Genomic DNA, 57,671 nt, shown 5'->3' with positions numbered 1-57,671 from the left:
TTTGGATGCTGAATTGATCCGAGAGGGAACCAATTGGGAGATTCACTGGGAAAACCCAGAAAAAAAAGATAGAAGAGTTATTATCGTAAACATTAAAATTTCCGAAGGCCAGGTTTATTTTTTCAACGGCTATAATTTAAACCATGACATGTCTTTAGATGGAGAAGGCAGACCTCTCTTTTTAAACAAAGAAAAAAATCCTCCCGAAACCACAAAAGAAGAATTAAAACCTCTATTTACTCCTAAAGAGATCGAAAAAAGTTTAGATTACAATGATGCGGACGTAGGAGTGATTTTTGACGAAACTCGTTTTATGCGAGATCGTGGAACGATGAACGAACTTTACAGTTCGAGAGGTTATCTTTTTGCTCAGGTAATTCCGCGTAGAAAAATAGTATCTTTAGATCGTGAAAATTTAGAATATTATGAAAATTGTTATAGCCGTAAATCCGAAGAAGAAAGAAGAATTTGTGAAAACGAATATTCTCAACTTCATATCAAACGTCTGAGACAACTTTACAATACCAAACCTGAGTTACACGGTAAGAAATTTGTTCACGTAGATTTTAATATACGAGAAAACAATCTCGCCTATGTGGAAAACGTAGTCATCAAAGGTAATAAAAAAACCCAAGATCGTGTGATCCGAAGAGAACTTCTATTTAAACAGGGAGATTTGTTTAATTCCATCTTAGTCAATCGTTCCCGAGAAAGAATTTTTAACCTAGGTTATTTTAAAGAAGTAAACTTTAACATGAGACCAGGTTCCGATCAGACTAAAATGAATCTGATTATAGAAGTTGTGGAACAACCGACAGGAACCGTTTCTATGGGAGGTGGTTACGGTACGATCACTGGATTTTCTATCTTTACGGAAGTAGGTGAAAACAATTTAAACGGAACTGGTCAAAAAATTTCAGGTCGTTTAGAGTTCGGTCCTTTTAGAAGACTATTTCAGATTACTTGGACGGAACCTTGGCTTTACAATAAACCTTGGTCTCTTTCACTTTCTCTTTTTTATTCTTCTAGAATTTACAACGTAGGAGCAGTTTCAATTACCGAAAACAATAATCAACAATCTATCAAAGAGCAAGCTATCTATTCCAGAGACGGGGTAGGTTTTACGGTAGGAATTGGTCATAGGATTTTTATCAATTGGACTCATTTTCATAGATATTCCCCTAGTATTTATGCTTCTACAAATCCTTCTTCTCTTGTATCGGATCAGGTTCTTGCTGAGGTTCGTAGAGGATGGCAGTTCCGTTCTCAAATTTCAAATGGAATTGCGTATGATATTAGAGATAACGTATTTAATCCTACACAGGGTTACGATTTACTCTTTCAAATAGATAACGTGGGTCAGGCACTCGGTGGACAGTCTCACTTCGATCAGTATCGAGTTCTTGCGGAATATTACCACACTTGGTTCGACTATAGTCTTTTTGGACTTTTTAGAAACAATGCTCTCAGACGTTGGAGAGTCGTTCAGGAATTTAGAAGTTCTTCTCTTTTTACGTATCAAAGGGTTCCGTATTATGGAAAACAAGATCCAATTCAAAAACCTTATATTCAGTTACAAGATTTACAATTCTTAGGTGGATATGAATCTCTACGCGGATGGTTTTATAATGATGCAAAATATCCTACCGAATGGAGAGACGGTGCCGCAACCAGAATGATGTTCGGTTCGGAACTTCGCTTTCCGATTGAACCCACCTTACTTTGGTTAGTCGCTTTTTTTGATGCGGGCGCTTTGTACGAAGAAGTAAACCGTGCCACTGGAGTAAGAAAGGATCTTTTTGAAACTTATGACCAAAGAGTCAGAGAAGCTCAAATGAAAGATCCTGTGGGCTATTACCTTGCTAATAATTATAATTTAACCGCTCTTAGAAAAGCGGATTATACTTTTGAAGAACTGAACAACCCAGCTAACCTAGTACTTTCCGGAAATAATATTGCCTTGGATAGATTTCGATTTTCTTGGGGAATCGGACTTAGAATTCAAATCCCGGTTCTTCCACTTAGAATTTATTTTGCTCAGAAGTTAAAGTATACTGGGGTTGCAGATCATCCTTTTACTAAATTTGAATCTGATAATGCATTTCAGTTTGTGTTTGGAATTGGGGACTATAGGTTTTAGTCTGTGGACTCTTCATTTTTATCAGATTTAAACGAAGAACAAAAAAAAGCTGTCTTACAAGTAAACGGTCCGGTTTTGATTTTGGCGGGCGCAGGTTCCGGTAAAACGAGGGTAATTACTCATAGAATTGCAAATCTTTTAATCAACCATTGTATCGATCGTATCTGTGCAGTGACCTTTACCAATAAGGCAGCAGCGGAGATGGTAGAAAGAGTAAAAAAATTAGTTCCTTTTTTACCTGCAAACGTTCAGATCAAAACTTTCCATTCTCTTTGTTTGTATATTCTGAGAAGAGAAGCTTCCTTTTTCGGATTTGATAACGGTTTTACAATTTATGATACTACTCTTCAAGAATCACTTTTAAAACAAGTGATTAAGGATCTTTCTTTGGATCCTAAATTTTACAAACCCTCCACACTTGGAAACTATATTAGCGGTTTGAAAGACAAGATGTTGTCTCCTGAAAGTTATTTGGAAAAAGAAGGCCGCAACGATTTTTCTAAGGCCGTATCCGCGATCTATAAAGAATACGAAAAGAGAAAGGACGCAAACTATGCTTTTGATTTCGGAGATCTGATATGGAAAACGGTTCAACTTTTTCAAAAATCTTCGGATGTAATTTCTAAATACCGTCACAAATGGGAATACGTGATGGTGGATGAATATCAAGATACAAATAAGGTTCAATACGAACTTGTTTTACTTCTTGCAGGAGAAAAAGGGAACCTATGTGTCGTTGGAGACGACGATCAATCTATTTATTCTTGGAGAGGGGCTGACATAGGAAACATTCTGAACTTCGAAAAGGATTTTCCAGAATCCGTTGTAGTTAAACTGGAAGAAAACTACCGTTCTACGTCTAATATTATATTAGCGGCTTCTAATGTAATTTCAAATAATAGTCAGAGAAAAGAAAAGGAAATATTTACAAATAACCCGGAAGGCGCTCCGGTAGTGTTAAACGAATTTGAAAACGAATCCGAGGAAGCTCATGGAGTAATTACTAGGATACGCTCTGCGTATTCAGGTGGAACAGAATATAAGAATATTGCAATATTCTATAGAACAAATTCTCAATCTAGATATTTCGAAGAAGCTTTGAGAAATGTGGGGATTCCGTATAAAATTTTCGGAGGTTTTCGATTTTTTGATAGGGCAGAAATCAAAGATTTGATCGCGTATCTAAATGTGGTTTCAAATCCTCTGGATAGCGTTTCTTTGCTTAGAATCATAAATTATCCACCGAGAGGGATTGGAGATTCTGGAATTGAAAAAATTCGAGAATTTTCACTCGAAAAAGGAATTTCCCTTTTGGAAGTTTTGGGTCAAGAAGACATTCCTCTCAAAAAAGCAGCTAAATCTAAAGGTAAGGAACTTTATAGTTTATTCTGCGATTTGATCGAAAAATCAGAAAAAGGTTTGTCTCCTTCCGAAATCGCATTAGAACTTTTGAATCGTTCTGGTCTCATGTCTCATCTTAAGGACGAAGGAACAGAAGAATCCGTAGCTCGTTTAGAAAACCTTCAAGAATTGGTCAACTCGATAGAGGAATACGAAAAGAATTCGGATTCTCCCTCTTTGGAGGAGTATTTAAATCAGATTAGTTTAATTACAAGCGAAGAAGATTCTAAAGAACTTACCGATTATGTAAATCTGATGACGGTGCATAACGCGAAAGGACTTGAATTTGAAATCGTTTTTCTTTCCGGATTGGAAGAGGGCACTTTTCCACATAGTATGAGTTTAGAAGAATCTCATTTTGGGGATGAAGAAGAAAGAAGACTTTTTTACGTCGCCCTTACTCGTGCTCGGGAAGAATTATTCTTAAGTTATTGTAGGACTTCTAGAAAGTTTGGTAAAGTGGAAGATAGAATTCCTTCTCGGTTTTTATCTGAAATTCCAAGGGAATGTTTTGGGAATCGAGGTTATGGAATTCGAGAACGAACTGCTAGAAAACCACAGGGCCCCCCAATGGCTTCTAAAATTAGACAAGTGAAGAAAGAATTTGAACCGAACACACCAGATCCAAATAATCTCTATCTTAAACCGGGAGATCGGGTAAAACACAAACAATTCGGAGTTGGAACGATTTTGACCATTTCCGGTAGGGAAAAAAATACAAAGGTCGCTATCCGTTTTGGAAACGTCGAAAAGAACTTTTTTGTTGCCTACACCCCCCTTGAGAAATTATAAGAAAGTGGAAAGTTTGTCGTTTTAGAATCCGATATTAATAACGAAAAACAGGAAACTCAAGATGAAGAAATCACTCGCAATTTGTCTTTTATTTTTCTTTGCCTTTTTTAGCCTTCAGGCCGGAAAATCGCAAGGTGTTGTAGAGGAATTTAATAAAGTAGAAGAGTACAATAAGAATGTAAAACTTTCGGACGCGACTAAAAAAGCGACCCTCGAAAAGAACCTTCTTTCTGCGGTAAAATATACTCTTCACCACAGGTATTTAGAATATAAAGAAATTACTAAAGATTTGAATGCGGATACCATGCTTTACGAACCACAAAAGGGAACTTACACGGTTTATGTAAAATTTAAAAAGTATCTGTTTTTCTATAGTTTTAAAATGGACCCGGAAATTTATCTCCAGACTCCAGAAAACGAAGTGTTTTATCTTCGTCCCGAAAATTTGGATGATCCTCATAAAGAGAATACTTCGGCACCGGATGGTAAGAGCGGAAAATAATTTTTATTTAGAGTATTCTCTTTTTTGAATTCGATTGAGTATCTTCAACCTGCCGTAGATTCTGTCTTAGAAGCTGGTAAAATCGTATTAGAAATTTATCATTCTGATTTTAAGGTCAAGGATAAAGGAAAAAACGATCCAGTAACTGAAGCGGATCTAAAAGCGAGTTCTCATATCTCGGAAAGTTTACGTTTTTTGAATATTCCGATTCTTTCTGAAGAGGATTCTGAAAAAAAGGACGTTTCCAAATTACAAACCGTTTGGATTTTGGATCCCATAGACGGAACCAGAGAATTTGTACATAAAAATCCGGAGTTTGCGATCAGTCTCGGGCTATCCGTTTTTGGAAGAGCAATTTTAGGAGTGGTTTTTAACCCGGTTACTTTAGAGTTGATCTACGGAGCGGAAGATTTAGGAGTAGTTTATCAAAAGTTAGAAAAAATACCAGATTCTTTTTCGGTTAAACTCCAGAACTTTACAAAAATATTAAGTGATTTCAAACCTATTCAGAAAGTTCTTATTTCTAGAACCGAAGAAAAGGAAGGTCTTTTTTCTTCTTCTATGGTTCCTTTGGGTTGGGAATTTGTGGCAATGGGCTCTATTGCGTATAAGCTCGGTTTGGTGGCGGCGGGAAAAGCGGCTCTTTCTATTTCTTTAAAACCAAAAAATGATTGGGACATTTGTGCGGGAATTGCACTTATAAATTCCTCGGGAGGTTCCGATTTGGAAATTAGAACTGGTAAACCTTATAAATTTCAAACTTCAAATGGAAGAGGAGAGGGGCTTATCGCGGGACATACTCATTCACTTACACAGGTTTGGGAAGATTCTAAATCGTATTTTCAATCCGGTTTACGAGATTGGAGTTGACGATGTATTTTGTCATTTGATTTTTTTTGTTTTCTTAAAGATCCTTAAAATATTTGTTAATCATTTTTATATATGAGAAAAATAGAATATTCAAAAAAAACAATTTCTAAAATTAAAATCGGTGTAGACGCAAGACCTTTTTCCACGTCCGTTTCCGGAGTAGGTAAAATGATCCATAGCGCTTTGTTGGATTTGGGAAATGATTCTAGTTTTGAGTTTTATCTTTTTTCTCATAAGGATTTACATCCTAGTTATTCTAATCTTCTAAATCTTCCTGGAATCCGTTTTATCAAAGGAGAAGGTTTTTTTTCCAAAAAGGGAGGACTTTATTTTGCTATTGCTCTTCCACTTCAACTTAGAAAAATCAAATTAGATTTATTTTGGGGAACTCAGCAGGTCCTACCTCCTTTTCTTTCTAAAAAGACTGCGACTGTTTTAACATACAATGATATAGTAGCGTATCGTTTTCCAGACACGATGAGAACTATAGCTCGAATTCAACAAAAATTCTATCTTTCCCGTTCTATCAAACGAGCAGATAAATTACTTCCTATTTCGGAATCGACTCGAAATGAAATTGCTAAATTTTTTCATATACCATTGGAGAAGATGCAGGTGGTTTATCCAGGTATTGAACTTTCAGAATTTAAAAGTTTGTTTAAAGAAAAACCAGGAGAAAGGGTGGATTTATTGCCAAAAAAATTTTTTCTTTCGGTTTCCACCATCGAACCTAGAAAAAATTACCGATTTTTATATAACTCATATATTGAATATTCAAAAAATATAAAATATAATCAAAGGTTTTCTTGGGTAATTGGTGGAAAAGCCGGTTGGGAAGATCCAGCCTTTATTGAAACCTTGAGAAGTTCCGAAAGTAAAGCCGCTGGAATTATTTGGATTGAAAGCCCGACTAACGTTGAGCTGGCCCACATGTATAAAAAGTGTTCATTATTCTTATTTTCTTCTTTGTATGAAGGATTTGGAATTCCTCTTTTAGAAGCATTGAGTCTTGAAAAACCTGCAATCGTAACTGATCTTTCAGTGTTTAGAGAGATTGGAGGAAATAAAATTCGATATTTGGAATTAGAAGAAAATCTATGGACTTCGGCGCTTTTGGATTTTTCCAAAAAACCATATTCTGGAAAAAAAGTGGACATTCGAAAATTTTATCGAAGCGCAGCTGTAAAGACGATTTCGGGTCAAATCCGAGAAGTTTTAAGTTTGAAGAAGGATCTGTCTTAAATTCGTTTGGTCAAAATTTGAGAATAATAATTTTGATTTTTTAATGAATGTGAGAACTCCTACAAAATCAGAAAGTCATAACCTTATCCATAGTTGAAGAGGATTTTAGAATTAGAGGGATCAAAAACGCACATTTTTCAAGTACTCCGACAGAATAAGTCTTTTTATTTACAAAAATTATATTTTCTTGATAGAGAAAAGTCTCTCAAACCTTTTCACCCACCACCCAACATTAGGAAAAATTAATGTACCACTCTCTCAAACTCAGCGTCTCGCTTCTATTGGCGCTCGACAGATCACGTTGCAGGGTGTAAGTCTTCCTTGATAAGGTATAACTTGTGAAATTAATTTTAAATTTTTAAAATGAACTTAGAACCATTTTTTCCAACCCGAAAGTCTAGTCAATGTACCCGAGAATTCCAAGCCGACCTTAGAATCGATTTGAAGATGAATTCTTTCCAAATCCAGAGGTTGGAGTCTTACTGAAAATCCTTCTTCTCCGTTTTGAAAACGAAAAAAATCCGGAAAAAATTCCAGTTTGTTTCTTTTCTTTCCATTTGTATCTGTAGAATTTAAAGGAACCAAAAAAGATTTTGAATTTTTTTTTCCTTCGAGAAAGACGATTAGTTGTTCTTCTTTCCATTCTAACTTTGCTTTACAATCCGTTTCCGATAAATAAGGTTCTTTTTGTGCGGGTATAGAAATGATTCCGGAGCCGACAAATCGATCTTTTTTGAGATAGGACAGAAATTCTTCAAGACCCGAAAAATAATTATAAAAAACAGGATTCACTGGAGTGATTCCCAATTTTTGCGAATAGATTTTGCTGAAAAGATTTTTTCCTTTTGCTTTCTATTCGTTTTTTTGAATAAGATGAAATCATGTGGAATTTGCGTTTAATTTTTTTATTTGTTTTTTTTCTGCTATTTTCTTGTAATCTTTCCAAGGAAGAATCCATTCTTTATCAGCTTTCCCTTTACGATTTGGATAGACATTCTGTTTCTTTAAAAGAAAACAAAGGAAAGGTTTTACTTTTAGATATTTGGGCTTCTTGGTGTGAGCCTTGTAAAGATGCGGTTCCCGTTTTGGAAAAACTTTCTAAAGACTTAAATGGAAAAAATGGGATTCTTTTAGGAATTAATACAGAACCTGAACTTTCCAAAGAAGAGCATTTAAAAGCGGCTAAAGAATTTGGAATGACTTATCCGTTCTTTGTAGATCGGGATTTTACTTTGATCAATCAATATAATGTGGAAGGTCAACCTGCTTTAATTGTCTTTAGTCAGTCTGGAACTCTTCTTAAAATTCAATATGGCATTCGGGAAAAAGATTATCCTAAACTCAGAGCTAGTTTTTCAAATTGGTTTTCTGCGCCTTAACTGTATAAAATGAATGATTTCACAAAACAACGATTTTGCGTAGAAATTTGATTTGAGAATGAAACTGTAAAATTAAAATTTGTAATAGTTCCCACATAGAAAGAATTCATTTTTAAAACGGATCGTTTATGCTGAAATGTGAAAAACTTCTAGATTCAAAAAAAGAGTCACTTGAGATGTCCCGTTTGTAAACAATACGCAGATAAAATACTTTTATTGATTTTGAATTTGTATATTATATAACAATTCGAATAAAAAGAGAACCTTCTCAAAAGCATTTTGAAAAAAAAGGTTTATTTCTTAGGTTCCCTATTTACCTTTGAATCCTTGCCGACAAAGATCTTTGTCGGAATTCCTAAGTTTTAATAATGAAAGATACCAGGAGTTAAATGAAGTTTGATGGCGGAAAACTTAGCGCAGCTATTTCGTGAATCCGTGGAAAAATACAGAGATTTACCTGCTTTTTTTTCCAAGGATTCTAAAAAAAATTATTATCCAACAACTTATGGTCAACTGTACGAGCAGGGAATTCAACTTGCGGAAGCCTTGATTGAATTGGGTGTTCAACAGAAACAAAAAGTTGGTTTGTTAGCAGACAATCGGATCGAATGGATCATCGCTGACTATGGCGTGATTCTTACGGGTGCGGCCAATGTTCCTCGTGGAACCGACATTACAGATTCTGAAATCGTTTATATTCTCAATCATTCGGAAGTAGAAGTTGTTTTTATCGAAAACGATAAAATGTTAGAAAAATTTAACAGAAACAAGTCTCAACTTACAAACGTAAAAACGTTGATTATGATGGATCCTGCGAGTAATTCTCCTGGAGTCTTGAAAATGCAGGAGTTAGTTGAAAGGGGAAAAACGCTTCGTGCTGGTGGATCTAAAAAGGCGGAAGAAAGAATCGCTGCAATTCATCCTGAGGATCTTTTTACGTTAATCTATACTTCCGGAACGACCGGGCTTCCCAAAGGAGTTATGCTCAAACATTCCAATATGATGCACCAGGTAAACTACGTAAGTCCTATGTTGGATATTAAAGCGGGAGCTCGTTTACTATCGATTCTTCCAATTTGGCACGTGTTTGAAAGGGTAGTAGAGTATGTTTGTATTGGTTTAGGAGCGGCTACGTATTACACAAATGTAAGGGATCTTCGTCAGGATTTGGCTACAGTAAAACCTACTTTTATGGGTTCCGCCCCAAGACTTTGGGAAAATATCTATAACGGAATTTATACAAGAATCAACGATCCGGCCCAAACTCCAGCGCTTCGCAGAGGTCTTTTTAAACTTGCTTATTTCTTTTCCAGAAAGAAAAATCAAGCGCTTCGTTTTTTAAAAGGAATCGAAGTGGATTATACAGGAAGAAATCCGATCGCATCTTTCTTTTACGGAATTCTAATGTTCTTTCAGTTTTTACTAACAGGGCCATTTACTCTAACAGTTCTGGCGAGTGCGTTAGGCGCTTATTTTGCTGGAACCGAATTGTATTTCTTGACGTCACCTCTTTACATCGTCTCTGGTTTGGCGCTTGTTTTAAATAGTTTTACCTTGGATAAAATCGTTCTTGCTAAGATCAGAGCAGCGACTGGCGGGCAATTGAAAGCTTCCATTTCTGGAGGAGGGGCGCTTCCAAGACACGTAGATGAATTTTTCGGAAATATCGGAATCAATGTGTTGGAAGGTTATGGAATGACTGAAACTTCCCCAGTGATTTCTGTAAGAACCTTTGAGAAGCTTATTATCGGCTCGGTGGGTGTGATCGTTCCTAAAACGAAACTTCAAATCCGTAACGATAACAATGCAGTTTTAACCGAAATAGACGAAAGTGGAAATATCGCTCAAGGTAAAATGGGACTAAAAGGAGTAGTTTTTATCAAGGGCCCTCAAGTTATGAAGGGTTATTTTAAAAATGAAGAAGCCACTTCCAAAGCGATTACAGACGGTTGGATGAACACCGGGGATATGGGTATGATCAATTTCAAAAAGACCCTGACTCTTACCGGTCGTGCAAAAGACACTGTAGTACTTCTAGGAGGAGAAAACGTAGAACCGGTTCCTATCGAAAATAAACTTCAGGAATCCACATACATTAGTCAGTGTATGGTGATTGGCCAGGATCAAAAGAATTTAGGAGCAATTGTAGTTCCAGATTTCGAAAAACTTCAGGAGTGGGCTAAGGAAAACGGGATCAACGAAACTAACAACGAGAAGTTGATCGAAAATCCAAAAATTTACGATCTTTACAGAAAAGAAATCAAAGCTTTAAACAATACTAAAAATGGATTTAAATCTTTCGAACAAGTGACTCCTTTCATTTTGATTTCTAAACCTTTTGAAGTTGGAGACGAACTCAACAATATGATGAAGATGAAACGTCATGTGATCACCGAAAAATACAACGATAAGATTAAAAAAATCTATTCTACAAATCAAGATTAGAATTTTCTAATTTTTCATTTCCTTTTGAAAGCCGGCCTTTGGTCGGCTTTTTTATTTCTTGGGAGAATTTGTCATCGGACCGATAAAATTTGTATGACCGGCAAACAAGAAACCCAAAAGCATTCTGTATTTTCGCCTTCCGGACACGGAGATTTATATGCTCTCGACAATCTATATCTTTCCCCTTTGAGAGAGAACGAGGTTTGGGATTTTTCCAAATTGATTCAATTTTCGCCATTCAATTTGGGTTTTTTTTGTATGAGGGCCGCGTTATCAGTTCGTTGTGAGCAAAAGATTATTGCACAAGGATTCAGCCCAGGATTTGTTCTAGGACTTTCCAAAATCGATGAATTTGAACATTTAAATTTATTTCAAACCAAGGGTTTCATTCCGAAAGTTTTCGGAAAAGAATTTCCGATGAAAATAAATTCTATAATTCATCCAATTTTAAATCCAGTCCTTGCTACGTATGAAAAGATGTTATTTGAAGAATGGAATCCGCAAGCGTTTGCCTTAGAAGGTCATTTTGAGAATCGAGAAATTTTAATCGCGGGGGTTGTTCTTCCGGAAGAAGAAAAAAATCTTCCAAAACTTTTAAAACATCTGATACAACTTCTTTCTGGAAAGGCTGGAAAATTTTACTTAAGAACTGGGAAACATTCTTATCTATGTTTAAAAAAAGAAAAAGAAAGTTTGGGACCGGTTTTTTTTCAAGGGAAGGAAAGAATTTGGGATTCTTTTGTGTTTTTGATGTTAGAAATTGAAAAGTTTTAACTCAAGTGTTTGCTAAAAAGGAACGCTTCGATACTTTCATAATTTTCTTGTTCGGAAAGTTCTAAAATCTTTTTTACCAAGATTCCAGCCTGATGTAATGAAATCGTTCGAATGATCTTTCGAATCGGATTTAAAAAAGGAATCGAAACCGAAAGTTCACGGATACCGATCCCAACTAAAAAAATAGTAAAATCAGTATCCGACGCGAGTTCTCCGCAGAGACTAAGAGGTTTATCGTAATCTCTCGAAACTTCCACGATTCGAATCAAAGCTCTTAAAAAAGAGATATGATACGGATTGTATAGAGAAGAAACGTGAATATTGTTTCTGTCAACCGCCATGATGTATTGAAGTAAATCGTTTGTTCCTACGGAAAAAAAATCGGCTTCTCTTGCAATTAGATCTAAGGCTGCAACTGCTGCAGGGGTTTCAATCATGGCACCGATTTTAATTTTTTTATTGTACCTTTCTTTTTTTGAGTTCAACTTACGTTTGCATTCTTCTAAAAGTTTTCGTGTGCGGGTAATTTCTACAGGACCGGTAATCATAGGTAGTAATATACTTACATTTCCAAAAGCAGATGCTCGCAAAATCGCCGTTAGTTGTTCAGAATACCATTCTGGGTTGGATAAAGAATATCTTATTCCTCGATTTCCTAAAAAAGGATTTTCTTCCAGTTCTCCCGTTGAAAATTTATCGGCTCCAATGTCAAACGTACGGATAATTACAGGTTTATCTTGCATTCCTTCCGCAATTGCTTTATAAGCAAGGAACTGCTCTTCTCCGGAAACGTTACTATCCTGATATTTTAAAAATAAAGACTCACTCCTAAAAAGTCCTACACCTTCTGCACCAGACTTGATTGCTTGCTCACAATCTAATTCTGTTTCTAAATTACATTTGATTCTAACTCTAATTCCGTCTTTGGTTACAGCTCTTATTTTTTTGGTTTCGTTTTCTTCTGTGGGATAAGAAGAAGAAAACCCGTAGTATTTTACTTCTTCAAGGGTAGGAAAACGAATTACGTTTCCAGATTCTGCGTCTAAAAATATGAATTCGTTATCTTTGATGTGAGAGGAAAAATCTTTCAGCCCTACGATCGTAGGGATTCCATAGTTCCTGGCTAAAATTGCCATGTGCCCGGTTTTTCCACCTAAATCGGTTGCGATTCCACGGATCCGAGTTTTATCCATGAGAATCATTTGAGAAGGTGTAAGTTCTCTTGCGACTAAGATCAAATCTTCCTTTAAACCGGATAGAAAAGAATCTTCCTCTTTTTTACCTGCGATAAATTCAATCAATCGATTAGAAACGTCTTGAAAATGATCTACTCTTTCTCGGAAGAATTCATTTTCCATGGCTTTGAATTTTTCAGAAATTTCATGAGTGACGTTTTGAACCGCTAAGATTGCATTTTCTCCAAGTTCTAAGATTCTTTTTCGAACTGAGGTTGCAAGACTAGGATCCGAACAAATCATAGCCTGTGTTTCTAAGATTTCTTGAATTTCTTTTTGATCCGGTCCGGAAGTTTCCAGAGAGGTAATCAAAATTCTTAAACTATGAAGACTTTCTTCTAAAGCGACAGAGAACTTTTCTACTTCAGTTTCTTTTTCAGACTCGTGAACGTAGGTTCCTGTAAGAATGGTATTTCTTCTTTTTCCGGTTTTTAAGACCTTACCGTATAGTTTCCCCGGAAAGGCTGTGATTCCTGGAAAAACTGTACGTTTGGAAGGGATCATTCTAAAACGAGTTTCAAACTCAACTACAGAATTCACCAAAAGACGAATCTGACAATTCTTTTCTGAGTCAGAAATAGAATGAATAAAAAAGACTTAGATTCGATGAAATATTGGAGTGACTAGATTACAACGTTTAAACAACGACCGCTTTTCTTTTGAATAATGGTATTCTACGGCTTTTGTATTTGCTGATTTCGTCTCCGGTAACATTGCTCATTACCAATTTAGCCATAGAAATATCCAATGCGTGTCCCGCTTTAGAAGCTAAATAATGTCCTATAATCGGACGGCCTGCGATGGAAATATCTCCAAAAAGGTCCAGGATTTTATGACGAACACATTCATTTTCAAAACGGAGTTGTTGGTTTAAATAACCGTCTTGTGTTAGTACAATTGCGTTGTCTAAAGAACCACCCATGGCAAGTCCTCTGGCTTGGAGCGCTTCTACGTCTTTTAAAAAACCAAAGGTTCTTGCAGGTAGGATCTCCTGTTTGATTTTTTCTCTATCTAAAGAAACCGTGATACTTTGTCCTTTGAGTAGAGGATGATTAAAGTCTATCGTATAGGTTACTTTAAGTTCATCGCTTGGAAGCAAAACCAGATATTTGTCTCCATCTACGACCCAAAGAGGACTTTGGATATAAATAGGTTCTACGATTTCGGGGTATTCTATGACTCCTGCCGATTCAAGTGCTTGTAGAAAGGGAAGGGAGGAACCGTCCATGATTGGAACTTCTACTGCGTCTATTTCCAGAATTAAATCTGTCAAACCAAGTGCATAAACCGCAGCTAAAAGGTGTTCTACGGTTTGGATTTTATGGATTCCATCTCCTAATGTGGTAGCGTTGCTGGTATCTACTACATTACTGAGTTCGGCCGAAATGGATGCTTTTTCTAAACCTTTTCGATATTCAAAAATGATTCCTGTTCCAGACGGAGCGGGATGGGCGATTAGATTGACTTCTTTGCCGGAATGAAGCCCGATTCCTTTGATTCTAACTGTATCTTGTATTGATCTTCTATATAGAATTTCTTTCATAGTTTTAAATTCTCGATTTCCAATAATGTTCCATCTAAAAGACGGCCTATTTAGGATTCGAAGTTCGTTTTTAACCCTGTTTTTAGAGAGAAAATCGAAACTCTCAATTTACTATTAAGCAAACTCTATGCCAAACGATCTATGAAAATTGGTTTTTTTAGGTGTTTCTACTCATTGATTTGGGCCCAATCAGACATAATTCAGGTCCCATCTATTTTATTCTGTCTCATTTTTACAACTGTGTAGCTCAAGGGCCACAGGTTATAGTCTCATTGCATTGATCTGGATTTTATCAAACTAAACCGAGATTTAAATAAGTTTATGGGTTTTTAAAGATAGAAATTATTCTTCCAAAGTATAAACCTCAAATTGTGAGTTCCCACATTTTCAGAAATGAATCTGTAAAATCTTGAAATTGTGAGAGTTTCCCATTTTACCAAGGAAGTTCTTCTCCATTCTGATGAAAAAACTTTCCTGAGTTGTGCAAGTTCAAGGATTCAATTCGTTTGATTAAACCTTCAACGCTTTCGGTTGTAGAGATTCCTTGTTCGCCGCTCATCCGAGTGGCCACCATTCCAGGATGAAAGATTCCAATCGAAATTCCTCGAGGACTTAAATCTTTAGCTAAACTGACTGCGATTGCGTTCAGTGCTGCTTTGGAAGCACGGTATCCATAATAAGATCCGGAGCTATTGTCTGCAATCGAACCCATTCTACTCGTTAAGAAAATTAACTTTGCATTTTGTTTCAAAGAAGAAAGCAAAACTTTGACTACTTTCAGAGGTCCTAAAGCGTTTACTAAAAATTGAGTGAAAACGTTTTCTTCGTCTAAGCTTTGTAAGTTGTCCGGGATTAATATTCCTGCATTATTTATAAGTATATCTATCTTTGTATCTAAAAGTTTAGAAGGTAAATCCTGGATCGAGTTGGAATTTAAAACGTCCATACCTTCGATGATGCGTGTCGGTTTTAAGTGGATTAGATCAGAGGAAGATTTTCTACACAAAGCAAAAACTTGATCTCCTTGAGAAAGAAATTGTTTAGTAAGTTCCAAACCAATTCCTCGATTAGAGCCAGTAATTAAAACGTTTCTTTGAGTCATATTCTAAACTTAACAATATGGATTTGTTCTAAAAGTACTTTTCGATTGACGTTTAACTTAATTTATTTACATTACTGCTTCTATGAATTACGAGATCATTCACAAACCTTCGTATTCTTTTTTAAAAGTAAAACTATCACCGGGTCAAACTATCAAAGCAGAAGCAGGTGCTATGGTTTATATGACTCCTGGAATCGATGTCGAAACAAAGATGGGGAGTGGTTTTTTATCTGCAATCTCTAGAAGATTTTTTGGTGGGGAATCTTTTTTCTTTAATGTTTTCAAAGCTACTGTGACGGGAGGAGAAATTGGACTGGCTCCTGAACTTCCAGGTGATTTGGTCGGAGTGGATCTTACAGATACTGGACTCATTGTAGAATCAGGTGCGTATCTTGCATCGGATGAAACGATTTCGATAAAACCTATGTTCGGAGGAATCCGTTCCTTTTTAGGTGGGGAAGGAATTTTTCTTTTAGAAGCAATTGGAAATGGAAAATTATTCTTAAACGCATATGGTGGAATTATACCGATAGACGTTCAAGGATCTTATACGATAGACACGGGGCATATAGTTGCATTCGATAAAAGTCTTCAGTATAAAATTGCAAAGGCGGGAGGAAGTTGGAAGTCCACTCTTTTTGGAGGAGAAGGGTTGGTTATGGAATTTACCGGTCATGGAAGAGTTTTGATCCAAACAAGGGTTCCTTCCGGATTTTTATCTTGGCTTACAGCTCTTCTTCCTAATTAATAAAAAGGAATATTATGAATATTGAAATTATTAGTAAACCGTCCTATAGTTTTGCAAAGGTTCTTTTAAATGGAGGAGAATCCATCAAAGCGGAATCCGGTTCGATGATGTCTATGAGTTCCGGAATTACGATTCAAACTCATAAGGCACAACAAGGTGGTTTTTTTAAAAGTTTAAAAACGGCTTTTTTAGGTGGGGAATCTTTTTGGATGAATACTTTTACTGCTTCTTCAGGAAGTGGAGAAGTATTACTCGCACCAACTCTTCCGGGCGACGTGGAAAGAATTGAATTGTCCGGAACGGTTTATGTTCAATCCAGTTCTTTTCTTGCATCTTCGCCGAACATTGAAATGGATACAAAGTTCCAAGGACTCAAAGGGTTTATCAGCGGAGAATCTTTATTTTTTCTTCGACTTTCCGGAAACGGTCTTCTTTTAATTTCGAGTTATGGCGGAATCGATTTGTTGAATATAGATGGAGAAATGATCGTAGACACCGGACATATCGTAGCCTTCGAAGAAGGTTTAAATTACGAGATGACTAAGTTTGGCGGTTGGAAGTCTTTCTTTTTAGGTGGGGAGGGATTTGTGGCGCGTTTTAAAGGAAAAGGAAAGGTTTGGATTCAGTCTAGAAACGTTCCTTCTTTGGGAAGTTGGTTTAGAAATCAATTACCTCCGATCAAAAGATAAGGGAGAAAAATCTTGAAACACGAAATATTATTAAAACCTGATTTTCCTATCATTCAAGTTCAGTTGAATGACGGAGAATCAATACGCGCTGAATCAGGTGCGATGGTTGCAATGAGCCCCACTGTCAAAATGGTTACAAAAGCGGAAGGTGGAATTTTTGCTTCCGCAAAACGAGCGTTATTGGGTGGTGAATCTTTTTTTCAAAATACGTTTAAATCGGAAGGTGGAACCGGAACCCTTTTTTTGACAAGTTCAACTCAAGGAGATATTGAATACCGCAAAATGAACGGAGAAGATCTGATCCTGAGCCGAGGAGCCTACGTAGCTGGTTCCGAGTCTCTTTCAATTGATAGCAAATGGGGAGGATTTAAAGGTTTTTTTTCCGGGGAAGGTCTGTTCTTTTTAAAAGTTAGCGGAGCTGGGGATTTGTTTTTTTCAAGTTTTGGCGCAATTCATACAATCGACGTAAACGGACAGTATGTAGTGGACACCGGACATATTGTAGGGTTTGAAGGAACTTTGGATTATACGATTCAAAAAGTAGGAGGACTAAAGTCTCTTTTTCTCAGTGGAGAAGGTTTAGTAGCGGTGTTTTCCGGAAGTGGCAAATTATACATTCAATCTAGAAATCAAAATTCATTTGTGGCTTGGGCCAATCAATGGAGAAGAGTGGAAAAGTCCTCTTCTTCTGATTGATTTTCTTCATCTAAGAGCAAGACCATCCAATGTGGGAACTGCTACGAAAATTGAATAACATTAGAACTGCTTAAAGTTCGCAAATTGCCAAATGCGATTTAATTTGTAGGAACTACTGCATTTTATTAAAAATTTTTAAAGAATAATCGCGTAAAATTCTTTGAGATTTTGGTACAAGTCTAAATAAAAAATGTGAGATTTTTTATTTTTAATAGAGTTGTTGAAAAATTCAAATTAACAAAACTTTTTTAGTCGGCTGTTTCCATGAAACAGATGGAGAATGAATTTTCAATAATTCTAATGTTTAGAAAATTCTTTTATTCTTAAATTTGAAAGTAAATTTGCAGTCGTTACTGTAGATCTCATTTTTAAATTTATTCCGATTCCTTTGAACTATTTTCTTTAGTTAAGTCTTTTCTCATTTTCTTACATTTAACTAACGTAGGTTCATGGAGAAAATGAGAAAGGGTTTTTCAAAAATGTGAAATTCTGCAATTTTAGAATTAGTTCGTAAAATTGCAATTTGTGATAGTTCCCACAAATTAAGTCACATTATAAATTTTAAAACATTTATTTTTTGTATGAGTTTCCACATTTTAGGAATTGATCTATAAAATCCAAATCCAACTTTTTCAGAAAAATAAATTCCTTACACCAAACTCACGTTAACTATATTAAGCAATTACCTGAAAATCGATTTTAGATTTAGCAACTCCGTTGATATGTATTTCCAAAACGTGCTTTCCAGGAATGTGAACTCTAGTTGTCATTTGTTTAAACGATTGTTTTTTTTGATAAGAAGCGGATTCGTTAGGTTGAAAAAGTCGTTCTTCTATTTGAAAAACTTTTTTGGAAGTTTTTCCGGAAATTTTTGCGTATTGAATTTTATATTCGATCCTAAGACGGATTTGTTTTGATTGTTCTGATCGGACAGTAAAACTGAAAGAAAGGTCTTTTCCGATTTTGACAATTTTAGATTTTAATTTTAGATTTGAAATTTTTACTTTTACGTCGGAATTAAATTCAAAAATTGCAAGGGCTTTTGAATTTCCAGATTTTAAAAGACCGCGTAACGCGTGTTTTAAAAGTAAATCTCTTTCTTTCGAAAATCCTATCCATCTTTGTGCGATTTTTAAAACTAAATCTGGATGATCTTTAGAAATATCGTTTAAATGATTTGCTACACTTCTTCGCACAACTTCATCTTTGTCGTCTTTTAAGTTCTCCAATATCGGAAATGTTTTTTCAGGAGTTTGTTTTAAACCTGGAATTCCCATTCCCCAGGGTAGTCTTGGTCTACTTCCTTCTGAGGACAATCTACGAACGCCCGGATGTTCATGAGAGGACCACTCCAACATTTGTTTCCAAGTGAGTTCTGGATGTCGGATTAAAAAAGGACGAATCGAAAATTCGCAAGAGACTAATTTCGTAATTCTTTCTATTACTTGCATTGATTCTTTGGGGTAATCGATCCCAAGTATTTCAACTACGTCCCCCAAAAAAATTGTAAGAAAAACTTCCTTTCCCTCAAAAGACTTTTCAAGAGAATCCGTAATTTTAAGAAGACTTTTGGAAAATGGTTTCGGTAATACTTCCGCTAAAACTTCTCCGATTCTTCGAATCCTTTGTTTTAGTTCGAGTTGTTTCCAATCGTTTTGTTTAAATTTTTGAATCCATTCCCTTTCGGAAACGGAAGGAATTTCTTGTGAAAAAGAAATTGCAATTCTTTCTAACACATTTTTTGAATATAAATCTTTGAGTAAATCAGGCATAAAAAAGATTCAGAAAATTTTAAAAATCCGTTCTTAGTAGATAAAGCCGATATAGAATATTCAAATTTATGAATGCTTTTGAGTTTAGGATTTGTTCTAGGATCTAATCTTAAATTTGGAACAGGCTCGTATGTTTTTAATTTCTACCTGGATAGCCGATTACGTCCATAAAAGCAGAAACGGAAAATACCGCTTTTCCGGGACCTGGTTCGCCGTAACCTGGAGGAACTGGTAAATTATATTTTTCGAATGTAGTCTTCCATACGGTCAAAAGTTCGCAAAAATATTCTAAAGGAGGGCCTGCTTGTGTTCCTAACGTTGTATATGGTTCGGGGCACCAAGCTGTAAATCGAGGCATGATACCTTTGGACATAAAAAAATCCAAACCTTCGCCTGTAGAGGTGATTGCCTCCGCAACAGTTGAAAATCCATACGGTTTAGAAAGTTCTACTCCACCTACAAAGTTTGGAATCACGTAAGAAGGACCAAACACTTCTGCAGAATCTACAACTCTGCGAATCCAATTGTCTCTTCCAATATAAGCTTCCTTACCAGGACATATCTTTTGAAATAAATTTTTGTCCCAAACTTCGTAGTTAGGATGATAGACTTGGATTCCTGCATCTTTAAATTTTTTACAGTCTTCTATTTCCCAAGCTTGAGAAACAATTTTACCCATCCATCTGCCCGGAAATTTAGATTCGATCGCTTGTGCATAATCTAGATAAAAATCAATTTCATTTTTTTTCTTTAAGGAAGTAATCACACTTCCACCGGTAATTGTATAAACTTTTGCTGTATCATCTTCCGAATCAATCCAAGATAAAACTTCTAAAATATCTTCTATATCTTTAACACCTGTATAAGGGCGCCCGGCATTTTTTTGCTGACGATAGTTATGATTAATGTCACAGTAAGCACATTCTTCTTCCTTACCAAAATACTGACAGTTTCTAAAAACCGTAAGATAAATTAAATAACCCCATTCGATTACAGGTGCAATTTCTCCCGGGATTTTTCCGTTTTTAGTTTTATGACGATACCAAGCAGGAAGAGGAGGAAATTCCAAATCTCCTAAAAAAGTTTCTCCAAGATAAAGAGCCGGTTTGCCATCTGAAGATTTTTTTACTTTGTAAGGAGAATTTAGATTATTCCGAGTTGAGATGACTGTAGGAAGCAGATCAAAATGACCACCAGAAACTTTGATCTCTTCGGGAGCTTTTACTTCTCCCAGTTCGGAAAGAGGAATATGATCAAAAGAGAATATAAAATAATCTTTGGTTTTATAAGGATCGGTTATTTCAAAAACTTCTTTGAGAAAATGAATTCCTTGTCTAAGAATATCTTGTTTAACAATTGCTTCGATCGGAATGGATTTATATTTTTTTTCCATTTCTTCTAAAAGCGAAATAGTAGAAACTTGGCGAACTGAATTTGTAACTTCCATCTCGATTCGACATTTTCCCTGAAGATACTGAAATGACACGCAGTTTTTTAGGAGCTTTATCACTGATCTCTATAAAATTAAGCGTTTTCAGCTTTTATCCCAAAAACCATTTTAGAATAAAAGATTAGGTATTTTTGTTGTATAGTTCTGAACCGTTTCCACATGTCTATTTCGTTTGAGCAAAACTGGATATTTTGACTACTATATTTAGTGGTGAGTTGTGGGTTTTCTTCAAAAGGCAATCATTTAGATGAATTCCTATGATATAACGCGAGCAAGGGCGTAAGAGATTTGTTTTATAAAAAACCTGATTTTTCCGTAAGAAATAAATGTAACTCCCCGGCTCGAACCACAAAAAATAAATTTAAAAATTTATGATGCGACTTAATTTTTAGGAGCTCTCACAAATTTATAATTTAAACGTAGGCTCGTGATAATAATAAAAGAATGCTAAAAAATTATAGATCCTTCGATATAACGGTTTCTGTGAAAGCTCACATTCACACTTTTTATTAAAACTTTAAAACCCGCGAAATGAAGACTAATTTTCTAAATTCAAATTGACTCATTTGTAGAAAAATACGCGAATCAATATCATGTTTCAGATGGGTGATTCTTTTCTTTCTGATTTTTTTAGAATTGATTCTTCTAAATTTTTTCTCTCAAAATGGAAGTTCCGATCGATCTTGTTGTCGTTACTGTTTAAATTTTTTTACAATCTTGAAAATTTTATAACTCGTTTTATCCGATTGGGTTTCTGTTTCAAAATGTTTTTAACGATTCTTTTATTCTGGGTTGTTTCTATTTTTACGTTTGATTCTTCATTGATCGCAAAGAATAAACAATTTAAAGGAAATATCGTAAAAACGAAAATCGGATACGTTCTGGTTGCAGATGGATTTCAGGAACCAACGGATATCCAATTTTTTCCGGGAGATTCAAAACGAATGATCGTTTTGGAAAAAAGAGGAAAGTTGATAGAGATTGATTTAACTACAAAGATCAAAACTCTTAGAGCCGATTTTACGGGCCAGATAGAAACTCGTTCTGAAGAAGGACTTTTAGGTCTTGCGTTTTCTCCGGATTTTCAAACGGATTCTAAGTTTTTTGTAAATGTAATCGTAAAAGAAGGAGGTAAAGATTATTCTAAAATTTTAGAATTTGAATGGAAAGATCATTTAGTTCAAAAAATTGAACATTCAAAAAGAATAATATTAAAGTTGGAACAACCCTATTCGAATCATAACGGAGGACAACTCGCGTTTGGTCCAGATCGAAAACTGTACGTAGGTTTTGGAGACGGAGGAGGGGCAAACGATCCGTATAAAAACGGACAAAATCCAGGTACATTTTTAGGTAAATTATTACGAATTCTTCCTAATCCACACGACTCAGGAGCTGCTTATAAAGTTCCGGAGGACAATCCATTTGTACATCGTCCCGGTTTTTTACCCGAAATTTGGAGTTATGGTTTTCGAAATCCTTGGAGATTTTCTTTCGATAAACTTACCGGTGAACTGTATTTAGCCGATGTAGGACAAAACGAATTTGAAGAAATCGATCTGATTCAAAAGGGAGGTAATTATGGTTGGAACATTCGAGAAGGGTTTCATTGTTTTAAAAACAACCCAGATTGTATAGAAAATTCTTTAATCGATCCAATTCATGAATATTCTAGAGAGGAAGGTCAATCGATTACGGGTGGTTATGTGTACAGAGGAAAGGAAATACCAAAACTTGTAGGTTTCTATCTATACGGAGATTTTGTAACCGGTAAAATCTGGGCTTTAAAACAAAAAAACGGTAAAAAAATTTCTAATGAATTGGTTATGCAGATTCCGTTTCAAATCAGTACTTTTGGTCAAGATATATCCGGAGAGGTATATTTTACCGACTTTGGTTCAGGAAATATCTTTCGTATAATAAAAAAAAATTGAAAGATTTGCGAAAAATGATTCTATTGCTTGTTGAGAAACAATAGATAGAGGCTGCCCCACCGCAGTTCTGTTATCAATCCAATCTTAAGGAAAATGGGTATGAAGAAGTTCTTAATCGTTTTCTCAAGCGTATTGACCACTAGTTTTCTCGTGTTTAACGCTTGTAAGAAACCTACCGAAAGTTCCAAGGCAGCTGCTACTAGTAAAGGAAATAGTCCTTCCGCCGTTGTTGTATTCAGCGTAGGAGAAGCTAAAATTCTTCACGCGGATTTAACCGAAGAAAAAGCTGCTTTAGGCGCGAGTTTAAAAACTGGGGATAAAGTTAGTACAAAACAAAAGTCTAAAATTGACATCCAATTTGCGGATGGATCTGCAATTCGAATTTCCGAAAATTCGGTTATCGACTTTGACGCGCTTTCCATCAATTCCCACGGCAATTCAGATACAAGACTTGCACTTGTTTCTGGAAAAGTTTTTGCAAAAGTTAACAAGGCTTCGAAAGAAGATCAGTTTTCGGTGGTTACTCCAACTGCCATCGCTGGTGTGAGGGGAACTTCCTTTATCGTAGACAGATCTAAATCAGACAAAGCAGTTGTGAAAGTTTTAGACGGAGCAGTGGCAGTGGCTCCACGTGTTGTGGTTTTAGAAGGATTGAGCGATGAAGAAATTGCAAAGAATGACGAACTGAAAAAGATCCAGCAAACCGTTGCTTCTTCAGAGATCGTTTTGGAGAAAAACCAAGCTTCCGTAGTAAAGGCGGATGAAAAATCTTTGGATGTAAAAGATACTTCTAAGATCAGTGAAAAGAACATTACCAGCGTTGTGAAAAAATTGGATAATTCTGGGATTTCTAAGAAGGAAGAAGAAGAAATTCGTACGATTGTAACCGTAGATAAGGATACTACGGAAAAGATGGTTCGACTGAATGAAGAATCTTCAGGAAAAGTTGACGAACAAAAAGCCGCCGCCTTAGAAGCTGAGAGAAAAAAATTAGAAAGTGAAGTAGCAGCTCGTCAAGAAGAAGAGGCTAAGAAATTCAAACAAGTATTGATCTCTGCTCCCAAAGAACTGAAGTCCAGCAAAGATATCGTAAACTATTACGAAAGAATCGAAAAGATTATTATGATGGATGGATCTTCTATGATCGGTGCTATTGTAGATCAACAAGGATCAACAATGATCGTTCATACAGAACAAGGAATCAAAAAGATCAATCAAGCTGATGTTCAAGAAGTAATTTATGACTTCCAAACAAAAGCTAAATTCTGATAACAGAGACTGAAATTTACTCTGGTGGAAAAAACTCGGGTTGAAAAACTCGAGTTTTTCTTTGTACATTAGAGTGGTTAAAAAATGAGTCTCTATCAGTTTCCATTTCATGGAAACTATCGATTGAAGTAGTTTTGTTGATCTGAGCTAACTCTATTCTAAAATTTGCTGGAATGAATCCTTTTTGAAGTATTACCAAAAACTTCCGCTGTTTGCGTATTTTTTGTCCACTTGCAATTTTTTGAATCGTTCTTTCTTCTCAAAAATATCATACAATAAAATTGAACGAAAATTCTCTTTGATTTTATAGAGCTGATTCGTTATTCCAGAACTACATCATAAAGTGCTCATAAATAGTTTACACTTTCGCAATGTGGATTCAACATAAGAAAAATTGGAGAGAATCTGGTATTGCCGAGGCGTGTTTTTTAGTTCCAGTGAATGAATTGTATGAAAGAAACGTAATGCAATATTTCGTCTTTGTTTCAATTTAATTGGTTAGTTTTTGCATTGGATTACATTAAATTTACGTTAGACTACGTTTTATAATAAGCGTTTAGATATTCAATTTTATGAGAATGTAATAGTGAAATGTATCATCTATTCATTTTAATCAAAAAAGAAAGATTAATTTTTTAGTAATTCTATTATAAAAATGAAACTCAACTTTTAAACTTCGAATCTCTGGTTCCAGAGAAAATCAATTGATTCTAGAATTTCTTCCATATCGATAAGCATAACTTTTTTTTGCCAATAAAGGATCATTTTATTTTTTCCAAATCGATTGATTTCTGCCCAATGAGCTTTCAAATCTGGAATCAAATTGATTGTTTTTTCTAAAAGTTCTTTAATTTCAGATCTGCTGATTTGAGTTTCTCTGTTAGAAAGAAATCGAATTATGGAATGATAAATAAGTTTTTTAATTTCTTCGGAAGGTGGGCCTAAGTGAGAACTTTCTATTGGTTCCATGGAATTTGCTCGTCCGCGTGATAAGAACTTCTTACAAGGGGTCCCGAAAAAACTCCCTTAAAGCCGATGGACTTTCCGTATATTCGTAAATCTTTAAATACTTGGGGAGCTATGTATTCTTTTACGGGAAGATGGGTTGGGGTCGGTTGTAAATACTGTCCCAGTGTCAAAAGGGAAACTCCGACACTTGCAAGATCTTGCATGCATTCTTTTACTTCTTTTAAAGTTTCTCCCATACCCAAAATCAAACCACTTTTTGTCAAAAAACCTTTTTGGGAAGCAATTCTCAAAACGTCTAAAGAACGTTCGTATCTTTTTTGAGGAGCTACTTCCGGAAAAAGTCTTTTTACAGTTTCTAAGTTATGATTGAATACGTCTGGATTACATTCGAAGATGATTTCTAAAGCTTCTTGTTTTACCTTCAGATCTGGAATCAAAAGTTCTATCTTACAATCTGGAAGTACTTTACGAATCTCTTTTACTGTTTTTGCAAAATGAGTTGCACCTCCGTCTTCAAGATCGTCCCTATTGACTGCGGTAATAACTACGTGTTTGAGACCTAAAGCGATCGAAGATTCTGCCACTCTTTTAGGTTCTTCTGGATCAAGAGGAAAAGGTTTTCCAGAAGCTACATCACAATACGAACAACGTCTTGTACAAATATCTCCACCTAACATATAAGTTGCCGTTTTTCTGGACCAACAGTGATTTAGGTTTGGACACGAAGCACTTTCGCAAACCGTATTGAGTTTTTTTTCTTTTAGAGAATCTCTTACAATTGCGACCGAGTTATTTTTTGGATCGGGGAAACTAAGTTTTACCTTGAGCCAATCCGGTTTTTCAGGAGCATTTTGAAAAGAATGAGTACGAGGTTTTTTTTTAAGAGGATTCATACATTCAATACTTTTTGCCTGGTAAACGGCAAAGTCTTTGCTTCTATCCTTAAATATTTGTAAAACCGGTCAACGAAAGTTTTAGGTAGAAGATTTTTTGAATCTTTCTGAAATGGAAGAATATATGCGGCATTTAGAGATTCGATTGAATCGTTTTCTTGCGGATTGTGGTCTTGGTTCTCGTAGAAAAACGGAGGAACTGATTCAAAAGGGTTTGATAGAGATCAACGGCAAACGAGTGACAAATTTGGGAACCAAGATCGATCCTGAAACGGACGTGGTTTCTTATTTAGGAGATGTAGTAAAACCGATTGTAGAACCTAAAAAGATTCTAATTTTTAATAAGCCTATCGGGTATCTTTGTTCTCATGCAGATCGTTTTCACGAAAAAACGATTTTTTCCATTTTGCCTTCTACTTATAAAAATTTTAAAATTGCAGGACGTCTAGATCTCAATTCGAGAGGACTTTTGATCTTAACCAACGACGGTGAATTGGCCCAAAAGATTACACATCCTTCCAACGGTTCAGAAAAAGAATATCTCGTGACTTTAAAATACGACCCGGGAGAAACGTTGATTCAAGCCGCTTTTCAAAAAGGGATTTTGGATGCAGGGGAAATTCTACATGCAAAGATGGTTAAACTAGTCCCCGGAAAAAAATGTATGTATCGAGTAATTCTTGAGGAAGGAAAAAAAAGACAGATCAGAAGGATGTTTCACTGTCTTAGGGCGAGTGTGGTCGATCTTCAAAGAATTCGAATTGGTCGACTAGAATTAGAAAAATTTAATTTGGAAGAAGGGCAATATCTTCTGACCGAAACTGGAATTTGGAAATGAACTTTATCAGCATTGAATTTCTTTTATTTTTTTTAGTGTTTTATCTGATCTACTGGAATATTCCAGAAATGGGTAGAAAGTATCTTTTGATCCTTGGGTCTGCATTTTTTTATTCCATATTCAGTTTAAATTTTTTATTTCATCTTACTTTAGTCGTTCTAATGAATTGGTGTTTGTACAGATTTTTTTATGAAAAATTTTGGTACGTAAAATCTGTCGTTATATTCAATCTTTTGAATTTAGGTTTATTCAAATATTTTTATCTACTTATGGAGTTTATAGGTTTTGTATTTTCGATTCCGTTGTTTCAAGAAAAAACGTCCCTGGATTCTAAATTTTCTGCCTTGTTGAATTTAACAGGATTCGAAGTGATTCTTCCGGCAACGATCAGTTATTACACGTTTCAATTGATTTCTTTTGCGGTGGATTCTAAACGGGAAGGTTTTGATAGAAAGGTTTCTATAACCGGATTTTTTTCTTTTATCTTTTTCTTTCCGGTGATGATTGCAGGACCGATTCTAAGATTTGATCAAGTTAGAAAACAATTTGAAAATCCTACAATGACTTCTTCTAAATTGATAGACGGTTTATGGCTTTTTTTAAGAGGCCTGGTTAAAAAAGGACTGTTATCGGCTGCGATTCTTCCTTTGATTGCGCCTGCATTTTTATCTCCAAAAGACTATTCAGGGGTTGCACTTTTACTGACTTGTTTTCTTTTTGCGGCTAATCTTTACTTTGACTTTTCGGGACTTACTGATATGGCGCGAGGAATCGGAAAGTTGATTGGATTTGAATTACCCGAAAACTTTAAGGCGCCATTTTTCTTTCAAAATTTTGGAGACTTATGGCGTAGATGGCATTTAACGTTTTCTCTTTGGATACGGGATTATATTTATATTCCGTTAGGTGGATCTAGAAAAGGCGAATTTAGAACCTCAATTAACTTAATCGTAACGTTTATGTTAGGCGGACTTTGGCACGGAGCTAATTTAAATTTTTTAATTTGGGGTTTACTCACAGGGATTTATCTTTCTTTAGAAAGATTGTTTGAGGTTCGAAACTGGAAGGTATTTCCAGAAATTCCGTATGTAAAGCCGGTTTTACGTTATCTATTTGTGCTTTTAGTATATTCCATTTCTTGGACTTTCTTTTTTACTCCGAATTTTAATTCTGCAATTTCTTCTATTGTAAGAATTTTGACGTTCCAAAAAGGACAATCTTTAACTGGACTTGAAACCGGAATGTATATGCTGTTTTTCTTATTTTTCTTTCATGTTTCAGAGGAATGGCCAGAAAAATATTCGGTTCCAGAAAAATGGAAGGCTGGACTTTTACCGATTTTAGGACTTTTGATCCTTTTTATTATGGTTGGAATGAATGCAGGGAATGCAGACTTTTTTTACTCTAGATTTTAACGGATTCTAATTGATGAAAAAAATTTATATCTATTATCCCATTTTATTTCTTGGGTTTGTGTTTTGTTTAGATAAAGTATTTACTCTCGAATATTTTCGAAAAAATTTTATTCAAGCTGGAAATACAGTCTATTATACTCAAAGAAAATCGCTTTTTGAAAAGTTGATTTTGGATAAAGATTTAGAAGGTAAATCTTTGGCGCTTGCTTTTGGAGATTCTAGGGCTTATCCATATTCCTCTATGGGAATCGAACAGAAATTGCAAAAAGATTGGGTGTTGTATAATTTTTCGGGTCCTCAAGCGGTTCCGGCTTATGGTCTTTATTGGTTTGAGAAAATTATCAAACAGGGCCTAAAACCTAAATTAGTATTTTATGTAGTGAGTCCGGAAGGTTTTGACGATACCAAGGGAATTTTTTACGATCCGTTTTTAAAATACGGAGCGGACGACGAATTTTTACTTAAGTATATGGATCAGATTCCGTTTGAAGATCGTAAGAAGTTGTTTTTAGATCGTCTTTTTGCTGTTAGGCGAATTAATCCGGATCTAAAACTTTTTATAAAAAGATTTCAGGAGAAAAAACTTTCTGAATACAATTCTGCATTTAACACTGATTATATGGTATTGAATTTAAAACGCGGGGAACAATTTGCTTATACTACTTTTGTAAACGATCCTGATCGTTTGGAAAAAGACGCGGCGAGAATCCGAAATTTATATCTTTCTACGTTTATTCTTGGATCGACCCAGTTCTTTTTTGTGGAACAATTTTTGAAACTGGCAAAAGAAAATGATGTAAAAGTTTATCTCATTTGGCCAAAGGTTTATGAAACGTATCGAAAACGTTATTATGAATTAGAAATGGAAAAAATCTGGTGGCCTAAAATTGAAAATCTTGCAAAACGTTATTCAGCCGTTCCTGTGGATCTAAATACACAAACTTCTTGTAATTTATTTTACGATGCGTCCCATCAATCGATTATGTGTTTTTTAGAATCTATGAAATTGATGATAGACGATTATTACGGTTTTAAAAAAATATTATTACATTAAATTTTGATTTCTGTGTTTGCACATAAAAAATTTTATTACTTTAAATTAATGTAAGTTCGGCTTAAAAAATCCATGATTCATTTTTCTGAAATAAGTTGGATTTAAATTTTACAAATCGATTCCTTATATGTAGGAATTACTGCAAATCATGATTTTACAAAAAATTTTATATAATATGAATTCGATATAATGCGAAAGGGATCGATGAATGAACTAAAGCAAAACTCTCTCCTGAATGCCGATCCTTAGAGAGGCATTCGCTGAGTTTCTCGGGTCGCGTTAACTCAGCAAAACGCTTCCTATGGGTCGCGTTAACTCAGCAAAACGCTTCCTATGGGTCGCGTTAACTCAGCAAAACGCTTCCTATGGGTCGCGTTAACTCAGCAAAACGCTTCCTATGGGTCGCGTTAACTCAGCAAAACGCTTCCTATGGGTCGCGTTAACTCAGCAAAACGCTTCCTATGGGTCGCGTTTTAGGGTCAATAAATTGGAACTAAAGACAAAATTATTGTATTATGTTTCTTTTATTCAATTTATTGACCATAGCTGAGAGCCCGGTCCGGCTGCTTCTGGCAGCCGGATTTGCTCAAGTTTTCTTACGTTATATAAAGTAAATTATTTCGTATAAATTTGTTAAATTTCTTCAAAAGCAAAATCAATTTTTTGCTGCCTAAAATTAAAAGCGATCTGATTTAAGAATTCTTTTCGAATAGAGCGAGTGGAATTTCGAAAAGAAACGATGAGTTGTTGGTCGGTCTGAAGAATTTGTATTTCTGAAAGTTTGTCGTTAGTAAAAAACGTCGTATTGAATTCATTTTGCAGGGACGTTTCTGAAAGTTTATAATTTCCATTTTTCAAAATGAAAGTTTTTAAAATTTGCATCTGCTCCGTTGTAGCCGAGTGAAACAGTTATATTCAATACTCATGATCGGTTCTTTTTTCTTCTTAAAATTCTAAAGTTCGATTTGGGAACTCAGCTTTGGTTTAAAACAAAAATGGATATTGTATTTTGTTTATTAGATAAAAATAACGACCGTAAAATTCGCACGATTTAGAAAATTTTAAAATCGTGCGTTTTGTTTAATTACCACTTTAGTTTTTTAGAATCTTCTAAAAATTTTTCTAATCCGATGTCGGTTAACGGATGTTTGAAAAGTTGTAAAAATGCGGAATGGGGCATAGTCGCGCAGTCGGCTCCTCTAAGAGCGGATTCTTTTAAATGTATTGGACCACGAATGGAGGCAGCTAAAATTCTAGTATCATATCCGTAGTTATCGTAAATTTCTCTGATTTCGGAAATGAGTTCCATTCCATCCCAACTCGTATCGTCTACTCTACCGATAAACGGAGAAATAAAAGTAGCTCCCGCTTTTGCTGCAAGTAAAGCTTGAGGGGCGGAAAAACAAAGGGTTACATTTGTAGGAATATTTCTTTTTGTTAATTCTACGACCGTTTTAAGGCCTTCTGGAATTAAAGGAACCTTGATCACTACGTTTTCAGCGATTTCCACGAGTTCGAGTGCTTCTTTCATCATACCGTCAAATTTTGTAGAAAGCACTTCTGCGCTCACCGGACCGGAAACGATCGAACAAATTTCTTTGATTACTTCTTTAAAACTTCTTCCAGACTTTGCGATCAGAGAAGGGTTGGTGGTAACTCCGTCTACAAGTCCATAAGATGCTATTTCTTTGATTTCATCTACGTTTGCCGTATCTAGATATAATTCCATATATAAGCTCCATAAAAATAGAATGTGCTTATAACATTTGAGGAAAGCTAGGTGGAGTCAATAGAATTATTATACTACAGACAAATTGAGTCTATTTGAAATCGTTCAGTGTTATTCTTTACGGTTATATAAAAGTTTATGGAATCAAATCTCGAAGAGTTTTGATTTCTTCCGCACTGAAAAATTCTTTGTATTCTTTTTCAATCTGAAATTTAATAGAAGAACTGAAATAATCTACTCTTCTGGTAAAAGGCATTTTTTTATATGCTTCTTTCCATTGAATCACATAACCACCTTTGGGAGGGGATTGTTTTTCATCTGTTTTTTCCCAAAGAACGGCTCCTCCGATTTTATTCTCTGCCAAAGATTCTTTTTTAGGTTTTCCGTATTTTTGTTCTAGTTTCTGTTGCACTTCTTTGCCGGGAAGATAACGAAATAAAACTCCGACGGAAAATAAAACTCCAGGAGAAGAATGATTTTCTTCTTCCATCTCTGATTTATTTTCAGTAGTGACTGGTTGTCTTTGGTCTTTGGGTCTGGATTCGGTTACAATTTTAGGAGTAGAATAAAAACGATAAGAATATAAAATTCCATTTCTACGAATCAGAAGAGTTTTTTCTTTGTCTTCGTAGACGATTTCCACCTTTTCGTCGTTTTGCGGATTGGTGGAAAGAGATAAAAATTTTTCGCGTAAGTTTGCATAACTTTCTCCCCACGAAGATTCTGCGAACCCTTCTAATAAATTGATTGCTTGTTGTGTTGTGTTGGTCGGTTGTCTCCGATTTGGCGTTGAGGTTTCGTCCGGAAGTTGTGCAAAAAGTACAGTTGTAGGAATCAGAATGGAAAAAAGTAGAAGTGCAAAAATTCTCATATTCTACCTATCGGCAGTTTTTAGGGAAATTCATTCAGAATCTTCTTGGAAGGAACGGTTTTTCGAACCTGAAAATTGGATTCCTCCAATCTTTACTTTTCCATTCCAACGTAAAACGAGTAAAACAGAAATGATAGATATATTCGGAAAAACGAATAAAAACGAAATTTCATGGAATAATCCATAAACCGCAAGATTAGACGCAATTACCGAAATAGAACACCCGCTTAAAATGGCGACTTCCTGTTCTAAAAATCGAACTAAAAAATGATTTGGATTTGTAGAAGGAAGATCTTTCAAAATCAGCTCTACAAGAATTCCATACGTAGTGAGTAGGGTCACAGGTAATAGAAAAGATAGAAAAAAATAATTTCCAAATGAGTCCGCGTAATGAGGTGCGCCTATCATTCCTCCTAAAAGTGTCCAAAGGTAGGAAACAAATGCAGAAACAAAAAATGCAATTGCAGCGTATTGTAGACTTCCATCGGATTCCAAAAGTTTAATAAACTCGTCCGGGATAATTCGTATCCAGTCGACTAACTCTAATTTATCGAAAGATTCTCTTCCAGATAGAAATAGAAGTTTAAAGTAATAACTCGCTAAAATGAGTAATACCAAAACGATTCCGAAAAAGATTAGATAGAGTAGAAATTCCATAATTAGTGTCTAAAGTGCCTCATTCCAGTAAAAACCATAATCAATCCGTGTTCATCTGCAGCTTGAATTACTTCTGTGTCTCGAACAGATCCACCGGGTTGGATGATCGCTTTTGCTCCCGCTTTTGCCAAAGCATCAATTCCGTCTCGGAATGGAAAGAATGCATCGCTTGCAACATAAGAACCTACTACGGAAAGACCTACGTTCAATGCTTTGTTGGCGCCTAACTGCACTGAGTCGACTCTGGACATTTGCCCCGCTCCAATTCCGAGAGTTGCGTTTTCTTCTGTATAAACGATTGCATTGGACTTAATAAAACGAACACAAGACCAAGCAAACATCAAACCACGAATATCATCGGGAGAAGGTTGTTTTTTAGTGACTACTTTTAAATCTTTTTCGGTGATTGTTGTATAGTCTCTATCTTGTATCAGTAAACCGTGATGGATCGGTCTTAAATCTAATTCGTCAAGAGCTTCTTTGAAATCTTGAATTTCTATTAAACGAATATTTGGTTTTTTAGAAAATAGTTCAAGAGCCTCTGGAGTGAATTTTTGAGCAATCACTCCTTCTACAAAGTTTTCGGTGATCAAAGTGGCAAGTTCTCCGTTTACTTGTCCCTTAATTCCAATGACTCCTCCGAATGCAGAAATAGGATCAGTTCTTCTTGCAAGTTGAAAGGCTTCTAATGGATCGTCTGCGTAGGCGATTCCACATGGATTGAGATGTTTAATGATACATACTGTATTTTCTGGAAGAAGACTAGAAATATGAAAAGCCGCATCAAAATCTAACATGTTGTTAAACGATAACTCTTTTCCTTGCAAAGGCGAAAAGTCGCTTTTTACAAAAAGTGGTTCGTAGAACGCTGCGGCTTGGTGGGGATTTTCACCATATCTCAGTTTTTGTTTTTTAATAAAAGAAAGATTGAGAACATCTGGGAAAACTTCTCCAGATCGTTTATGGAACCAAGAAGAAATTGCAGTATCATACATTGCAGTATGAGAGAACGCTTTTCTCATATAACCCGCGGAAACTTCTTCAGAAATTCCATCGGAAGAAATTAGATTTTGAACTTCTTTGTAGTCGTTCGGATCGGTGAGCACTAAAGTATGTTTATAATTTTTAGCGGCGCTTCGAATCATAGAAGGTCCGCCTATATCTATGTTTTCGATTGCTTCTTCGAGTTGAACTTCTGGTTTAGAAACGGTTTTTAAAAAAGGATATAAGTTGACTACGACTAAATCTATTTTAGGAATTTTTAATTCTTCCATTTTTTGTTTATGAGCCGGATTGGAAATTACACCTAACAAACCTCCATGAACTTTAGGATGAAGGGTTTTCACTCTTCCATCTAAAATTTCTGGAAAACCTGTGTAATCATCGATTGCTATGGCTGCAATTCCGTTGTCTTTAAAAAGTTTTAAAGTTCCACCTGTGGAGATAATTTCCACTCCGTTTTGATTGAGAAACTGTGCAAATTCCACTATACCGGATTTATCGCTGACGGAGATGAGGGCTCTTTTGATTTGTATCATTATTTATCTAATTTTTACCTTTCTATTTTGAATCGTAAGTCTATCTTCGCAAAAGTATTGAACCGCGAGTGGTAGTATTTTATGTTCCTCTTTAAGAATCTCTAAAGTCAAATCTCTTTCCGTCATTCCTTCTTCGATTTTCACGACTCCTTGTAGAATGATTGGACCTGAGTCTACGCCTTCATCTATAAAATGGGCGGTGCAACCAGCAATCTTAACTCCATATTCCAAGGCTTGTTTTTGTGCGTTTAAACCTGGAAAGGCGGGCAAGAGAGATGGGTGAATGTTGATGATTCGATTTGAAAACGTTTGAACAATTTGGTTCTTAAGAATCCTCATATAACCTGCGGTCACGATAAGGTCTGGTTTGATTTCTAAAAGAAGTTGAAAAAGTTTTGTATGATATTCCGATTTATCTGAAAAGGAAGAGAAGTTTATGACTTGAGAAGTAAGTTCGAACTCTTGGGCAATTTCTAAAGACTTGGCATCTGGATTGTCGCAAATCAGTGTTTGTGCAGTTCCTGGAATCTTTCCCGTTTTGATGTTTTGTAAAACCGCTCTGAGATTGGAACCTCTTCCGGAAGCTAAAAATACGATCTTTTTTTTAGTTTTTGTAAACAGAGTTGCCAATAGAATTTTATCCGTATAAAATCGAATCGTTTTCGAATTCGTAAAAAAATGCAGTTTGGAAAACTTTAAGCGACAATTTGTCTAACCAAATGAGATAAAAGCTCATGGAATTGTTGATGTTAAAATTTGCCCCAGAACGTTAAAGGAAATTGAATCTGATCTTTCGGCAACTTTGTAAAAATATGCGATAGTTCCAACAAATTAAGTCTCTTTGGAGGATTTAGACGTTTTGGTGTTATTTTTTATTATTTCAGAGTTCCCACATTTTACGGTTTTGGTTACGATTTTTGGATGAATTCTACGCTTTTTTAGTTTTCGAATTTTTAAAACCGTTTAAAGTTTTGAAAGAAACCGCAAGAATGTTCAGACCCAGCATTAAGGAGCCAAACATTTTTGTCGAAAAGTATTTCAGGAGAGATACATGTCACTTGCCAGAAAATCCACAGCGACCGTTGAACAATATAAATCCAACGAAATCTCGACTGTCAGTCAAGGAAAACTGATCGTCATGCTTTATGACGGTGCGATCCGTTTTCTAAATATCGCTCTGGAGAATAATACTCCCCGGAAATACGATGTGGTAAACAATCATATATTGAAAGCCGGAGAGATCGTTACCGAACTTATGCTTGCGCTCAATTTAGAACAAGGTGGGGAAGTGGCTAACAACCTCCTAGGAATTTACGTTTATATTAAAAAACGCCTTCTAGAAGCAAATATGAAGAAGGATTCCGAAATCATCCAGGAAATTATTAAATATATGGAAGATCTAAAATCCGCTTGGGAAGAAATAGAGAAAAAAGAGAAATCGAATGTTGTTTCGGCGCCTTTCCAAAGTTCTAATCGTGGAAGTGGCTTATCTATTCAGGGGTGAATTTTGTCGGATTATCCAGATCAAAATCTAATCGTTCTTTACCGAGATAAGATTTTACTTTTAGACCAATTGATTTCTAACCAGAAAAGACAAATTGAAGTATTTGGTTTTGGAGACGGAGAAGGTGCGACAAAAATTGAAGACTCTAATCTAAAAGTGATCCAGCAACTTTGTTCTTTAGATCGTTTGATAGAAAAGATGGAAGAGGCAGTTCCACAAACTTCTCAACTAATCGAACTTACAGAAGTTCTATTCCAGAAGATGGAAGAGTCCAGGTTTCTACATTCTCAAACCGAAAAAAAGATGAAAGAAACCCTAAAAGAATATCAGAAAGAATTGAATCAGGTACAAGTTCAGATTCAATTAAAACGCCATCTCAGACAGGACTATTGGAAAACGGGGACTTGTTAGAAAGAGCGCTTGAGTTCTTTGGTTTAAAACCTGGGTTCAATGAAGAGGATCTAAAAGAACGTTTTTATTTTCTTTCTAAAAAATACCATCCCGATACGGGAGAATTTTCAAACGATTCTCTATTTAAAGAACTAATTGAATACAGAGATGTTCTTCAATCTTATTTAGTACAAAAAACATTCCAAAAATCAAATGTTTCTCCGGGGCCAAAAAATTCTAATCAAGAAGATTATAATATTTATAAGAACGCTAGAGAAATTTACGATTTTGCCATTCACGAATATTATAAAATTACTGAAGGAAACCCTATTTTTTTAAAGGGAAATGAAAATTTCGCTCTGCGTAAATTAAGACAATCTCTTGAAATTTCCAAATCTAAATTTGAGGAATTGATCGTTTTGTATCCTCAGAGTATTTGGGTCGCTGACTCAAAACGTACCCTCGAAAAAATAGAGATTTGGTTTAAGGAACCCTGAGCGAATTGGAAGGCATGGAAAAAACAAAACCGGTAGCGGTTCCGTTTGTGATACTGACTACCAAAACCTGAGAACGTAGAGTTAGATATTGACCTGAAGTTACTGAAACTTGCATTTTACAGATTCGATTTGTATTTTCTCCGGTTCCGATTGCGGCTAAAGGACCTTCGTTGGGACTCAACTCGATAGAATATTCCAATGGTTGATTTGGTAAAATATTTAGAATTCCATTCATACATTCGATTCCCGAATTTAGATCTGCTGGAAATCTAGAATTGTATTCCGTATTGCCCACATACAATTTATAACCGTCAAATAGAAGTTCTGGGTTTCCAGCTCTCAGTCTGAGTTCGTATCCAGTTGCAATAGGTACAATACTGATCAAAGTAGGTGGAGTGGAAATCAGACGTGTAGTAGAATAATGAGGACATCCGATAAAAAGAAAAAACATCGTAAATATAAGTAAAAAATAAAGTCGTTTCAAAAAGAAATATACTCCCTCCAGCCAAACTTTTCAGCCTGCTGATCTGTTATTGAAAAGAGTGGAAATCGTAGTTTAGGTGTCACCCGATTTTCTTCCGGTAAATTCCACTTCAATTCTGCTAGAAGTTTATTTCCCTTCCGGGTGTTGCAATTTTTGCAGGCCGCGACTAAATTTTCCCAAGAATTGAATTCTTTGGGTCTTTCTTTTTTGGGAACGTTCTCCCATCTACTTCTAGGAATTACGTGATCCAATGTAAGTTTAGAACTTGGAAATTTTTTACCACAATAGACGCAGTGATAATTATCTCTTTGGAATATGTTTTCTCTAGAAACTTTATCTTTTCTGGGAGGGACTTTATAATAGTCTCTTAAAAGTATAATTCTAGGTGCTGTAAATCTTAGTTTTTCGGATCGAATGAAAAGGTTTTTATCATCCTTGATGAGTTGCGCTTTTTCAAGAATAATTAGGATGAGGGCGTCTTTGACCGACCGGATCCCAATGGGGACGTAACCGGCATTCAGCACAAGCACCGGCTGCGCAAGAATGTCCATAACTGGTCAAACAATATTCGGTACTCGGAAGATGTAAAGAAATTCTCTGGTTTAAGAACGTTTCTTGCGAATCCAATAAACGATTCCGAATAACAAAAAAGCAGTTCCTAAAAATCCAAATACTAAAAGTTGTCCATTGTGAACCCAATTCATTAGAATATCAAAGTTGTAAGCTCCGAAATATCCAAGATAAACCCAAACCGGAACAGAAATAACCGCTGCTAGAAAATCTAAGATTACAAAACGGTAGAACGAAATTCGGTCTGAGGTACCTGCAGTGAGATAAATAGGCATCCTGAGGCCTGGCATAAAGCGCGCCATGAATGTAACCCAGTTTCCATAGCGAGAAATTTTATCTTGAACCTTGGCAAATCTTTCAGGCGTGACAATTCTAGAAATCATAGGGATTTGAAGTACACGAACTCCGTAGATTCTACCGATTAAAAAAACGGAACTGTCTCCAATGAGTACTCCCGCCATTCCAATTAGGAACATAAAATGAGGATCTGCTTTTCCAAGTCCTGCGATTACCCCTCCGGAAACGAGAGAAATATCTTCTGGAACAGGGAGTCCAAATCCACAAAGAATCAATACTAAAAAAACGGCAATATATCCGTATTCGGAAAATACGTTCACAAGAATATTTAAAAATTCCATCTTCTGAGCAGATCCTATTTTTTAGGATTCCAAAGTCAATAAAATGGAATGAGGGTAAAATAGCAGTAAACAAACAAAAAAAGTGGAGGGACTTTTCAGAAAACTCTCTAAATTTTGTAAAACGTGTATTTTTCCAGAGACGATTTGCTTCAAAAAGAGACGGAAACGTTGGCTCCTTATGCTATTTCTAACGCAAATAACGGAGGCAGGATTTACGAAGAAGAGGAACATTCTTATAGACTTCCATTTCAAAGAGACAGAGATAGGATTCTTCATTCCAGCGCATTCAAACGCCTACAATACAAAACACAAGTGTTTATCTTTTCCGTTGGAGAGAATTATAGAAATAGAATGACTCATACTCTAGAAGTTGCGGGGCTTTCCAGAACGATCGCCAGTACACTTGGACTCAATTCTCTTCTTTCGGAATCGATTGCCTTGGCGCATGATTTAGGTCACACTCCTTTTGGTCACGCAGGTCAGGAAATTTTGTCCGGGCTTATGAAGAATTACGGAGGGTTCGAGCATAATAAACAATCTTTAAGAATCGTAACTTCGATTGAAAAAAAATATCCTAACTTTCCTGGACTTAACTTATGTAGAGAAACTTTAAAAGGTCTTATGAAACACGGAACAGATTATGATTCTTCTGTTATACTTTTAGAAAGAAAGGAAAATGGTCCGTCTTTAGAAGGAATGATTGCAGATCTTTCCGATGAGATCGCTTATACCAATCATGACATCGAAGACGGTTGGGAAATGGGTTATCTTCATTTAGGGGATTTATTGGAGAATCCTTTTTGGAAAGAGGTCTACGAAGAATGTAAGGATCAGTATAAGGAAGTAGGTGAAAAAATTCTGATTAGAACTTCGATTCGAACTCTCACTAATTTTTTGGTTTCGGATCTGATTCAGAGTATTTCCAGTGCGTTGGAAAAAAATCAAATTCAATCTAATGAAGACCTATCTTTTCTTTGGAAACAAGATATTCGAATCGCTTCTTTTTCGAATCAAGTAGATCTTAAATTTAGAGAACTAAAGTCTTTTTTATATGAAAAATTATATCGTCATGAAGATTTGATTCGTATGAGTGACTATGGAAAAAAAATTATAGAATCCTTATTTCATTACTTTTTAAAACATCCTGAAAAAATTCCGGAAACTTATAAAGAAAGGATTGAAGAAGAATCTTTGCATCGAGTGATCAGCGATTACGTCGCGGGTATGACCGACAGATATGCGGAGAAGACCTATCAGTCGCTTCCTTAATATTCAAAAATTAGAGAGTTTCTCTTTTTTTAAATGTAGTATAGGAATATATTATTTTTTGAATGTTTATTTTGTAGATTCTGATTGTGTTTCCGTTTTTTGTTCCGGCTGCGGTTTCGAAGAAGGACTGGAACAATAATTTGCGACGATCATGATCGGAATTGTATTGTTAGGACAATAGTTGATGATTCCGATTTGGAATTCTTCTTTATGAGATCCCGAATTGAAGATTCCGAAACTAATAGCCTGTTTTTCTTTAGGAGACAGTTCCAGAGTCGTTCCTATATTTACAATTCCTAAATTAAGGGAGTTGCCCTCATTCATGTTGACGAGTCCCACATTTAGACCTTCTCCCCAATTGAATAGTCCTAAATTAAACCTTCCACTCATCATGTTAACGGCTCCGATGGAAAGTGCGAGATCTTTTACGGCTTGATTTTTTACCTTTTCGTCTTCATGAAAAGGATGTGGCATTCCACGATCTAGAAAAAAATTTGTGTTGAGAAATCCGACTTTTAAAGCGCCGTAGGTTGGATTCGAATTATTCAGTAAACCAATTTGTAGTCCTGAGGCATTTTCCGCTTCATTTACAATTCCAATTTGAACTCCTATCAAATTATCTCTAATGAAGTTAAATAGTCCTAAATTCAATCCGAAAACGTTATATGTTTCGCCATAGAGCAAGTTGAGTCTTAAAACTTCTATATCCGTTTTTCGTGGAATTGTTATGGTTGCTTTTGGTGTTAAAGCAAAACCGCAGTTAAATACAAACACACAACAGGAAATTATAAAGATATTAGAAAAATTTACTATTATAGACATGGATGTTCAAAAATTGAACGTCATCGCGCGACTGTCAATAAAGTTGTGGGAATCTCTGTGAAATTTAAAGATAATGGTTTAAAATCAAATTTTTGCGTAAAACTGCAGTTTGGTGATTCTCACTCAATGAAAAACACATTTTATAGAAAAACCTAAATTTTGTGTGAGTTCAATGTAAGAAACCCTGGGCGAATCCGGCTGTTAAGCAGTCGGACCGGGCTCTTTAGCTCTGGTTAAGTTATTGTGAAATTTCAGAATCAGATTCAATTTTTATAAAATACCAATAACTTGATCCACAACGCTCTCTATGAATCGCGTTTGAAACTCAACACAACGCTCTCTATGAATCGCGTTGTGGGCTCAAAAACACACATTTTTCAAGTGTTCCGACAAGAATGAGTCTTTTTACTTGCAAAAAGTATGTTTTTCTGATAGAGAAAAGTCTTCCGAACTTCTCCACCTGAATTGCGACCCATGGGAAGTAATTCATTGAGTTGCCACCCAAAACGTGGGAAAACTCAGCAGAACGCTCTCGACGGATCGCGTTCTAGGGTGGGAACTTAGTTTTACAGAGGATTTGTCGTAATTCCCACAGATTTAATATTGAGATCCAAATACTTGTGGGGTTGGTTATGATAGGAAGCGTTGTGCTGAGTTCATTCATCGATCCCTTTCACGTTAATGATCATTAGGGTGATTGAAAAATGGAATCTCCATCAGTTTTTCTTTTATAGAAACGGTTAGCTTTGTTGATCTGAACTATAAAATTTTTCAACAATTATATTTTAAAAGAAATCGTTTTGTGGATAATTCGTATTCGATTCTAATCGCAGGGGTCGAGAGCTTTCAAAACTTCTATAACTTTTTTACAAAGTTCGTCCACTTCTTCTTGGGTTGTAAACCAACCGGTTGAGATTCGAATTGCACGTAACGCTTCTTCTTTCGAAAAGCCCATAGATAAAAGGGACGTTGCAGGTTCTCTGGATCTGGACTTGCAGGAAGAGCCTGTAGAAACCACAAAACCAGCTTCTTCCAGTCCCATCATAAAAAAGTCAACGTCGTCGGTGGGAAGAATACAAAAAGAAGTAGAAGAAATTCTATTTGCGTTTTTTCCTATTATTTTGCAATTACATTCTTCTAAAACGTTTTCAATTTGAGTTTGAAAATTTTTTAAAAGTTCGTTTTTTTCTTTTTGTTCTAAAATTCTTTGCTTTAGTACTTCAGAAAGTGCTAATATTGAGGGAGAATTCTCAGTCCCAGCCCTATGGTTATTTTCCTGATTTCCTCCTCTAAAAATTGCATATTCTTTTTCTGAAACCAAATCGGAACGAACCCAAGTTCCGGAAACCCCCATTCCCGCTCCAATTTTATGACCGGAAAACGTAAAACCGTCTAAAAATTCAAAAGGAACTGAAATTTTACCGAAGGATTGCATTAAATCCGAAAAGAGTGGGACTGAATATTTCAGTGCGAGTAAATGAACTTTTTCCAAAGGCTGAATTACACCCGATTCATTAGCAACTTGTAATATAAAAATTGGAGAAGGATTTATTTTTAAAAGTTCTTCCAGATGGTCTAAATCAATTTCACCGGAATGTAGAGAACGGATTTTTTGAAAATCAAATCCAGCAAATTCTAAAGCAGAATATAAAGAAGAATGTTCTAAAGAGGAAACGATCGCAGAACTCGAAAATTTTCCTCGAATTGATTTTGTAAGTAGATGATTGGCTTCGGTTCCCGTAGAAGAAAAAACGAATTCTTTTGCGGGTTTACCCGTATAAGATTCTAAGGTTTTACGAGCTTCTTCTATTTTTCCTTGACGGGCTAAAGAAAACCGAGTCACTCCAGAAGGATTGTAAAAATCAGAGAAGTAATCATTTTGAATTTTTACGAGTACATCCGTAAAAGGAGGATGAGTCGCGTTATAATCAAAGTATCGAATCTTCTTCGACATAAAGTTCGTCCGCTTCTTCGTATCTTCCTTTTTTTCTCAAAATGTATCTAAGTAGTCTTTTACGATCTTCTAATAGATCACTTCTTCCTCTGCCAGTGACTCTATAAGCCTTATCGATCGTATAAAGTTCCGTTTCTAATTGTTGTAATTCTAACAGAGCAGGATCGAGTTTTCCTTTACGAATTTCTATACGTACAATCATAAGTCTAGATTCAAAAATAGAACCCTTGTCTAAGTAAGCCGATTTAGAAGATTCTCTAAAATAAAAAATTGCCTTATCAAAAAAAATGGGATCTCGTTTTCCTAATTGATAGTTTAACATTCCTCGTTTCATTAGTAATTCATCATATTCTATTGTACCTGGATCGGAAAAGAAAAGTAATTTTTCTAAAACTCCGTCCGCTTCTAAAGGAGAAATAGAATTGAGTCCAGTTTTATAAATTCCAAATGCAAGAATGTTAAGCGCTTTTTTAAAATCGTTTGCGTTAACTTTTAGATTTCGATCTGGATCGATTACAAACGTATTGGACTTTATCTGAGACCAAACCCTCATTAGATTTTGTTTTTCAGTCAATACATTTGGTTGTTCTTCTGTTTGATTACAAGAAAAAAAAGATTTAGGTTTTTGAGTTTTTTCCATTACGATTCGAACCGCTTCTTCCGTATTTCGAATGTAATCCGCGTATGCTAACAATACTTCTTCCGGGCGACAAACTGCTAGGGCGGTTTTTTCAATTTTTTTAGGAACGTTTAGATCTGGTCCTGAAAAGTTCAAAGCCCTTTTATAATAATCTAAAGCTTCTAATACGTTGGGAGATACTACCTTCCAATAATCTCCCGGATTAAAACTCCCAGTGATAGGGCTTCTGGATTGTGTTTTGATTGATTTTTTTTTATCTTCGGAATTTTCCTCGGCTTTAAATCTCCAGATTGACATAGAATCGGTCCAAGAAGGTCTATATAAAATCTTATCTCTTTCACTCAAAGAATAGTAATATAAACAAGCTTCTCGCATCACATTTAAATCTGGAACCCGTTCGCCTAAATCTTGATAGGTGACTTCTTTTTCTAAAATGGAATCTCCCTTTTTTATAAATTCTTCTGCAGTTTTTGGGTCATAACCGGGAGGTCGAATTATCAGCGCGAGCCGGTTCAGTAATTGGTACCGATTGGGAAGAATCCATACAATTGCGATGATCCAAACAAAAATTAGGAATAGTATATACTTTTGGTTTTCTCGAATGTAAGTTAACAAAGTTTAGAACTCTCCGAGATTGGAAAATTGATTCGACTCCTGAACGGATCGGTCGCAGAATGAAATTCCGGACAGGTGGTTCCTGATAGAGGGAACATTCTTTTCAAATCTGTTTCGTTACCTGAATGAATCAAGCAAATATTAAAACCGGTTTTCATTTCGTTTTTTTTGTGTTTTTAATTTTTGGAATCTGTTTTTTTCCAATATCCGTTTTTTCTCAATCAGAATGTGAATACTCACCTCCAGAATATTTTCTTTCTCTTGCATTTGAAAGACAAGCGAATGCCGCAAGAATTCAATCTCAGGAACAATCCAAAAAGATTTACGAGGAATCTTTAGAATATTACGATCGATATATTCGTTGTTCCGAAGAACTACAAAAAGAAGTTTCTCCGGTTTCCAGAGTTGCAAAAGCAAATGTACATTTTTTCTTAGGACAGTTGGAAAATGCTTCTAAAGAAGTGGATGCAGCTATTTTTTCCGATCCGAATTTTAGAGATGGCTACCTTTTAAAGGCTAGGATTTTAATTCGTTTTGGTGAATTTCAAAAAGCGAGCGACTTTCTAGAAACGAACTTAAGTCGTTTTCCGGAAGATTCCGATTTTCTTTATCTTTTGGGTTCTCTCAACCAGGAACTTAAAAATTATCCGAGAGCAATTCTTTATCTGACGTCTTTGAGCGATACGATCCGAAATCGAGAAGGAAATCCAAAGTATAGATCGTTTGTGGATAAGTCTTTGGGTGAGATTTATTTTGCAAACGCACAACCTAAAAAGGCGCTCTATTTTTTAAATTCGTATCTACATCAAAATCCAGTCGATCTTTCTGCAAGACTGACTCTTGCAAAAATCTGGAATCAGTTGGGTAAATTTTCCTCTGCTCGCAAAGAGCTAAACAGAATTTTAAAGACGAAAAAAAATCTTTCCTCTGTGGAGCATCTTCTTGCGGAAATGTATTTTATAGAAAGTAGGGCAACCGCATTCGAATATTTTAATATTCTTAACAGAAATTCTAAAATTCCTAAGGGAGGAGTTTTAGAAGGGCTTTATTTAGTTCTTCAGGGTGAAACTGAACAGGCAAAAGTTTTACTTTTGCCGATAAAAGAAAAATTTCCGGGTCGTTTAGCGGTCAGACTGGCTATGTTTGACGTATATGAAAAGGAGAATAACGTTTCTTTATTTCTAAAAGAACTCAAAGAAGTAGCAGAACTTGTGTTCGGAATGCAGCAATTTGAACTTGCGGAAAGAATCGCACAAAAGGCGTTAATCGTATCCGATAAATCTACAGAATGGAGTAAGGCGGAAATATATGATTTTCTTGCTTCTTGTAATGAACAATCAGGTTATATTTATCGTGCGATCTTGATGTCCAGAAAAGCGGTAGAAAGTTCTAAAAAGGAAGAGGAAAAACTTAAGTTTCAGTTGCATCTTGCGTATTTACTTAGAAATGATCCTCCTGATAAAAAAGAAGAAGCAGAAACTCTCATTCGTAACGTTCTACAAACTAGTCCAGAATTGTCCTATGCTAGATATTTACTCGGAGTTGTTTTGGCTTCCAACGAAAAATATAAAGAAGCATTAGAAGAATTGAATGTAGCAATAAAAACAGATTCAGAAAATGCAATCTACTATTTTTATAGGGCTTCGGTTCATGAAAGGTTGGAACAACAGGAATTTATGGAAAAGGATCTGAAAAAATCGATAGAGATTGATCCAGGAAATCCGATCGCATATAATTATTTGGGGTATTATCTTTCCGAAAAAGGGGTTCGTTTGGAAGAATCTCTTTCTCTCGTTCAAAAAGCTGTAGAACTCGCTCCTGACAACGAGGCTTATCAAGATAGTTTAGGTTGGATTTTTTTCAAACTAGGAAATCACGAAGAAGCACTTTTGCACCTTCAACTTGCATATCAAATTTTAAAGGACAAGGGAGGAGAGGATCCAGTTATTTTAGAACATTTAGGAGACGTTTATAAGGAAAAAAACCAAGGTGTAAACGCGGTCGCCTATTGGGAAAAAAGTTTAAAACTTTTTAAAAAGAAGGAAGATATTTCCAGAATTCAAAAAAAAATACAAATTGGTGTTCGACAAAATAACAAATAAAAAATGAGCTATCATGAGATTTAAATTATATTTTAATATTCTAATGTTAATTTCAATTTTAAGTAATGGTAATTGCGCCACTACTCAAATTGAGGAGATTTCTTTTTCAGATAAAGGAAATCTAAAATTCCTGTCTTCTAAAAATCCGGAAGCGGCTAAAATTCTGAAAGCAGTCCGAGATTTAGAAGCTAAAAATTCTTCTTATTCGGGAGAGTTTTCGATGCGGATAGAGAACTTTGTTCCTAAAAAGGAAACTTTTTCTGCGGATGGAAAGATCTTTTATGATAAACCTTCCGGGAAGATGTACATAGAACTTGCCGATCCTTTTTTTGGAATGATTGTATCTAGAGTATATACGGATGGAAATTCGATTCATATCAAAACCGCAAACGGAGGGATGCAGGTTCTTCCGATGGGGGATATTCTTCTTAAAGATCCAAGCGGTAAAAAACAATCTACGATTCCATTTCCGGTTTTATATTCTCTTTTATCCAATAATAGTTCCGGTCTTGCGGGAACAGATCCAATTTATGTAAATCTTTCTGAAAAGGCGATTCTTGTAAAAAAAACTGGGGAAGACATTACTTTTTGGACGACCGATTTTGGAATTTCTTCTGTGGAATTACTTTCTAAAAAAAGTAATCTCAAGGCGATCACAAAGGTTCAAGGGACGGTTTCTTTTCCTCCAAAAATCACAATTACAAGAATCGTAGAACCGAAAACCAATTTAGATCAGAATAAGGTAGAGATTAAAATGAAAAAGATTTCTCTTTCCGAAACGATTTCTGCTTCTAAATTTCAATTTTAAAATACAAAATCTATAATTCCTATCAAATGAATTCAAAGGTTGATTTTAAAATTATAAATAGATTTGTAAATATGGAATATTCAATTTTTAGAATATATTAAGTGTAATAAGCCGGTCTGGGAAATATGTTCTTTAATTTGTTTAAGATTTATAAAAAAATTATAGAGTGGGTTTTTAAATAAGGAGAAATGAATATGCTTTCCGAAACCAGAAATGGTCATATTTTAGAGCTTTATATTGAAACTAACGAAGTAAATTCTTTGAACGTAGAATTTTTCAAAACGTTCTCTGCAAAACTGGATTTGATCGCTAAAGATTTGTCGATCAAAGCAGTCATTTTAACTTCTAAAAATGAAAAATTTTTTTCTAACGGCTTTAATCCCGAAATTTTTGTGGGTAAATCTTCGGAAGAAATCCGAAACGTTATGCGTATTGCTTTGGAGACTGCATCCAAATATTTATTTTTGGATAGACCCGTTGTTTGCGCAATGAACGGGCATTCTATGGGTTTGGGAGCGGTCTTTGCGGTCTTTTCTGATTATAGAATTATGGTAGAAAAAAAGGGAAGATTCGGTTTTCCAGAATCACAGATAGGGATCAATTTCCCTGCGGTTCCTGGTTTTATGCTTAAAGAAATTGTTGGAATTACAAAAGCGAGAGATCTTTTGTATTCTGGAAAGGCTCTCAAAGCGGAAGAGGCTTTAGAAATTGGTTTGATTGATGAGATTGTTTCTTCTTTGGACGATCTGATAACTCGTGCTCGAAAATATTGTGATCAGTTCAAGGATATGGCGATCGGTTCCGTAATTGGAATTAAAGTTTCTTTGCGTGATCCGGTTCGTGTTTTTGCGGAACATAACGCTGAAAGGGACGTTAAGTTGATCTCGGAAGCGATTTTTTCTAAAAACGGTCAGGAAGGTATGAGGTCCATTTTAGAAAAAAGAAGACCCGTGTTTCAGTAGATTAGAATATTTTAATAAAATAATTAATTAAATTTATTTTATTTATTAGGAAACTGAATTTTAAATTTAGAAAGAGGTTTGTTGTAAGGGAACTTCTATAAGATGAATTTGGATTTTTGTAATGTCACAAACGATGATTTTATTAGAAATTTAATTGGCGGACCTTTTTTAGGATTTTAGAGATTTTCGGAACTTGTTCTAAAATTTTAGATTAAATCCTTTTTAAAAGATCCGATTGAATGTGGTAGTTCCCACAAATTACCTCTCTTTTTATCGTTCTTGTAATTTTAAATTATTTCTTTTTTGCAACGAAACTTATGCAGTAGCTCCCACATTTTCAAAAATATCTAACTCGAGTTCCTCTTTTGCTTTATACCGAATTCACAATTCACGTTATTTACAATCAAGACCCGCGCTACAGTTTCTTTCACTTACATTTTTTCCAACTTTTTTCAATTAACGCGAGGTTTGGTATAAGAAAATGAAAAAGATTTTCTAAAAATAGGAGTTCCTACAATTTTAGAATTCGTTCGTAAAATTTTAATCTGGAGTAGTTCCTGCAGATTAAGTCACATTACGAATTTTTAATCATTCACTTTTTGTATGAGTTCCCACATTTAAGGAATTGATCTGTAAATTTTAGATTCCAACTTTTTTAGAAAGATGAATTTTTTGCGCTGAATTTATGTTCAACTAGCTCAGGGTTAAAAATTTCGTTTTAAGAAAGTTCATTTTTAAGTTAAAAAAATGTAGGAACTCCTACTTTTAGTGAAATACTTTTCCCGGATTTAAGATTTCCTTTGGGTCTACTTCTTTTTTAAACATTTTCAGACCTTGCAAGGCAGGTTTGGAAGTTGCTTTTTCATACCAAACTTTGTGATCAGAACCGACACCGTGATGATGGGAAATAGGAGCACCATTTAGAAAAAAAGTTTCTGAAATTGAACGTTTCATTTTGAACCACTGTTCTGCAGTTTTTTTTTCGTCCATAGGAAATAGAATGGTGAAATATAAACAGGCCCCTTCATGATAACTATGGGAGATATGACACATAGCAATCGAATTCGGGATTGATTTTTCCAAAGAGTCAATTCCTTCTTTATGAAGTTTAAGAACTCGATCGTATGTAGTGGATGTTTCCATCGTATCCACACCAATTCCGTTTTCCATCAAATGATTTCTAAGGAAAGGCATGTTATATCTGGAATGAATCCATTGTTCACCTAGATGAGTACCTACGTAAAGTCCTCTATGTTTGCGAAGAATCGATTTGATCCTTGAAAAGTTTCGGGATACTTCTTCTTGAGGGCCGTCTAATCCAAGTAAAACTACACATTTATCTCTGCCCAAGGAATTCCATTTTAAAATTATATTTTGAATCCGGTTCTTGAGCCAGAGGATCGGTGTATTTTTTTTACCAAGAGTGCCTAACGTTTGATAAAGACGGGTTTCGTTTTGATCGGAAAGACGGATCATAGAAGTTGGAATTTCCTTATGATTAACTTCTCGGATAAAATTAACCCCTGACTCAAAATTAGGAAATAGGATTCCAAAATACTTTCTAATTTCAGGAAGTTTATGAACTTTGATCGTAGCCTCTGTGATAATTCCGAGCAGACCCTCGCTTCCGGCAAAAATTCGATTCAATTCCGGACCTGTGGAAGCAGCAGGCTCTCTCAGAGTTGTTACCGTGCCTGTTGGGGTTATTACTTTTAAACTAGTAAGAATTTCCTCAATCTTACCATATCGATTTGATTGTTGACCCGCGCTTCGAGCTGCGATCCAACCGCCTAACGTAGAATATTCGAAAGACTGAGGAAAATGACCTAGGGTAAATCCTTTTTCATTTAAGGATGTTTCTAAATGAGGTCCGTAGATTCCAGTTTGGAACGTGGCTAAATGACTTTCCAAATCTAAAGATAAAATAGAGTTCATTCGAGTAGTATCTAAAGAAAGGACCTGCTTTTGTCCTTTACCTTTGATTACTTCTAAACCTCCCACTACAGAAGAACCACCTCCATAGGGAATTACGGTGATATGATTTTTAGAACAGTATTCTAAAATTTTAGAAATTTCAGATTCCTTACCAGGATAAATCACTCCGTCTACAAAATTTTTAAGAGAGTTAAACGAAAGTCTTAGTACATCGTAATAACTTCTTCCAGCGGAATGAAGAATTCTTTCCCTTCTTTCGATTGAAAAATGTTTTACTCCGCTGATTTTACTCAAATCTCGAATCTGAGTCGGCGTAAAAGAAGATTTAGGAAGAGTAATCTCTTCTAGAGCGACTGGAGGAGTTTTTCGTATTTTTGAAATTTGAAGTTCGTCTGATAAAAATTTTAGGATTTCTTGCATCTGCTCAACTTTAAAAAAGTCCTGACCGTAAGCTCCCCAAGAATTCCATCTTAAATTCTCTCTTGTATAATCTATCTTAGAATTGAGTTCCTTATAAAACATAACGCTTGAAAATCTCCAGTGATAACGCTCATTAACGTTCAATTTTTTTCAAATAGAAGATCATATTTTGAAACAAATCGAAAAAATAAATATCTTATATAAACCAATGATCGAATCCTTTCGGGTTTAAAATCGGAAGAATCCGTTTCATTTCTAAAAAATCGAGATGAATATGCCAACCAATAAAAAATTATCTTCTTCAAAAACAAAATCATCTAGAAACTCAGAAACTTCCGTCTACGACTTGTTAGTGATCGGAGGTGGAATTACGGGCGCACATGTACTTTGGGATTCCACTTTGAGAGGAATGAAATCGATTCTTTTGGAAAAAAACGACTACGCTTCTGGAACCAGTCAGGCGACGTCTAAAATGATTCACGGAGGTTTGCGGTACTTAAAAAATTTAGAGTTAGGGCTTGTCAGAGAATCTTTGAGAGAAAGGGCTACATTAGCTAGGATTACACCACAAGCAGTTCAAACAATGGGGATTTTGGTCCCTCTCTATTCGAACATGGATCGGATCGTTCTGAAGTTCGGAATGATTTTATATGACTCTCTTTCTTATGACCGAAACACAAATATATGTAAAGATAGATTGATTCCTAGATATGATTTTCTTTCCAAAGAACAAACACTTTTGGAATCTCCTACGATTGAACGCGAAAAACTAAAGGGTGCTTACCTATATTATGATTATTTAAATATCAATCCAGAAAGACATACTTGTGAATTTATTTTTTCTGCAAGAGAAAGAGGAGCAGAAGCGAAAAATTATATGGAAGTGGTTTCCATCACCCGTTCAAACGATTCTTTATACACAATCATTGCAAGAGATAGAATTTCAGAAAAGGAAATCGTATATAGAACTAAGGCGGTTATTAATGCGGCGGGACCTTGGGCAGATTTTGTAGAATCTCTTGCAGGAGTTGAAATTGATAAACACCTTGTAAGATCCAAGGGGATACACGTAGTTACCAGAAAAATCGGCGGGGATAAAATTTTAGTAACGAAAAAAAAAGACGGCACACATCTTTTTGTAATTCCCTGGAGAAACAAAACGATTATTGGAACGACGGACACAGAATACGCGGATCATCCGGATCGATTTAGAGTTACTAAAAAAGATATAGAAGAATTGTTAAGCGAAATCAACAATTCCTTTGGATATACAAATCTGACTTTAAAAGATGTGGATTTTTATTACGGAGGTTTAAGACCTCTTGTAGAAGATTCGGGCGAGGGCAGATCTACATACAACACTTCCAGAAAGACGGAAATTATCGATCATAAAGAATTGGGTTTTCCTGGTTTTTTTACGGCGATGGGGGGAAAATATACTACGAGTCGTGGTGTAGCGGAAGAGGTAGTTAATAAGGTAGCCGATTATCTTCCGGGAAATTTTCGAGTTTGTGAAACTTCATCGGTTCCACCTTCTACCGGACATTATTCTGACCTTGTTTCACTCGTTAAGGATCTGCAAAAAAAGTTTATTAAATTTAACGGAGAAATGATTGAGACTTTAGCGTTTCGTTATGGATCTCAGTCGTATCGAATTCTTGAAAAGTGTAAACCAGAAGAAGAATTTTATGTTCTTCAAAACGGAGAAAAATTTTATGAAAGCGAAGTAAAATTTATCACGAATAGAGAAGACATACGGTTTGCGACTGATTTTTTCTTTCGTAGATCGGGTGTGGGTGTACCAGGTTTATTGGAAGAAAAAGAGATGAACAGACTTTTCGGATCATTGGGAAAACATCTAGGTTGGAACCAAAGTAGGGTCCGTCAAGAAATCAAAACGGTAAAGGATCGTTATAAGATTTATTAAAAAATCAGAATGTAAACGAATTGGAAAGAAGGATCGATAAGAAATCTTTAACAAGATCCGAGGTTTCCGAAAGACTGATCGCTTCCGAGTCTAGGATCCTTTGAACCACAGTTCCTAAAATTACGCTGATTAAAATTCGGTTGAGGGCGGGGTTTGTAATTCCTAAATGTTTTGTTATGATATGAACATATTCTTTGATGGTGTCTGCGATCAAAGATTTTTCTTCTTCATGATTTTTTAATCTCGAAACGTCACAAATGATATAGAGTAAATTTTGAAAGTAGGTCTCTCTTGTTTGAACCATTTGAAAAAGGGATTCTACTCTGGTTTCTAAAGTTTGTCCTAAATCTCCTTTAGAGTGAATTTGTAATTCTTCAATGTCTTTGTTTAATACGAACTTAACCAATTCCTTAAATATATCTTCTTTCGTGGCGAAATAATGATACAGTGTTCCAGTAGAAACGTCCAACTCCGCCGCGATTTCTCTCATAGAAACCGCGGAATATCCTCTTCTCGCAAGAATATCCACGCACTTGGCTAGTATCTCCGTTTTGTATTTTTCATGATTTACTATCTTAGGCATCGAATTCCCTCGGATATTTTTTCTTGGTAATTTGTATTATGCAAATTAGTTTTTATCGAAGTCGATTGATTTGAAAAACCGATTTCTTTTGCAGGATCAATAAGCAATTTTCATCTTTTTATAGATAAACCCAAGTAACCAGATCGGACCGATCATTAAAAATTGAAGGTCCTTAAAAAAAGAAGGTTTTTTACCTTCAATTTTATGACCGATAAATTGTCCGACCCAGGCCAAAACAAAAATCGTAATCGAAAGTTCCAAAATTCCGTACGAATAATTTCCGATCATAATTGGCAGAACGGTTCTTTCTAAAAGAACGATCAGATACATCATCAAAGAACTTAAAATCAACATTCCAAAAGCCAATGTAGTTGAAAGTCGTATGTAAAATACAAGCGCCAAAACAAGAGCGATCGTTGCAAAATTTAAGTAAGGTACGGATAGAAAAACGGAAGGAACTGGGATTGCCCAAAGAAGTCCAACGACCGTAAAATAAATCGAAGGAACACAAATCCAATGTATGTTTTTATTGATAGGATTTTGATGACTTTCCCCGTACTCGTCTAACCAGGTTTCTACAGATTTCATAACAACTCCTTTAGATTTAAGAATTTTAAACGTTCGAAATAGGACCGCAAGTTTTTTTTGACAAACTTTCTGACTAAAATTTTAAATAGTTGCGATTTCGGGAAACGTTATCAATTTCAAAAAGTATAATTGAATTCTAGAAACTTCAAAACAATTTAAATTCGAGATAAAACCATATAAAATTCCTACGTAAAATCGACGTTTGCCAAGTGTTATTTAATTAAAAACTCATTTTATAAAAATTTGACCACTCATTTTTCACTCTTCAGAGGTAGTAGTAGGCTCTGTTTCCAAAGGTTTTGTAATTCTTTCGATAGGAAGTTTTTTTACGTGATTTGCCATTTCTTTCAAAATGCCTTCGGTAACTTGTTTCATGATTTCGCCGGTAACTTCGTTTTCCAAAATTTCTGTAATCATAGAACTTATATCTTCTCCTAATCTTTTAGAAATTTCTCCCATAAATGGAATTTTAGATAATTCTCCCAATAAAAATTTAGATTGGAGAGATTCGTTTACCTTTGCGTGGAATCGATCTTGATGAAGTTCAAACGCTTTTTTGGCGAGTTCATTATAGTCTAGGCGAATCATCACTTCTTCTACTCTTGTCAAGGAATGTAGAAAAACTGCGTCCGCGATTGTATCTACGATCACATCTCTGAATCGGAAAGTAATCTCTCTGGTGACAATATCGCTTAGGTTTTGTCCCGATTGACCTAACTTGTAGAATGCAATCAGTAATTTGATTCCTCTTAGAATTAAAAAAGGACGTAGAAAATAAAATGGGACCACTCCTATCATTTCATACCAATTCATAGAGAAATACGAACTTGGATCTTTGGATTTCCTGAATTTTGCGATTAATTCCAGAATCCAAATCGTTAAAACAAAAAAATCGAAACCGATCACATAGACGTATAATTCTTTTGGGAGGATTTCCTTATATGAATTGTAAATTAAAAGAAGGAGAACGTCTAAAACGGCGAAAGAAAGTAAAAAGACGTCTCTTCCTGAACCTGGAAGGGCACGGAGCCAAAGATAAAAATGCCAGATGTTGAATTTGTTGATCCTGACCGGAAAACGTTCTGAATCATCCATTTTACTTATAATCTCTCAAGAAAGGATGGTTTACAGTATTTAGGAGAATGGGATTCTGGTCACTACAATTCCATGTCATCTCAAGTGGCGATTGACGGTTTTAATCTGATTTATAAATTTCCAGATTTGGAAGAATCCATGTATCACAATCGACTTTCTGATGCTAGACGAACTCTTTTGGAATGGATCGAGTTGTATTCCAAAAAAAAGAAAAAACAAAATTTCTACGTTTTTTTTGACGGAAAAAAAGAAATAGGAAACGAAGTTCTCCAAGAAACATTCGGAAAATTGAATGTATATTATAGCCGAGATAGAAAAGCAGACGACTTGATTAAGGAATTTGTTCGAACTCAAATTCGTCCGGCTGATGTTCAAGTAGTCAGTTCGGATAAGGAGATTTTTTATCACGCAAAAAAATGGGGTGCACACCCGATTACTTCGGAAGAATTTGCATCCATAGTCACTGCTGAGATTTTCCCTTCTAAACAAAAAAAAGGTCCAGAAGAATTCAAAGATAAAAAGCTGAGTTCCCAAGAATTAGAATATTGGAAAAATTTATTTAGGAAGGGCAGATAACGTGCTGTTCAATTCGATTACTTTTGCGATTTTTTTTGCAATCGTTTATTGTATTTACTGGTCGATTTCTAAAAAAAGACGTCCCGATTTTTTGATTCTTTCTAGCGCTTTTTTCTACATTTGGTTTTCTTGGATTTTCTTTTTTCACTTCCTTTTTGTAATTTTACTCAACTATTTCTTTTATATTCGTATTAAAACTTCCCAAAATAGTCCGAAGTCTTGGATGATCTTGTCGGTTCTTTTTAACTGTATCAATCTGGGATTTTTTAAATACTTTTATTTCTTTTCTAGGGTTTTAGCGGATTTAACTGGTTATCCTTTTTTTACAGAGATACAGGGAATCGTTCATATTGTTCTTCCTCTTGCGATTAGTTTTTATAGTTTTCAGATGATCGCCACTGCCGTAGACGCTGGAAGAAATCCGGAAGGAAAGACGATTTCTCTCAAAGAATATTTTTTATTTGTATTGTTTTTTCCTGTTTTGATCGCAGGACCTATTATGAGGACTGGAGACTTTTTTCCGAACTTAAATCATTTAGAACCAGATCGAGATAAAATTTATAATGGTTGTTATTTGATGTTAGGCGGATTGATCAAAAAGGTTCTGATTGCGGACCCTGCTGCTGGGCTGATTTCTCCCGTATTTTCCAATCCTGCAACGTATGATTTTACTTCTTTGATTCTTGCTGGGATTGGGTATTCGATTCAGGTATTTTGTGATTTTTCGGGTCTTACCGATATGGCAAGGGGAGTAGGTGCATTGTTGGGTTTTTATTTGCCTGAAAATTTTAGGGCTCCTTTTCTTTCTTTAAGCGGAAGAGAACTCTGGCAGAGATGGCACATAACGTTGTCATTTTGGCTTCGGGATTACATATACTTTTCGTTAGGTGGAAGTAAGGTAGCGGTTTGGAGAACACATTTAAACTTGATTTTAACCATGACAATCGGAGGTTTTTGGCATGGTGCGGATTATACCTTTATCGCGTGGGGTTTTTACTGGGGAGTTTTACTTGCTGTAGAAAGATATTTGGAAACTTCTTTAGGATGGAAACTGACTCCAGATAAAAATTTTGTTTTGAAGATATCCAAGGTTTGGATTGTGTTTTTACTTTTTTCTTTCGGAGCCATTCTTTTTAGGGCAAACAATGCAAAAACAATGATACAACACGTATTTGGAATTTTCGAAAACGTTCCAAATAAAATTGAAACTGAACTTGTTTTTTCTTCCTTATCCTGGCTTGGAAGTGCAGGAAGTTTGATTGATGGGAATTCTTTCTTTATGCTCAATCAGATGGAAAATTTAGAAAAATTCTTTTATCTTTTTTTGGGTCTTGTGTTTTTCAATTGGGTTCAGTATGTTCCGGGCTTTTGGAAAAAATTTAGAAAATACGATCCTTGGCTTCTTACGTTAGTTGGTGTTATCTCCGTTTTTTTACTTGCTTTGTTTTCGGAAGATTCGAGCGCGTTTATCTATTATAAATTTTAGGAGAATAGAATGTTTCGAAATCGATTTCTTCTAGTTCCTTTTGTCATATTTGTGATCTCGTTCGGAATCGATAAATTGATCAGCTCCACGATTTTAGAACCTTATTATTCTTTAAGTCTTTCCGATTTGAATTTCAGACATAAGGAATTTCTTTTTGAAGAATTGAAAGATTATCTTAAAAAAGAAAATCGCAAAAAAGTTTTGGTTTATTTTGGAAATTCCAGAGCGCTTTTATTCAGAAATGATTATATAGAAAAAAAATATCCAGATTGGGTATTGTTTAATTTTTCCGTTCCAGGAGGATCTCCCGATTATTATTTGTATTGGTTGGAACGTTTTCAATCCGATAGTGTAAAACCGGATTTTATCTTGATGGACGAATCAATTGAAATTTTCAATTCTTCTTCTATTTTAACCTTGGACGAGGTTCTTTTTTACGGATTGAGTCCTCTTTTTGTATTGAGACATTTGGATCGATATTCTTATTCGGATCTTACTGGTTACATAGTCAAAAAATTATTTCATACGGTTAAAAATCGTCCTAGATGGAGTGTAATTCGTGCACGGGCTAAAGATGGGGGAATTTTAGCAAAAGGTTATAGTAAACTACGTTACGAAATTTGGGAGAATCTTAAAAGACAAAAAGGTAGTGCTACTTCAGATTCGAGCCCTAGAGTTGTGTTGCCTGCGGAGCTTCTTAAAAAAAGATCGAACACTGATTTTAAATCTTATCTAGGTACTTTTACGTTCAATCCAAAGATGCTTGCAAACCAAGAAGACGCGATTCGAATCGTAAAAGAAATGGGAATTTCCCATGCTATGATTTGGGTAAGAGTTGCTCGTCCTTACTTTGAACTTTATAAAACTAAAAAAGTTTTGACCAACAATCAAGACGAAAGAACTCCCTATGAAATTATGATTCCTATTTTAAAAAAATTGCATGAATTTACGGGGACTTCTTTTTGGAACATGAACGAGGACGAGGAATATCATTGTGACGATTTTAGTGATCCTGGTCATATGTCTCCGAATTGTTTTAACGACTACGCCGACTTCATATTCAAAAGATTGCCGAAATGATTTGTATATCCGGAACCAAAATTTTCTCCACGAATTCACATTAAATAATCATTCATCAATAATATAAAAGCAGGCGTTAAGATGGATTATCTAAAATTTCCCGTACCAATAACGGAAGAACTTCTCCCGTTTTACCTTGAAGGAACAAGTCTACGGAAGATGAAAAGTAAGACTGTTCCGGATTGATTTCTACAATAAGAGCGCCGGAATCTTTTGCGATTTGTGCTAGATGAACAGGCATACTGACAGAACCGGACGTTCCTAAGATCAATAAAAGATCTGTGACTTCCATTCTTAACATAGAAGTGTTCAACTTTCGATCGTCATAACTTTCACCGAACCAAACCACTCCCGGTCTTAAAAAAGAATTACAATTTTGGCATTGTGGGGGAAGAGGGGTTGTGTTTTCTGATATTTTTTCCTTAGATTCTTGTCCGCAAGAAATACATCGATTGTGTCCCCACCCACAAGTATACTTCCAGAAACGCATCTAAAACGAGACTGAAAAGTATAAAAAAATACTAAAAAACATTCTTTTAAGAATCTTTTTGGTTCAAAGTTGAGAAGAATTTCTAAGGTTTGTTTCTCTTTCGAAACGAGATTTCATAGATTTAAGAGCTTCAATAAGTGATTGATATTGATGAAAGGAGAGTTTTTCGGAAGGAATTTTGAAGGTTTTTTGAGCCATCGATTCCAAAGAAATCTGATACGGTGCAATTTTATTCACTTGAGAGAGAAGTATTTTGGTCATTTCTTTCTGGTCTATTGAAGGAATTGAG

Annotated in this window: 51 protein-coding genes and 2 pseudogenes (1 of these 53 running past the window's edge); 27 read left to right on the top strand and 26 right to left on the bottom strand. The window is 35.4% G+C overall.

What is annotated here, in order from left to right; translation table 11 throughout:
* The 5 genes from LEP1GSC059_RS16120 to LEP1GSC059_RS16100 form a co-directional block, all read left to right on the top strand.
* On the top strand, positions 1–2,140 hold the 3' portion of the coding sequence (locus tag LEP1GSC059_RS16120) for a BamA/OMP85 family outer membrane protein (protein ID WP_475065009.1). 752 nt of this gene lie to the left of the window's left edge; only the last 2,140 of its 2,892 coding nucleotides appear in the window; its start codon lies beyond the left edge, outside the window; the stop codon is at positions 2,138–2,140.
* Positions 2,141–2,143: 3 nt separating this feature from the next.
* Positions 2,144–4,333, top strand: a complete 2,190-nt coding sequence (locus tag LEP1GSC059_RS16115; RefSeq protein ID WP_017213589.1) for an ATP-dependent helicase — start codon at positions 2,144–2,146, stop codon at positions 4,331–4,333.
* A gap of 61 nt (positions 4,334–4,394) precedes the next feature.
* On the top strand, positions 4,395–4,835 hold the full coding sequence (locus LEP1GSC059_RS16110; protein WP_017213588.1) for an LIC11625 family surface-exposed protein: 441 nt from the start codon (positions 4,395–4,397) through the stop codon (positions 4,833–4,835).
* Positions 4,836–4,859: 24 nt separating this feature from the next.
* Entirely contained in the window at positions 4,860–5,705 is an 846-nt protein-coding gene (locus tag LEP1GSC059_RS16105; RefSeq protein ID WP_017213587.1) for a 3'(2'),5'-bisphosphate nucleotidase CysQ, read from the top strand.
* 168 nt (positions 5,706–5,873) lie between these two features.
* Complete coding sequence (locus LEP1GSC059_RS16100; RefSeq protein WP_337587752.1) at positions 5,874–6,947, top strand: glycosyltransferase family 4 protein; 1,074 nt, start codon at positions 5,874–5,876, stop codon at positions 6,945–6,947.
* 369 nt (positions 6,948–7,316) lie between these two features.
* Here the strand turns inward: LEP1GSC059_RS16100 and LEP1GSC059_RS16095 are convergent, their stop codons facing one another.
* A complete protein-coding gene (locus tag LEP1GSC059_RS16095) occupies positions 7,317–7,739 on the bottom strand; it encodes a hypothetical protein (protein ID WP_004428292.1) in 423 nt (140 codons plus the stop codon).
* Between the two features lie 89 nt (positions 7,740–7,828).
* On the opposite strand from LEP1GSC059_RS16095, the gene LEP1GSC059_RS16090 reads away from it, so the two are divergent.
* The 3 genes from LEP1GSC059_RS16090 to LEP1GSC059_RS16080 all read left to right on the top strand — a co-directional run bounded on the left by LEP1GSC059_RS16090 (position 7,829) and on the right by LEP1GSC059_RS16080 (position 11,545).
* The gene (locus LEP1GSC059_RS16090) at positions 7,829–8,326 is read left to right on the top strand and encodes a TlpA disulfide reductase family protein (protein ID WP_017213585.1); all 498 of its coding nucleotides are present in this window, start codon (positions 7,829–7,831) and stop codon (positions 8,324–8,326) included.
* Between the two features lie 399 nt (positions 8,327–8,725).
* Complete coding sequence (locus tag LEP1GSC059_RS16085; protein WP_036057848.1) at positions 8,726–10,771, top strand: AMP-dependent synthetase/ligase; 2,046 nt, start codon at positions 8,726–8,728, stop codon at positions 10,769–10,771.
* A 93-nt stretch (positions 10,772–10,864) separates the two neighbouring features.
* Entirely contained in the window at positions 10,865–11,545 is a 681-nt protein-coding gene (locus LEP1GSC059_RS16080) for an LIC11631 family protein (RefSeq protein ID WP_002176727.1), read from the top strand.
* Here the strand turns inward: LEP1GSC059_RS16080 and ptsP are convergent.
* From ptsP to LEP1GSC059_RS16065, 3 genes are all read right to left on the bottom strand, one after another.
* Positions 11,542–13,284, bottom strand: a complete 1,743-nt coding sequence (gene ptsP, locus LEP1GSC059_RS16075; RefSeq protein WP_051058610.1) for a phosphoenolpyruvate--protein phosphotransferase — start codon at positions 13,282–13,284, stop codon at positions 11,542–11,544. The two genes, LEP1GSC059_RS16080 and ptsP, sit on opposite strands and share 4 nt — an antisense overlap.
* Positions 13,285–13,417: 133 nt before the next feature.
* Positions 13,418–14,431: a UDP-3-O-acyl-N-acetylglucosamine deacetylase gene (gene lpxC / locus LEP1GSC059_RS16070; RefSeq protein WP_155243460.1), complete on the bottom strand. Its 1,014-nt coding sequence runs from the start codon at positions 14,429–14,431 to the stop codon at positions 13,418–13,420.
* A gap of 325 nt (positions 14,432–14,756) precedes the next feature.
* Positions 14,757–15,425: an SDR family oxidoreductase gene (locus LEP1GSC059_RS16065; protein WP_017213583.1), complete on the bottom strand. Its 669-nt coding sequence runs from the start codon at positions 15,423–15,425 to the stop codon at positions 14,757–14,759.
* An 82-nt stretch (positions 15,426–15,507) separates the two neighbouring features.
* Here LEP1GSC059_RS16065 and LEP1GSC059_RS16060 point away from each other — a divergent pair, with 82 nt between their 5' ends.
* From LEP1GSC059_RS16060 to LEP1GSC059_RS16050, 3 genes are read left to right on the top strand one after another with little or no spacing between them, the layout of a single operon-like run.
* Positions 15,508–16,173: a TIGR00266 family protein gene (locus LEP1GSC059_RS16060; protein ID WP_002176668.1), complete on the top strand. Its 666-nt coding sequence runs from the start codon at positions 15,508–15,510 to the stop codon at positions 16,171–16,173.
* Between the two features lie 14 nt (positions 16,174–16,187).
* Positions 16,188–16,862: a TIGR00266 family protein gene (locus LEP1GSC059_RS16055; protein WP_002176593.1), complete on the top strand. Its 675-nt coding sequence runs from the start codon at positions 16,188–16,190 to the stop codon at positions 16,860–16,862.
* Positions 16,863–16,874: 12 nt separating this feature from the next.
* Positions 16,875–17,558: a TIGR00266 family protein gene (locus LEP1GSC059_RS16050; protein ID WP_002176632.1), complete on the top strand. Its 684-nt coding sequence runs from the start codon at positions 16,875–16,877 to the stop codon at positions 17,556–17,558.
* 674 nt (positions 17,559–18,232) lie between these two features.
* On the opposite strand, the gene LEP1GSC059_RS16045 is transcribed toward LEP1GSC059_RS16050, so the two are convergent.
* Complete coding sequence (locus LEP1GSC059_RS16045; protein ID WP_002176730.1) at positions 18,233–19,330, bottom strand: DNA alkylation repair protein; 1,098 nt, start codon at positions 19,328–19,330, stop codon at positions 18,233–18,235.
* A gap of 136 nt (positions 19,331–19,466) precedes the next feature.
* On the bottom strand, positions 19,467–20,777 hold the full coding sequence (locus LEP1GSC059_RS16040; protein ID WP_020981071.1) for a radical SAM protein: 1,311 nt from the start codon (positions 20,775–20,777) through the stop codon (positions 19,467–19,469).
* Between the two features lie 596 nt (positions 20,778–21,373).
* On the opposite strand from LEP1GSC059_RS16040, the gene LEP1GSC059_RS16035 reads away from it, so the two are divergent.
* Together LEP1GSC059_RS16035 and LEP1GSC059_RS16030 are read left to right on the top strand one after the other, a co-directional pair.
* Positions 21,374–22,714, top strand: a complete 1,341-nt coding sequence (locus LEP1GSC059_RS16035; RefSeq protein WP_020981091.1) for a PQQ-dependent sugar dehydrogenase — start codon at positions 21,374–21,376, stop codon at positions 22,712–22,714.
* A gap of 99 nt (positions 22,715–22,813) precedes the next feature.
* Positions 22,814–23,983: a lipoprotein LipL45 gene (locus LEP1GSC059_RS16030; protein WP_002176709.1), complete on the top strand. Its 1,170-nt coding sequence runs from the start codon at positions 22,814–22,816 to the stop codon at positions 23,981–23,983.
* A gap of 669 nt (positions 23,984–24,652) precedes the next feature.
* Here LEP1GSC059_RS16030 and LEP1GSC059_RS16020 read toward each other — a convergent pair.
* Both LEP1GSC059_RS16020 and lipA read right to left on the bottom strand, forming a co-directional pair.
* The gene (locus LEP1GSC059_RS16020) at positions 24,653–24,952 is read right to left on the bottom strand and encodes a hypothetical protein (RefSeq protein WP_002176548.1); all 300 of its coding nucleotides are present in this window, start codon (positions 24,950–24,952) and stop codon (positions 24,653–24,655) included.
* A complete protein-coding gene (gene lipA, locus LEP1GSC059_RS16015; protein WP_002176601.1) occupies positions 24,940–25,845 on the bottom strand; it encodes a lipoyl synthase in 906 nt (301 codons plus the stop codon). Before lipA ends, LEP1GSC059_RS16020 begins: the two co-directional genes overlap by 13 nt.
* A 97-nt stretch (positions 25,846–25,942) precedes the next feature.
* Between lipA and LEP1GSC059_RS16010 the strand changes: the two genes are divergently transcribed.
* The 3 genes from LEP1GSC059_RS16010 to LEP1GSC059_RS16000 are packed head-to-tail and all read left to right on the top strand — an operon-like array spanning position 25,943 to position 29,152.
* Complete coding sequence (locus tag LEP1GSC059_RS16010) at positions 25,943–26,683, top strand: pseudouridine synthase (protein ID WP_002176554.1); 741 nt, start codon at positions 25,943–25,945, stop codon at positions 26,681–26,683.
* Positions 26,680–28,098, top strand: coding sequence for an MBOAT family O-acyltransferase (locus LEP1GSC059_RS16005; protein WP_020981067.1), 1,419 nt, complete (start codon positions 26,680–26,682; stop codon positions 28,096–28,098). The genes LEP1GSC059_RS16010 and LEP1GSC059_RS16005 overlap by 4 nt, the downstream gene beginning before the upstream one ends.
* A gap of 13 nt (positions 28,099–28,111) precedes the next feature.
* Positions 28,112–29,152 carry a DUF1574 domain-containing protein gene (locus tag LEP1GSC059_RS16000; RefSeq protein WP_020981100.1) on the top strand — a complete coding sequence of 347 codons (1,041 nt, stop codon included), beginning with the start codon at positions 28,112–28,114 and terminating at the stop codon, positions 29,150–29,152.
* A 633-nt stretch (positions 29,153–29,785) separates the two neighbouring features.
* Here the strand turns inward: LEP1GSC059_RS16000 and LEP1GSC059_RS15995 are convergent.
* The 6 genes from LEP1GSC059_RS15995 to purN form a co-directional block, all read right to left on the bottom strand.
* Positions 29,786–30,034, bottom strand: a complete 249-nt coding sequence (locus LEP1GSC059_RS15995; protein ID WP_017213576.1) for a hypothetical protein — start codon at positions 30,032–30,034, stop codon at positions 29,786–29,788.
* 202 nt (positions 30,035–30,236) lie between these two features.
* Positions 30,237–30,881: a fructose-6-phosphate aldolase gene (fsa, locus tag LEP1GSC059_RS15990; protein ID WP_000424879.1), complete on the bottom strand. Its 645-nt coding sequence runs from the start codon at positions 30,879–30,881 to the stop codon at positions 30,237–30,239.
* Positions 30,882–31,017: 136 nt separating this feature from the next.
* The gene (locus LEP1GSC059_RS15985; RefSeq protein WP_017213575.1) at positions 31,018–31,752 is read right to left on the bottom strand and encodes a hypothetical protein; all 735 of its coding nucleotides are present in this window, start codon (positions 31,750–31,752) and stop codon (positions 31,018–31,020) included.
* Positions 31,753–31,782: 30 nt separating this feature from the next.
* Positions 31,783–32,409: a hypothetical protein gene (locus LEP1GSC059_RS15980; protein WP_002176665.1), complete on the bottom strand. Its 627-nt coding sequence runs from the start codon at positions 32,407–32,409 to the stop codon at positions 31,783–31,785.
* A gap of 2 nt (positions 32,410–32,411) precedes the next feature.
* Positions 32,412–33,947, bottom strand: coding sequence for a bifunctional phosphoribosylaminoimidazolecarboxamide formyltransferase/IMP cyclohydrolase (gene purH / locus LEP1GSC059_RS15975; RefSeq protein ID WP_017213574.1), 1,536 nt, complete (start codon positions 33,945–33,947; stop codon positions 32,412–32,414).
* A gap of 3 nt (positions 33,948–33,950) precedes the next feature.
* On the bottom strand, positions 33,951–34,577 hold the full coding sequence (gene purN, locus LEP1GSC059_RS15970; RefSeq protein ID WP_002176748.1) for a phosphoribosylglycinamide formyltransferase: 627 nt from the start codon (positions 34,575–34,577) through the stop codon (positions 33,951–33,953).
* Positions 34,578–34,998: 421 nt separating this feature from the next.
* Between purN and fliS the strand changes: the two genes are divergently transcribed.
* From fliS to LEP1GSC059_RS15955, 3 genes are read left to right on the top strand one after another with little or no spacing between them, the layout of a single operon-like run.
* The gene (gene fliS, locus LEP1GSC059_RS15965; protein WP_000050477.1) at positions 34,999–35,451 is read left to right on the top strand and encodes a flagellar export chaperone FliS; all 453 of its coding nucleotides are present in this window, start codon (positions 34,999–35,001) and stop codon (positions 35,449–35,451) included.
* A gap of 3 nt (positions 35,452–35,454) precedes the next feature.
* On the top strand, positions 35,455–35,862 hold the full coding sequence (locus LEP1GSC059_RS15960) for a hypothetical protein (protein WP_017213572.1): 408 nt from the start codon (positions 35,455–35,457) through the stop codon (positions 35,860–35,862).
* Positions 35,856–36,338, top strand: coding sequence for a J domain-containing protein (locus LEP1GSC059_RS15955; protein ID WP_017213571.1), 483 nt, complete (start codon positions 35,856–35,858; stop codon positions 36,336–36,338). The genes LEP1GSC059_RS15960 and LEP1GSC059_RS15955 overlap by 7 nt, the downstream gene beginning before the upstream one ends.
* On the opposite strand, the gene LEP1GSC059_RS15950 is transcribed toward LEP1GSC059_RS15955, so the two are convergent.
* Genes LEP1GSC059_RS15950 through LEP1GSC059_RS15940 form a run of 3 tightly spaced genes read right to left on the bottom strand, consistent with a single transcriptional unit; the run spans position 36,325 to position 38,030 of the window.
* Positions 36,325–36,822: an LIC11661 family lipoprotein gene (locus LEP1GSC059_RS15950; protein ID WP_002176537.1), complete on the bottom strand. Its 498-nt coding sequence runs from the start codon at positions 36,820–36,822 to the stop codon at positions 36,325–36,327. The two genes, LEP1GSC059_RS15955 and LEP1GSC059_RS15950, sit on opposite strands and share 14 nt — an antisense overlap.
* The gene (locus tag LEP1GSC059_RS15945; RefSeq protein WP_002176664.1) at positions 36,819–37,373 is read right to left on the bottom strand and encodes an HNH endonuclease; all 555 of its coding nucleotides are present in this window, start codon (positions 37,371–37,373) and stop codon (positions 36,819–36,821) included. The genes LEP1GSC059_RS15950 and LEP1GSC059_RS15945 overlap by 4 nt, the downstream gene beginning before the upstream one ends.
* Before the next feature lie 51 nt (positions 37,374–37,424).
* Positions 37,425–38,030: a DedA family protein gene (locus tag LEP1GSC059_RS15940; protein ID WP_002176728.1), complete on the bottom strand. Its 606-nt coding sequence runs from the start codon at positions 38,028–38,030 to the stop codon at positions 37,425–37,427.
* Between the two features lie 123 nt (positions 38,031–38,153).
* On the opposite strand from LEP1GSC059_RS15940, the gene LEP1GSC059_RS15935 reads away from it, so the two are divergent.
* Positions 38,154–39,299, top strand: coding sequence for a deoxyguanosinetriphosphate triphosphohydrolase (locus tag LEP1GSC059_RS15935; protein ID WP_017213570.1), 1,146 nt, complete (start codon positions 38,154–38,156; stop codon positions 39,297–39,299).
* A 66-nt stretch (positions 39,300–39,365) separates the two neighbouring features.
* On the opposite strand, the gene LEP1GSC059_RS23245 is transcribed toward LEP1GSC059_RS15935, so the two are convergent.
* From LEP1GSC059_RS23245 to LEP1GSC059_RS15920, 3 genes are all read right to left on the bottom strand, one after another.
* Entirely contained in the window at positions 39,366–40,121 is a 756-nt protein-coding gene (locus LEP1GSC059_RS23245) for an LA_2272/LA_2273 family lipoprotein (protein ID WP_036057844.1), read from the bottom strand.
* Between the two features lie 823 nt (positions 40,122–40,944).
* Positions 40,945–42,075 (bottom strand): cysteine desulfurase family protein, encoded by a 1,131-nt coding sequence (locus LEP1GSC059_RS15925; protein ID WP_017213567.1) that lies wholly within the window; start codon positions 42,073–42,075, stop codon positions 40,945–40,947.
* Positions 42,050–43,330, bottom strand: a complete 1,281-nt coding sequence (locus LEP1GSC059_RS15920; protein WP_020981096.1) for a hypothetical protein — start codon at positions 43,328–43,330, stop codon at positions 42,050–42,052. The genes LEP1GSC059_RS15925 and LEP1GSC059_RS15920 overlap by 26 nt, the downstream gene beginning before the upstream one ends.
* A 125-nt stretch (positions 43,331–43,455) precedes the next feature.
* Between LEP1GSC059_RS15920 and LEP1GSC059_RS15915 the strand changes: the two genes are divergently transcribed.
* From LEP1GSC059_RS15915 to LEP1GSC059_RS15905, 3 genes are all read left to right on the top strand, one after another.
* Positions 43,456–45,432, top strand: coding sequence for a tetratricopeptide repeat protein (locus LEP1GSC059_RS15915; protein WP_020981061.1), 1,977 nt, complete (start codon positions 43,456–43,458; stop codon positions 45,430–45,432).
* A gap of 13 nt (positions 45,433–45,445) precedes the next feature.
* A complete protein-coding gene (locus tag LEP1GSC059_RS15910; RefSeq protein WP_020981088.1) occupies positions 45,446–46,240 on the top strand; it encodes a LolA family protein in 795 nt (264 codons plus the stop codon).
* Positions 46,241–46,434: 194 nt separating this feature from the next.
* On the top strand, positions 46,435–47,202 hold the full coding sequence (locus LEP1GSC059_RS15905; RefSeq protein WP_017213563.1) for an enoyl-CoA hydratase/isomerase family protein: 768 nt from the start codon (positions 46,435–46,437) through the stop codon (positions 47,200–47,202).
* A 765-nt stretch (positions 47,203–47,967) separates the two neighbouring features.
* On the opposite strand, the gene LEP1GSC059_RS15900 is transcribed toward LEP1GSC059_RS15905, so the two are convergent.
* Positions 47,968–49,659, bottom strand: coding sequence for an FAD-binding oxidoreductase (locus tag LEP1GSC059_RS15900; RefSeq protein WP_020981076.1), 1,692 nt, complete (start codon positions 49,657–49,659; stop codon positions 47,968–47,970).
* Positions 49,660–49,831: 172 nt separating this feature from the next.
* On the opposite strand from LEP1GSC059_RS15900, the gene LEP1GSC059_RS15895 reads away from it, so the two are divergent.
* The gene (locus LEP1GSC059_RS15895) at positions 49,832–51,484 is read left to right on the top strand and encodes a glycerol-3-phosphate dehydrogenase/oxidase (RefSeq protein ID WP_020981077.1); all 1,653 of its coding nucleotides are present in this window, start codon (positions 49,832–49,834) and stop codon (positions 51,482–51,484) included.
* Positions 51,485–51,488: 4 nt separating this feature from the next.
* On the opposite strand, the gene LEP1GSC059_RS15890 is transcribed toward LEP1GSC059_RS15895, so the two are convergent.
* The 3 genes from LEP1GSC059_RS15890 to LEP1GSC059_RS15880 form a co-directional block, all read right to left on the bottom strand.
* Positions 51,489–52,067 (bottom strand): TetR/AcrR family transcriptional regulator, encoded by a 579-nt coding sequence (locus tag LEP1GSC059_RS15890; RefSeq protein ID WP_002153813.1) that lies wholly within the window; start codon positions 52,065–52,067, stop codon positions 51,489–51,491.
* 96 nt (positions 52,068–52,163) lie between these two features.
* On the bottom strand, positions 52,164–52,655 hold the full coding sequence (locus LEP1GSC059_RS15885) for an Mpo1 family 2-hydroxy fatty acid dioxygenase (RefSeq protein ID WP_002176734.1): 492 nt from the start codon (positions 52,653–52,655) through the stop codon (positions 52,164–52,166).
* Positions 52,656–52,913: 258 nt separating this feature from the next.
* Positions 52,914–53,750 carry a hypothetical protein gene (locus LEP1GSC059_RS15880; RefSeq protein WP_002176600.1) on the bottom strand — a complete coding sequence of 279 codons (837 nt, stop codon included), beginning with the start codon at positions 53,748–53,750 and terminating at the stop codon, positions 52,914–52,916.
* 72 nt (positions 53,751–53,822) lie between these two features.
* On the opposite strand from LEP1GSC059_RS15880, the gene LEP1GSC059_RS15875 reads away from it, so the two are divergent.
* Genes LEP1GSC059_RS15875 through LEP1GSC059_RS15865 form a run of 3 tightly spaced genes read left to right on the top strand, consistent with a single transcriptional unit; the run spans position 53,823 to position 56,892 of the window.
* A complete protein-coding gene (locus LEP1GSC059_RS15875) occupies positions 53,823–54,326 on the top strand; it encodes an NYN domain-containing protein (protein ID WP_002176499.1) in 504 nt (167 codons plus the stop codon).
* A 1-nt stretch (position 54,327) separates the two neighbouring features.
* On the top strand, positions 54,328–55,812 hold the full coding sequence (locus tag LEP1GSC059_RS15870) for an MBOAT family O-acyltransferase (RefSeq protein WP_020981084.1): 1,485 nt from the start codon (positions 54,328–54,330) through the stop codon (positions 55,810–55,812).
* Between the two features lie 9 nt (positions 55,813–55,821).
* Complete coding sequence (locus tag LEP1GSC059_RS15865) at positions 55,822–56,892, top strand: DUF1574 domain-containing protein (RefSeq protein ID WP_017213561.1); 1,071 nt, start codon at positions 55,822–55,824, stop codon at positions 56,890–56,892.
* Positions 56,893–56,968: 76 nt separating this feature from the next.
* On the opposite strand, the pseudogene LEP1GSC059_RS15860 reads toward LEP1GSC059_RS15865, so the two are convergent.
* Together LEP1GSC059_RS15860 and LEP1GSC059_RS15855 are read right to left on the bottom strand one after the other, a co-directional pair.
* Positions 56,969–57,346, bottom strand: a pseudogene (locus tag LEP1GSC059_RS15860) (Sir2 family NAD-dependent protein deacetylase); the annotation flags it as partial.
* Between the two features lie 99 nt (positions 57,347–57,445).
* Positions 57,446–57,671: pseudogene (locus LEP1GSC059_RS15855) on the bottom strand (hypothetical protein); the annotation flags it as partial.

Origin of the sequence: Leptospira noguchii serovar Panama str. CZ214 (assembly GCF_000306255.2) — a bacterium.
Lineage (GTDB): Bacteria > Spirochaetota > Leptospiria > Leptospirales > Leptospiraceae > Leptospira > Leptospira noguchii.
This window is presented reverse-complemented; position numbering and strand designations above follow the sequence as displayed.

What these genes read in the sequence shown, in the direction of transcription:
- LEP1GSC059_RS15890 (WP_002153813.1), bottom strand. Translation starts at nt 52,067, where the DNA reads ATGCCTAAGATAGTAAATCATGAAAAATACAAAACGGAGATACTAGCC.
- LEP1GSC059_RS15895 (WP_020981077.1), top strand. Translation starts at nt 49,832, where the DNA reads ATGCCAACCAATAAAAAATTATCTTCTTCAAAAACAAAATCATCTAGA.
- LEP1GSC059_RS16040 (WP_020981071.1), bottom strand. Translation starts at nt 20,777, where the DNA reads ATGGAAGTTACAAATTCAGTTCGCCAAGTTTCTACTATTTCGCTTTTA.
- LEP1GSC059_RS15910 (WP_020981088.1), top strand. Translation starts at nt 45,446, where the DNA reads ATGAGATTTAAATTATATTTTAATATTCTAATGTTAATTTCAATTTTA.
- LEP1GSC059_RS15940 (WP_002176728.1), bottom strand. Translation starts at nt 38,030, where the DNA reads ATGGAATTTTTAAATATTCTTGTGAACGTATTTTCCGAATACGGATAT.
- LEP1GSC059_RS16055 (WP_002176593.1), top strand. Translation starts at nt 16,188, where the DNA reads ATGAATATTGAAATTATTAGTAAACCGTCCTATAGTTTTGCAAAGGTT.
- LEP1GSC059_RS15905 (WP_017213563.1), top strand. Translation starts at nt 46,435, where the DNA reads ATGCTTTCCGAAACCAGAAATGGTCATATTTTAGAGCTTTATATTGAA.
- LEP1GSC059_RS16085 (WP_036057848.1), top strand. Translation starts at nt 8,726, where the DNA reads ATGGCGGAAAACTTAGCGCAGCTATTTCGTGAATCCGTGGAAAAATAC.
- LEP1GSC059_RS15865 (WP_017213561.1), top strand. Translation starts at nt 55,822, where the DNA reads ATGTTTCGAAATCGATTTCTTCTAGTTCCTTTTGTCATATTTGTGATC.
- LEP1GSC059_RS15945 (WP_002176664.1), bottom strand. Translation starts at nt 37,373, where the DNA reads ATGGACATTCTTGCGCAGCCGGTGCTTGTGCTGAATGCCGGTTACGTC.
- LEP1GSC059_RS16005 (WP_020981067.1), top strand. Translation starts at nt 26,680, where the DNA reads ATGAACTTTATCAGCATTGAATTTCTTTTATTTTTTTTAGTGTTTTAT.
- LEP1GSC059_RS16045 (WP_002176730.1), bottom strand. Translation starts at nt 19,330, where the DNA reads ATGCCTGATTTACTCAAAGATTTATATTCAAAAAATGTGTTAGAAAGA.
- LEP1GSC059_RS16100 (WP_337587752.1), top strand. Translation starts at nt 5,874, where the DNA reads ATGATCCATAGCGCTTTGTTGGATTTGGGAAATGATTCTAGTTTTGAG.
- LEP1GSC059_RS15875 (WP_002176499.1), top strand. Translation starts at nt 53,823, where the DNA reads ATGTCATCTCAAGTGGCGATTGACGGTTTTAATCTGATTTATAAATTT.
- ptsP (WP_051058610.1), bottom strand. Translation starts at nt 13,284, where the DNA reads ATGATCCCTTCCAAACGTACAGTTTTTCCAGGAATCACAGCCTTTCCG.
- LEP1GSC059_RS15925 (WP_017213567.1), bottom strand. Translation starts at nt 42,075, where the DNA reads ATGTCGAAGAAGATTCGATACTTTGATTATAACGCGACTCATCCTCCT.
- LEP1GSC059_RS23245 (WP_036057844.1), bottom strand. Translation starts at nt 40,121, where the DNA reads ATGTCTATAATAGTAAATTTTTCTAATATCTTTATAATTTCCTGTTGT.
- LEP1GSC059_RS15995 (WP_017213576.1), bottom strand. Translation starts at nt 30,034, where the DNA reads ATGCAAATTTTAAAAACTTTCATTTTGAAAAATGGAAATTATAAACTT.
- LEP1GSC059_RS16110 (WP_017213588.1), top strand. Translation starts at nt 4,395, where the DNA reads ATGAAGAAATCACTCGCAATTTGTCTTTTATTTTTCTTTGCCTTTTTT.
- LEP1GSC059_RS15900 (WP_020981076.1), bottom strand. Translation starts at nt 49,659, where the DNA reads ATGTTTTATAAGGAACTCAATTCTAAGATAGATTATACAAGAGAGAAT.
- LEP1GSC059_RS15880 (WP_002176600.1), bottom strand. Translation starts at nt 53,750, where the DNA reads ATGGATGATTCAGAACGTTTTCCGGTCAGGATCAACAAATTCAACATC.
- LEP1GSC059_RS16020 (WP_002176548.1), bottom strand. Translation starts at nt 24,952, where the DNA reads ATGGAACCAATAGAAAGTTCTCACTTAGGCCCACCTTCCGAAGAAATT.
- fsa (WP_000424879.1), bottom strand. Translation starts at nt 30,881, where the DNA reads ATGGAATTATATCTAGATACGGCAAACGTAGATGAAATCAAAGAAATA.
- LEP1GSC059_RS16000 (WP_020981100.1), top strand. Translation starts at nt 28,112, where the DNA reads ATGAAAAAAATTTATATCTATTATCCCATTTTATTTCTTGGGTTTGTG.
- LEP1GSC059_RS15985 (WP_017213575.1), bottom strand. Translation starts at nt 31,752, where the DNA reads ATGAGAATTTTTGCACTTCTACTTTTTTCCATTCTGATTCCTACAACT.
- LEP1GSC059_RS15885 (WP_002176734.1), bottom strand. Translation starts at nt 52,655, where the DNA reads ATGAAATCTGTAGAAACCTGGTTAGACGAGTACGGGGAAAGTCATCAA.
- LEP1GSC059_RS16035 (WP_020981091.1), top strand. Translation starts at nt 21,374, where the DNA reads ATGTTTCAGATGGGTGATTCTTTTCTTTCTGATTTTTTTAGAATTGAT.
- fliS (WP_000050477.1), top strand. Translation starts at nt 34,999, where the DNA reads ATGTCACTTGCCAGAAAATCCACAGCGACCGTTGAACAATATAAATCC.
- LEP1GSC059_RS16065 (WP_017213583.1), bottom strand. Translation starts at nt 15,425, where the DNA reads ATGACTCAAAGAAACGTTTTAATTACTGGCTCTAATCGAGGAATTGGT.
- LEP1GSC059_RS15980 (WP_002176665.1), bottom strand. Translation starts at nt 32,409, where the DNA reads ATGGAATTTCTACTCTATCTAATCTTTTTCGGAATCGTTTTGGTATTA.
- purH (WP_017213574.1), bottom strand. Translation starts at nt 33,947, where the DNA reads ATGATACAAATCAAAAGAGCCCTCATCTCCGTCAGCGATAAATCCGGT.
- LEP1GSC059_RS15915 (WP_020981061.1), top strand. Translation starts at nt 43,456, where the DNA reads ATGAATCAAGCAAATATTAAAACCGGTTTTCATTTCGTTTTTTTTGTG.
- lipA (WP_002176601.1), bottom strand. Translation starts at nt 25,845, where the DNA reads ATGAATCCTCTTAAAAAAAAACCTCGTACTCATTCTTTTCAAAATGCT.
- LEP1GSC059_RS16060 (WP_002176668.1), top strand. Translation starts at nt 15,508, where the DNA reads ATGAATTACGAGATCATTCACAAACCTTCGTATTCTTTTTTAAAAGTA.
- LEP1GSC059_RS16080 (WP_002176727.1), top strand. Translation starts at nt 10,865, where the DNA reads ATGACCGGCAAACAAGAAACCCAAAAGCATTCTGTATTTTCGCCTTCC.
- LEP1GSC059_RS16030 (WP_002176709.1), top strand. Translation starts at nt 22,814, where the DNA reads ATGAAGAAGTTCTTAATCGTTTTCTCAAGCGTATTGACCACTAGTTTT.
- LEP1GSC059_RS16090 (WP_017213585.1), top strand. Translation starts at nt 7,829, where the DNA reads ATGTGGAATTTGCGTTTAATTTTTTTATTTGTTTTTTTTCTGCTATTT.